The sequence below is a fragment of the Planotetraspora silvatica genome (genome assembly GCF_016863315.1).
Classification (GTDB): domain Bacteria; phylum Actinomycetota; class Actinomycetes; order Streptosporangiales; family Streptosporangiaceae; genus Planotetraspora; species Planotetraspora silvatica.
Window position 1 is genome coordinate 112,169 of the sequence record NZ_BOOQ01000019.1, and the last position, 57,671, is coordinate 169,839.

Below are 57,671 nucleotides of genomic sequence, written 5' to 3' on the forward strand. Positions count from 1 at the left end.
AATCGATGTAAAGAAAACTAGACATCATGTCCGGGTTGCTTTACATTCAAGCCATGGCATTCGAAGAGAAACGCGCGTGGATCATGGTGGTGGTCACGATCGTCGCGTACGCGACCTACCTCGCCGTCGTCCTGGGGCGGGCGGGCGACATCCCGCTCGCCGAGGTTCCGTACGCGGGGGCGCTGCTGTGGACCGTCGGCGGCGCGGTCGTGGCGTCGATCGTGCTCCACATCGTGGTCGCGATCGCCTCGCCCGAAGAGGCCGACCAGAAGGACCAGCGCGACCGGGAGATCAACCGGTTCGGCGAACACATCGGCCAGTCGTTCGTCGTCATCGGCGGCGTGGCGGCGCTCGCCATGGCGATGGCCGAGCTCGACTACTTCTGGATCGCCAACGTGATCTATCTGATGTTCGTCCTGTCGTCGCTCCTCGGATCGACGGCCAAGATCTTCGCCTACCGCGGGGGCTTCCAGACGTGGTGAAGCCGACCCGGGTCACCAACACGATCCGGTCCCTGCGATTCGCGGACGGCGAGATGACACAGGCGGAACTGGCCCGTCGCATCGGCGTGACCCGCCAGACCGTCATCGCCATCGAACAGGGCCGCTACTCCCCCTCTCTGGAGATGGCCTTCCAGATCGCCCGGGTGTTCGGCGTTCCGCTCGACGAGGTGTTCCAGTACGGCGACAGCGAAGGAGAAACGCCATGAAGGCGATCGCGCACGACAGGTACGGCCCGCCCGGCGTCCTGCGACTCGATGACGTCGACATGCCGGAGCCGGGGGACGACGAGGTGCTCGTCCGCGTCCACGCGGCCGGCGTCGATCCGGGCGTCTGGCACCTCACGACGGGCCTGCCGTACGCCGTCCGCCTCGGCTACGGGCTCCGTGCGCCCAGGACCCGTGTCCGGGGCATGGACATGGCGGGGCGGGTCGAGAGGGCCGGGAGGAACGTGACCCGGTTCAAGCCGGGTGACCAGGTGTTCGGCTCCTGCGACGGCGCCTTCGCCGAGTACGCGTGCGCCCGGCAGGACAGGCTCGCGCCGAAACCGGCGAACCTCACCTTCGAGCAGGCGGCGGCCGTCCCCGTCTCCGGGTGCACGGCCCTCCAGAGTCTTCGCGACAAGGGAGAGGTGCGGCCGGGACAGAGGGTCCTGATCATCGGCGCGGCGGGAGGCGTGGGGACGTTCGCGGTGCAACTGGCCAAGGCGTTCGGAGCGCACGTCACCGGCGTGTGCAGCACGACGAAGACGGAACTGGTCCGGTCGATCGGCGCGGACGACGTCGTCGACTACACGCGCGACGACTTCGCGGACGCGGGGCACCGCTACGACCTCATCCTCGACACCGCGGGCCTTCGCTCGTTGTCGCACCTCCGACGTGCCCTCACCCCCCGGGGGACCCTCGTCATCGTCGGAGGCGAAGGGAAAGGACGTTGGCTCGGCGGCACGGATCGCATGCTGAGGGCGCTCCTGCTGGCGCCGTTCATCGGCCAGCGGCTGCGCGGGCTGTTCTCCACCCAGCGTCAGGACGACCTGCGGCTCCTGGCCGAGCTCATCGAGGCCGGCGAGGTCACGCCGGTCATCGACAGGACGTACGCGCTGGAGGAGGTCCCCGAGGCCGTCCGGCATGTGGCGGAGGGCCGGGCCCGCGGCAAGGTCGTCGTCACCGTGTGAGACCCGCGCACGTCAGGAACCCTTCGGGCGGGCCCGCACGTGCAGCCGCTCCCCCTGCGGGCCGAACAGCATGAGGACCTCGACCGGCCGGGATCCGGCGTTGGCGAACGCGTGCGGCACGCGGGTGTCGAACTCGGCGACCTCCCCGGCGGCGAGGACGAGGTCGTGTTCGCCGAGGACCAAGCGCAGCCGGCCGGAGAGCACATAGAGCCACTCGTAGCCTTCGTGGACCTTCTGCTCCAGATCTCCGCACTCCGCGCCTCCCCCGGGGATGATCGCCTTGTAGGCGAGGAGCCCGCCGGACTGACGGGTCAGCGGCACGAAGGTTCTGCCGTTCCGGGTGAAGGGACGCATGTGGACGCGGGGGTCGCCGGTCGCCGGCGCGCCGACCAGTTCGTCCAATTGCACGCCGTAAGCCTTCGCCAGAGGCAACAGCAGTTCCAGAGTCGGTTTGCGCTGCCCGGACTCCAGTCGGGACAGCGTGCTGAGCGAGATGCCGGTCGTCTCGCTCAGCTGGGCCAACGTGGTGTCCCTCTCCCGGCGGAGGGCGCGCAGTCGCGGGCCCACCGCCGTCAGCACGCTCGCGAGGTCGTCTTCTTCCATCCCTCTATTTGCCGGTCCGGCAAGCAGGTTTGTCAACTTCCGCCGTCCAGGTGGAGCATTCGTGGTCTCAACAGAACGCACGGGAGGACGGACACCGATGACCGAGGACACCATGTCGGATGAGGAGTTCTGGGACGCCCGCTACGGGCACGACGAGCAGGTCTGGAGCGGGAACCCCAATGTCATCCTGGTCCGCGAAGTCACCGATCTCGAGCCGGGCAGGGCACTGGACCTGGGATGCGGCGAGGGAGCCGACGCGATCTGGCTCGCCCGGCGAGGGTGGCACGTGACCGCCACCGACATATCCCGCGTCGTCCTCAGCCGCGCCGCCCGGCACGCGGAGTCCGCGGGCGTCGCCGACCTCGTCGACTGGCAGCACCACGATCTCGGCGCGTCCTTCCCCGCCGGCGAGTTCGATCTCGTCTCCGCCCATTTCCTGCACTCGCTCGGGGACATGCCGCGGGAGCGGATCCTGCGGACCGCGGCCGCGGCCGTCGCACCCGGCGGCGTGCTGCTGGTCGTCGGCCATTCGGGACCTCCCCCCTGGGATCACGAGCATGCCCACGTGGTGCTGCCGTCGCCGGAGGAGGTCCTCGAAGCCCTCCGTCTCCCGGACGGGCAGTGGGAGGTCCTGCTCTGCGAGGAACACGAGCGGTTCCAGACCGCCCCCGACGGAAGCCCCGCCACGCGGACGGACAACGTCGTCAAGGTCCGCCGCCTGCGCGAATGACCTCGATGCCGGACGCCCGCGTATTCTCCATGTCGCCAAACCTGACCGTCCTGGAGCGTGTCGCGTGACGATCCCCCATCTCTCGGTGTCCCTGGGCTACTGGCAGGACCGCCCTCCGGAGGAGGCGCTGCTCACCGCCGAGACCGCCGACCGGCTCGGGTACGGCGAGCTGTGGATCGGCGAGATGGCCACGTACGACGCGTTCGCCCTGGCCGTCCGGATCGCCGGCGTCACCGGGGCGATCGCGCTGACCCTCGGCCCGCTGCCCGTCTCCGTGCGCGACCCGATGACCATCGCCCGCGGGGCGGCCTCGGTCGCCGGCCTCACCGGCAGGCGGATCGGCGTCGCCATCGGCACCTCCAGCGACGTCGTCGTCGCCGGCTGGCACGGCCGCGACCGGCGACGGGCGGGCACGGCCCTGCGGGAGTCGGCGGTCGCGCTGCGGCAGTTGCTCGACGGGCACAAGACCACGTTCGAGGGCGAGGTGGTGCGGACCCGCGGTTATCACCTGCGGCTGCCCGCGCCCGAGTCCGAGCTCACCGTCGCGGCGTTCGGACCGGCGGCGGTGCGCACCGCCGCCCTCCACGCCGACCGGATGGTGCTGAACCTCATCACCCCGCGTTCCGCCGCGGTCCTCGTCGAGCGGATGCGGGACGAGGCCGAGCAGGCGGACCGTGCCGCGCCGAGGGTGGCCGCCTGGGTGACCGCGGCCGTCGACCCGTCCGAGGCGGCGCTGGAGCAGATCCGCCGGGCCGTCGTCGGCTATCTCGCCGCCCCCGGATACGGCGAGATGTTCGGCGAGGCCGGCTTCGAGGATCTGGTGCGATTCGCCAGGACCCGGCCGCACCCGCGTGACCTGCTCGCCGAGATCCCGGATGAGCTGGTCGCGGCGGTCGGACTCGTCGGGGACGGCGACGCCGTACGTGCCCGCCTCGAGGAGTACGCGGCCGCCGGCGTCGACGAGGTCGCGCTCGTCCCCGTCAGCGTCCCCGACGATCCCCGCGGCGGCAGGACCCTGACGGCGCTGCGCGCCCTGACCTGACCGGCCGCTCCTACTCGCGCTCACGCAGGTGCGGCTGGCCGGACAGGTGCCGGCCCCGCCCGAAGGTGCTGCCGAGCAGGACATATCCAAGCGCGTACGGTGCGGCACCGATGATCTCGAAGAGCGATGTGATCATTGAATGCGGCCCGAAGCCGAACAGCGCCGCAGTGCCACCGAGCGCGTACACCACGCCACCGAATCCCAGCAGCAGACCGGTCCACCGCTGGCCGTACCGGTTGAGCAGAAGGGCGAGCAGCACGTACCCCAGAGGAAAGAGGACATTCGCCGCCAGCACGATGATGCTGCCCTCGATGTCGAGATCCGCGGACGTGTGCACGATGTCGGGCGCGTACTTGGCCGCCACCGGGTTGTGGCCGCCGTCGAAGATGATGAGACCGAACCAGAACATGGTCCCGGCAAGAGCGGTGTACAGCGCCGCGAGTCCTCGCGGACCGAACCCGCGCATGCCCAGAGCCAGCACACCGGCCAGGCAGGTCGCCTGCACCAGCAGGCTGATCGCTTCCATGGAATGGGTGAACGCGTACCACTCGGCGTGCGCCGCAATGGCGTGCCCGTCGCGCGCCGGGTGCAGTATGACGGTGAGCAGGAACAGCGGCCCCCCGATCATCGCGGTTATCTTCACCATCATCCGTACATGCCGAGTGTCGTCTTCGGCATCGCCTTGACGAAGGCGGCCGCGAGGCGTCACGGCACCTTGCGCCGAGTGGTGGACAGTCATCGTTGTTCTCCTCATCTGCTGGTTCAGACCGATGTGCCGTCGATTCGCCTGCGTGCAGGTGGGCTCTGTGTTCGGGCACGCGACTCATGGGCGTGGGTGTCAGGTATGCGGTGCGCAGTTGACGCGTGGCACTAGTGGGTGTGCGGAATCGCACCGGCGGGTGCGACGCCTGCGGGCACGATGATCGCGGCCAGCACGGCGGCGACCACGGCCGCGACAGCACTGACCGTGAAGGCGTGGGCGACCCCGGACGTGCTGATGTCGCCGGTCACGCCGCCGACGGCGACGCTGGACAGGACGGCGACCCCGAGCGCGCCGCCGAGTTCGTGGAAGGTGTTCACGATTCCCGAGCGTGTGCCCGCCTCGTCGGGGACGACCCCGCTCAGCGCCGCGGTGACCGCCGTGACCAGCGCGGCGCCGACACCGATCGCTGCCACGCTGAGCCCGGCGACCAGACCGACCGGGCCGCCCGCGGCGGCCGCCAGCCCGGAACCGAGCGCGGCGACTGCCAACGCGCCCGCGGCGAGCACGCGCCCGTCGAGCTTCGTGACGGCCTGGCTGCCGCCGTGGGCCCCGATGATCGTGCAGAGCGCGATCGGCAGGAAGGCCAGACCGGTCCCCGCAGCGCTGTAGCCATGAAGGCGCTGGAGGTAGAACGACCCGAGGTAGAACGCGCCCACCAACAGGCCGGTGGCGACCAGCATCAGCATCACCCCGGCCACCACCGGACGACCGGTCAGCACCCGCAACGGCATCAGCGGTGCGACGGCCACGCGCTCGACCAGCACGAACACCCCGTACAGCAGAACCGCCACGGCCAACGGCACGAGCGTCGACACCGCGAGCCAACCGTGTCCGCCGACGTTGACCAGCCCGTATATGGCGGCGCCGGTGGCGAGGGTGACCGAGAGCGCCCCGGCCGCATCCACCTGGACCGGCCCGGACCGGTGTCGCCACCTGGCGGGAATCACCATGGGCGTCAGCGCCAGGACGATCAGCCCGGCCGGCACGTTGATGAAGAACACCCACCGCCAGCCCGGGCCAGACGTCAGCAGGCCGCCGAGAATCACGCCCAGGGCCGAACCCGCACCGGCGATCGCCGCCCATATGCCCAGTGCCCTTGCGCGGTCCTTGCCGGCGAAGGTCGTGGTGACCATCGACAGCGCTGCCGGTGACATCAACGCCGCCCCGACGCCCTGCGCCGCACGACCGGCCAGCAGCATCGCCGCGTCGGCCGCGAGTCCGCTGACCAGCGACGCGACAACGAAGATCGCCAGACCGCCGAGGAGCACCCGGCGGGCACCGAACATGTCGGTGGCGCGGCCGCCGAGCAGCATGAGACCGCCGAAGACCAACGTGTACGTCGTCAGCACCCACGGCATGATCCCCCGGTGCAGCGCCAGGTCGACGCCGATGTCGGGCAGCGCCACGTTCACGACGGTCACGTCGAGAACGAGCATGAACTGTGCGACGCTCAACAGCCCCAGCAGCCACCACCGCCGCGCGTCAGGCGATTCGGCGTGCTCCCGGTCGTTGGAGATGGGCAACGGTGACATAGCCGCCATGGCCTGCTCCCTCCTCTGTGTCAACGGCCGCCGCGTACACGATCGGCCTCCGCGGAACTAACTTGAACATGTCTGTTCGGGTTAAACGCTAGCATTAACTCCTACACGGGTGTTCGACTTAACTCAAGCCATGGCGAAGCGGTACGCGGCCACCAGGAGGGGCCGGACATTTCTGGCTCCTTCCGCGCCGTCGCCCACAGGACGAGAACGCGGGTGTCGCGAGGACAACACGAACTAGACTGTTCGAGTTACTCGGCGACCTTCAGCTCACAGGAGTCAGGGATGGCAGCCACACCGCGCGGCGCCGGGCCCAGGTCCCCGCAGCGCCCAGCGGCGCCGCTCATGGAGCGGCGGGCCGACGCCCGGCGCAACATCGCGTCCATCCTGGACGCGGCCGTGCTGCTTCTCTCCCGTGACGCCGACGCCAGCGTCGCCGACATCGCCAAGGCGGCCGGTGTCGGCCGGGTCACGCTCTACGGGCACTTCAGCACCCGCGCAGACCTCGTCGACGCTGTGCTGACGCGCACCGTGGAGCAGGCTGACGCCATTCTCGACGCGACCGACACGGCCGGTGACCCGCGCCAGGCGCTGACCCGACTCGTCGGCGCCTCATGGCAGATCGTCCACCGGTTCCGGTCCGTGCTTCAGGCCGCCCAGCGCGAACTTCCCGCAGAACGGATCCGCGCCGTCCACGACCGGATCCTGCATCGCGTCCAGACGATCATCGACCGCGGGCGACAGGCCGGCGTCTTTCGCGACGACCTCCCCGAGGAGTGGCTCGTCACGGTCGTGTTCAGCCTGATGCATGCCGCAGCCGAAGACAGCGCCGCCGGCGCGCTGGACACCGATGACGCGGCGCGGATCATCGCGGCGACGCTGCTCGCAGCCCTCACCGCGCCCGGTGCGACCGTACCCACGGTGAACCCGTAGCCGCCTGAACGCGCGGCAGTGCTCAGCACTACATCCCTGACCGGATGTGGAATCCGCCGGCCTACGCCGCCCGTGGTAGCGGCAAAGCCCTCCCCTGTCTGACGACCGGGACCGCTTGCGGCCGACATCGTGACCTCATCACACGGACGGCGCGGGTGGAGCGCCGGCTGGGGGACTTCGTCACCCGTTGAGGAATCCCGAGCCGGCGTGCCGCGATCACAGCACCACCGGTTGAAAGAGGGAAACGCATGAAGATCACGCTCTTCGGGGCGACCGGAGGCACCGGCGGTCAGGTGATCCGGCAGGCCTGCGACGCGGGCCATGAGGTCACCGCGGTGGTGCGGGACCCGGCCCGGCTCACCGAATCGCATCCCCACCTGACGGTGCTGCAGGCCGACGTGATGGACCCCGCCGCGATCGGCCCGGCCATCGACGGGCGTGACGCCGTGGTGTCGGCGCTGGGCTCCCGTGACGGGCGGGTGCCGACCACCGTCTGCACGGACAGCACGCTCAGCATCATCAAGGCCATGCACACCGAAGGCGTGCGACGACTCGTCGTGGTCAGCGCCGGCACCCTCACCACCGACGGCGACGGACCAATGACCCGCCTGATCCTCAAACCGATGCTGGGCAAGGTGCTCAAGCACACCATCGCCGACAAGCGCCGGATGGAGGATGTCATCCGCGCCAGTGATCTGGAGTGGACGATCGTGCGTCCGCCGATGCTCACGGACGGGCCCCGAACCGCTGACTATCGCAGCGCCGTCGACCGCAACGTGCGCGGCGGGATGCGCATCTCGCGCGCCGATCTCGCCGACTGCATCCTGCGTTGCCTGGTCGATCACGACCCGATCAATGCCGCGATCTCGATCGGAAACTGACCCGGCCATCGGGCACCGCATGCCCCCGCACCCGGCCGCCATGCCATCCATCGACGCCCTATCCACCCATGTCATCACCACAGGAGATGCGATGCCGGTCATCGTCGACGACCATCAGGCCGATGCCTGGAACGGTTACCAAGGCCACCATCGGGTCGACCATCACGAGCGCCACAACGCGGTGAACGACGGGCTGAACGAGGCCGTCCACCCCGGGGCGTCGCGAGCATGAGCACCGGCGCCGAAGTCCGCAGCCCGGCCATCATCCAGTTCTCCCGCTTCGTACTCCGCCACAAGCTGGCGGTGACACTGTCCTGGCTCGTGCTCTTCCTTGCCGGTGGCGCGGCCTCCGGCCAGCTGTCGGGCCACCTGTCCCACGACTTCTCCTTTCCGAACGCGGCCGGCGACAAGGCGAACCACGCCATCCTGACCGCCTACGGCACGGGAGCCGGCACATATCCGCTGGTTCCCGTGATCGTCCTCCCCGACGGAACCACCGCCGACGACCCGGCGGTCGAGCAGGCGTTCAACGCGGCGGCCGTCACCCCGCGGATGCGGGTGGTGTCCTATCCCTCCACCGGCGACCACCGGTTCGTCGGCGCCGACGGGCGGACCGTCTTCGGACTGGTCTTCACACCGCCCGCCCGTGGCGCGTCCACACCCGACTACGGCGGGCAGATCACCCGGGCGATGGCGAGCGTCCTCCCGGCGGGCGCGACGGTGCACGTGACCGGAATCAGCGAGCTGTCCACCGCGGACGACACCGGCTCGGGCAGCAGTGTTCTGACCGAGACGCTGATCGGTGGGCTCGGTGCGCTCATGGTGCTGGCCTTCGTCTTCGGCTCGTTTCTGGCCCTGGTACCGCTGCTGGTGGCGGCCGTGTCGATCCTCACCACGTTCCTCATCGTGCTCGGGCTGACCCAGGTCTCCGACGTGAGCTTCATCGTCCAGTTCCTGGTCGCGCTGATCGGCCTGGGCGTGGCCATCGACTACTCGCTCCTGCTGGTCACCCGATGGCGGGAGGAGCGGGCCCACGGCTACTCCGGCGACGAGGCGGTACACCGCGCGATGGCCAGTGCCGGGCGGGCCGTGCTGTTCAGCGGGGTGACCGTGGCCATCGGGCTGATCGCGCTGGTGGTTCTGCCCGTACCCTTCATGCGCAGCGTCGGATATGGCGGGATGCTCGTCCCCCTGGTCAGCGTGCTGGTCACCCTCACCCTGCTGCCGGTGCTGCTGGCCGCTGTCGGGCACCGAGTGGATTGGCCCCGGGTACGCCGGGAGGAGTCGGCCAGCCGCGTCTGGCGGGCGTGGGCCGGTGGTGTCGTCCGCGCCCGCTGGCTCGCCGCCGCCGGCGCGCTGATGGTCCTCGGCGGTTTGGCCGTCGCCGGTTCGGACATCAAGCTCGGCGACGCCCACAGCGCCGCGCTCGCTCGCTCGGCCCGGCCGGCCGCCGCAGCCGGACTGGCCGACCTGACCCGGGCCGGGATACCCAGCGGCGTGCTGACCCCCATCGAAGTGCTCATCCCCGCCGGCGCGCAGCCACCGTCGACGCTGGACGGCCTGCCCGGCACCTTCGCGGCGGTCGCGCCATCCGACCCCGCGTGGCACCAGGCCGCGACGCGGCTGCTGGTCGTGCTGCCTGGCGACGAGGCGAGCAGCGACGCCGGTAAGGCCACCATCACCCGGGTACGCGATGTGCTGCACCGTGTGCCTGGCGCGCAGGTGGGCGGGCTGGGCGTATTGGAGCAGGACGCCGAAAACGTGCTCTACGGACCGTTCCCGCTGCTGCTCGCACTCATCGGACTGATCACCTTCGTCCTGCTGACCCGGGCGTTCCGCTCAGTGTTGCTGGCGCTCAAGGCGGTCGTGCTCAACCTGCTGTCCCTGGCCGCCAGCTATGGAGTGCTGGTCCTCGTATGGCAGAACGGCCACGGCTCACATGCCATCTGGGGGGTACCGGCCACCGGCGCGATCACCTTCTGGGTACCGCTGATGGGCTTCGCCTTCCTCTACGGGCTCTCCATGGACTACGAGGTATTCATCCTCGCCCGGATGCGGGAGGAGTACGACCGCACCGCGGACACCCGCACAGCGATCGTCGAAGGCCTCGGCCGTACCGGCAGGCTGGTCACCAGCGCCGCGCTGATCCTGTTCCTTGCCTTTGTCTCGCTGGCCACGGCGCCGGGCACCGACATCAAAATCCTGGCGACCGGACTGGGCGCGGGCATTCTGCTCGACGCGACAGTGGTCCGCAGCCTGCTGGTGCCGGCCACGGTGTCGCTGTTCGGCCGGTGGAACTGGTGGTTGCCCGGTTGGGCCGCCCGCCTGTTGCGCGTTCCGGCGGTGCCGGTCGACGCGACGTCCACGTCCGTCGCCGGCCCGGCTTCCCGTACCGCGGTCGGCTGAACCGGCGGCCGCACCAGCCGGGCCGCCGCCCTTCAACGGCGTCCTATCATCCTGCTGTGTACGACGACGGCCTGGTGACGTGTACTGACGCAGAGTTGATCATCAACAGGTACTACTTCCCCTTCGGGTCGGCCAAGCGGATCCCGCTCTCCGGCATCCGTGGGGTGCGGTGGATGCCGCTCCCCCACGGAAGCCTGCGGATCTGGGGTTCCGGCGACTTCGTGCACTGGCTCAACCTCGATTTCGGCCGATCCCAGAAGAAGGCCGCGCTCGTCATCGATCTCGGCCGCAGGATCGTGCCGGTGATCACGCCCGACGAGCCGGCCCGGCTCGTGGCGGAGCTCGCCGCCCACGGGATCGCCACCAGCGGGTTCCCGCAGGGCCCCGCACGGGCCTGATCGCGCTCGTCACACCGGTGACGGGGTGCAGCTGAGATCCCCGGCCTGCTGCCGCAGCCGTGCGGCGTCCTGCCCCGGCGGCACGCCGAACAGCCGGCGGTACTCGCGGCTGAACTGCGACGCGCTGTCGTAGCCGACCGTGAACCCGACGGCGGCCACATCCCGCGAACCGCTGAGGAGCAGCAGCCGGGCCTCCTGCAGGCGAATGCGCTTCTGGTACTGGATGGGCGTCATCGCGGTGACGGCGCGGAAGTGCCGGTGGAACGCCGACGCGCTCATCCCCGAAATCCCCGCGAGGTCGTCCACGCGGATCGCCTCCGCGTGGTGGTCGCGGATCCATCGGATGGCGCGGCCGACGTGGGACAGGCGGCTGTCGGCGAGGCCGATCTGGCGGACCGTCGCCCCCTGCTCGCCGGTGAGCAGCCGCCAGTGGATCTCCCGCTCGATCATCGGTGCCAGCACCGGCGCGTCGGCCGGGCGGCCGAGCAGTCTGACCATCCGCACCATCGCGTCGAGGAGGTCGTCCGGGGCGTCGCTGACCGCGACACCCCGCGGAGTCTCGGATCTTCGGCCCGGCTCACGCGTGTGCGCGGCGGGCCCGGCCTCCAAGATGAGCGACGCGATGACGGCCGGGCTGAGAGTGAGGCCGCAGCCGAGGAAGGGCCGCTCCGGACTGGCCTGCGCGAGTTGGCCGGTCACGGGCAGGCCGACCGAGACCACCAGGTACTGGCCCGCACCGTAGTCGTAGATCCGGTCGCCCAGAGTGAGACGTTTCGCGCCTTGCGCGACCACGGCGAGCGTGGGCTCGGCGACGGTTGCCGTGGGAGGGGACGGCTTGTCGGCCGCCGACAGCAGCAGGCCGCCGACGGCGGGGCCGGATCGCCCGGCATGGCGGGTGATCAGGGAACGCAGCTCGTCCAGGGACACGTTCGATTCAAGCATCGAGCGCGGAGCCTTCCATCCCGGTCCCGCCGAAGTCGACAGGATCGTGCAAGACACCGGCAGTATCGATCTAACGTTTGCGCAGGTCATGCCGCTTTACTCGAAGGGCTGGTTTCCACCCACGAGTACAGGAGCACAAGCATGGCGCTCGATTCCTACGTGAGCCTCGGTCACTCCGGCCTCAAGGTGAGTCCTTTCTGCCTGGGGGCGATGAACTTCGGCGAGGACGGCGGGATGGGCTGCGGCGTCGAGGAGTCGCAGAAGATCCTGCAGACCTACCTCGACCGCGGCGGGAACTTCGTCGACACCGCCAACTTCTACACGAACGGCCACTCGGAGAAGATCATCGGCGATTTCTTCGCCCAGCGCCCCGGGCTGCGCGACCGCGTCGTCCTGGCGACCAAGTTCTTCTGCAATCTGCACGTGGGCGACCCGAACGGCGGCGGCGCGGGCCGCAAGGCGATCTTCGGGCAGGTGGAGGACTCGCTGCGCCGCCTGCGGACGGATTACATCGACCTCTACTGGCTGCACAACTACGACTGGTCCACGCCCGTGGAGGAGACTCTGCGGACGCTGGACGACCTCGTCACCGCGGGCAAGATCCGATACGTGGGCTTCTCCGACACTCCGGCCTGGTTCACCGCGAAGGCGCACACCATGGCCCTGCTGCGCGGCTGGACGCCGATCACCGCACTTCAGATGGAGTACTCCCTGCTGGAGCGCACGATCGAGGGCGAGCTGATCCCGCTGGCGCAGGACGCCGGCATGGGCGTGCTCCCCTGGAGCCCGCTCAAGAGCGGTTACCTGTCCGGGACGTACACCCGCGGCAACGGCATCCCCGCCGGCACCAGGCGCTCGGCGGTGCTCGGCGCGCCCAGCGAGGCCCAGTTCACTGTGATCGACGCACTCGCCGCCGTCGCCGAGGAGGCCGGTGCGAGCTCCGCCGCGGTCGCGCTCGCCTGGGTGCAGAACCGCCCCGGCGTCACCTCCACGATCATCGGGCCCCGCCGGCTCGACCACCTCGAGGCGAACCTCGCCGGGCTGGAGGTGCGGCTGACCGAGGAGCAGACCGCCCGCCTGGACGAGGCGTCGGCCCCCACGCTGAACTTCCCCGCCGAACTCAACCGCCGGGTCGCGCCCATGCTCAAGTACTCGGGCGCCACCGTCGACGGCCAGAAGTCGTCCGTCTACCCGCCTCTGCTGGAGAGCACGACCCGCTACTGAGCCGGCCAAGGCAGCGACCTGCGGACCCTCGCCGGCCTCCGGCCCGCCTACTACGACGAGGACGTCGCCCGGCGGTTCCCCCAGATCGCCTGGAACGTCACCGCCGCCAACGCGAGCCAGATCAACGACGGCAGCGCCGCGGTCCTGATCACCACCGGCGAGACCGCCGCGAAGCTCGGCCTCACCCCGCTGGCGCGCCTGCACAGCTTCGCCGTCGCGGGTGACGACCCCCTCTACATGCTGACCGCCGTCATCCCCGCCACGCGTCAGGTCCTGCGGCGGACTTTCCTCCGGCTCAGCCGAGTCCATAGGCCCGGGCAAGTACGCGCACGGTGTCCGCCATCATCTGACGCAGTTCCAGGGGTGCGACGACCTCGACATCGACACCGAGTCTCAGCAGTTCGCCGCAGGCATGCTCGACGCTCTCGATGGGGATGACCGCCTCGATCCAGTCGTCGCCGTCGACCGCGGTCGCCGTGGAGTCGAAGGACCGCACCACCTCCGGGGGGACATTGGCGGCCAGCCGTTCATGCCCCCGGGGGGACAACCGGATGGTGGCCGTGCCCGTATAGCGACGCGCATGGAAGTCGTCCAGGTAGGACGACCAGTATTCACTCAGGACGAAGCCCTCCGGCCGGTCGAAGCGCTCGTCGCTCAGCACCGCGTCGAGGACCTGGGTGACCCGGTAGGTGGCGGTTCGACCCTGAGCCGCAGCCACGAGGTACCACGTGCCCGACTTGAGCACGAGGCCGTAGGGGCGCAGTCTGCGGTTCACCTCCTGTGGTTCGCGCCACCGGCGGTATCGGACGTCCACCGCACGCCGTCCGAACAACGAGTCCACGAGCAGCGGTAGATGCGGCGTCACCTCCACTTCCCTGTACCAACCGGGAGCATCCAGGTGGAACACCGCGTCGGTCCGCGTCGCCTCTTCACGCAGGGCGACGGGCAGCGCGGCCAGCAACTTCACCCGCGCCGCGGTGACTTCCGCGGCGAGTCCGAGGTCGGCGGCGGGCGCGGGCAGGCCGGCGAGGAACAGCACCCGGGCCTCGCCCTCGCTCAGCCCGGTGAGGCGGGTGCGGTAGCCGTCGAGCAGCTGGTAGCCGCCGGCGCGGCCATGCTCGGCGTAGAGCGGGACCCCGGCGGCCTGTAGGCGATCCAGATCACGGTAGGCGGTCCGCACGGAGACCCCCAGCTCATCGGCCAGCCGCCGGGCGGACATACGGCCACGTGTCTGGAGCAACAGCAACATCGACAACAACCGGTCGGCAGACATAGGAGGATTTTGCTCCTAAACACTGACAGCTTCTGGCACGCAAGCCCCCTACCGTCGGTCCTGGCCGTCCCACCCGGCGCGGACCGAACGCGAAGAACGTGAAACCTGGAGCTCGCTGTGACCAGAACCGGCCCCGCAGGCCATCCCGCTGTACTTGAGCTTCGCCAGTACACACTGCGCCCCGGCCGCCGCGAGGAGCTCATCGAGTTGTTCGAGCGGGAGTTCATCGAAACCCAGGAAGAGACCGGGATGATCATCCTCGGCCAGTTCCGGGACCTTGACGACCCTGACCGCTTCATATGGCTGCGCGGCTTCCAGAACATGGAGACCCGGCGAGAGGCGCTGTCGGCCTTCTACGGCGGGCCGGTCTGGGCCGCACACGGCCCCCAGGCCAACGACACCATGGTTGATTCCGACAACGTCCTGCTGCTGCGGCCCCTGCCGGCCGACAGCGGTTTCGCGGTGCCGTCCCCGTCCGAACGGCCGCAGGTCGGCGCCGCGGCACCGGACCGGTTCGTGGCTGCCACGCTGTGGCACTTCCCGCCAAGCCGTCAGGACGGCACAGAGCTGATCCGGAACGGTCTCGTTCCCGCACTGAACAGTGCGGGGCCCGCTTCGCTCGCCGTGCTCACCACGGAGACAGCCCCCAACACATTTCCCAGACTTCCGGTCCGCACCGGGGAGAACATCGCCGCGGTCTTCACCTCGTACGCGGACGAAGCCGCTCACCGCCGACACGTCGCCGACGTGCTGGCCCGTCCCCTCGTACAGGACGGGATCCTTTCGGACATCGAGCGCGCGCAGGCCGCGCCCCCCCAGTCTCTGCGGCTGGCGCCCACGGCCCGCTCACTCATCCGCTGAGGCCGCGGGCGCCGTCGCCTTCGTCGGGAGAGCGTGGCTGGAGCCCGGAGTCGGCTCCAGCCTTGTCTCGCGCGCGTACCTCGCACCGCAAAATTGGTCAAGACCGGAATAACCCTGGTTATCCGTCGTTGCCACGGCTCCGAAATACGGATTTCGTCGTCATTTTCGGATATCTCGAATGATTCATTGACTGAGTCGTTATGTGCTTCTAGCGTCCGCAGCATCCGTCGATCATCACGACATGGCGAGGTGCCACGTGGCCAAGTTCACCGACGACGAGTTGGGCATGAAGCGGGGAATCACCCGGCGGGACCTTCTGAACGGAATGCTGGTGGGCGGCGGCGCGGCGGCGCTGACCGCGGCGTTGCCGGGGGGCGCGGCGCACGCGTCCAGCGGGCACGGTGGCGGTTCCGCGTATCCGCCGGGCAGCAACGGCGTCGTCGGCCAGACGGACGCCGCACGGACCGTCGGCCACAATGTCACCTTCGGCGGCGCCCACCCCGGACCGGCTCGTGACCTGCGTGAACAGTATGACCTCGTGGTCGTGGGCGGCGGCGTGAGCGGCCTGGCCGCCGCGTATTTCTATCGGAAGGCCTTCGGCTCCCGCGCTCGCGTCCTGGTCCTCGAGGCCCTCGCGGACTTCGGCGGCCACCAGCATCGCAACGAGTTCCGCGTCCAGGGCCGCATGCTGCTGAGCAACGGCGGCATGGTCAACCTCGACAGCCCCGACACGTGGAACTCCCCCTCGCTGAACCTCATGGAGGACCTCGGCATCGACTTCGCGAAACTCGCCGAGGGCGTCGACACCGGCTACTACACGTCGAAGGGGCTCGGCACCGGCTACTTCTTCCCGGAGGAGAGCTTCGGCGCCGACACGCTGGTCAAGCGAGGCGCGAGCGAACCGCTCAGCACGTTGATCGCCCGGCTGCCGCTGTCGGAGACGGCGCGCGCGGACATCCTCAAAGTGGAGAACACGACAGAGGACTACTTCCCCGGACTCAGCGACGCGGACAAGAAGCAGCGCCTCGCCCGGATCAGCTACGCGGACTACCTGCGCCGCCACGTGGGCGTCGGCGAGGAGGCGCTCGTCTTCTACCAGCGCCGTACGCACGGGTTGTGGGGAACCGGCATCGAGGCGGTCCCCGCCGGAGACTGCTGGGGAACCGGCCTTCCCGGCTTCAAGGGGCTCGGGCTCGAGCCGACTCCGTACAACGGCATCGGGCGAACGCCGGCGATGTCCCTGACCACGACCGACGAGGAGCTCTACTACTTCCCCGACGGCGGCGCCACGGTGTCGCGGCTGCTGGTGTCGCGGCTCGTCCCCGGGGTGTTCTCCGGACGCCAGACGATGGAGAGCGTCATCACCGCCAGAGCCGACTACGGAAGGCTCGACCGGTCCGGCGCGGACGTGCGGATCCGGCTGAACGCCATGGCCACAGACGTGCGGCATCGGCGCGGCACCCGTGGGCCGGTCGACGTCGAATACGTCAGCGGCGGCAAGACGTACCGGGTGAGCGGATCGCACGTCGTCATGGCCTGCTGGAACAGCGTGGCCTCCTACATCGTCCCCGGCCTCCCGGCCGCCCAGGTCGAGGCCATGCGCTACGGGGTCAAGGTGCCGCTGGTCTACGCCAGGGTCGCCCTCCGGGACTGGCGGGCCTGGGAACGGGCCGGCATCTCGCGGGTCACCCCGTACGACACGTTCTGGGACAGCTGCTCCCTCGCGACGCCCACGCACCAGGGCGGCTACGAGTCGGCCCGCCGGTCCGACCAGCCGATCGTCGTCACGCTCTCCAAGACGCCGAACCAACCCGGCCTGCCGATCACCCGGGACCAGCACAGGGCCGGGCGCCGCCTGTTGCTCGAGACGTCCTTCAGCGACTACGAACGCGAGATCCGCGACCTCATGCAACGTGCTCTCGGCCCGAGCGGCTTCCGCGCCTCCAAGGACATCATGGCGATCACCGTGAACCGCTGGTCGCACGGGTACGCGTACGAGTACAACTCGATCGCCGATCCGGTGATCTTCAAGCCCGTCGCCGAGCAGCCGTTCGTCCGCGCTCGCCGGCCCTTCGGGAACATCACCATCGCGAACTCCGACGCCGGAGCCTTCGGATACACCCACGCCGCCATCGACGAGGCCGCCCGGGCGGTGAAGGAGCTCACCTGATGGCCCGGCGCGATCCGCGCTGACGCGGATCGCGCCGTCACCATGAAGGAATCGGACGGGGGCGCACCGGCGGCGCTCCCGTTCCGGAATCCCCGCCCCGCGGGACGCCGGTCTCTGTCTCCGGGATCACCTCCGTTGCCACGATTGCGCTGGCGCCGATCCTCGGTGCGAGAACTCGTGAAGGGAGTGCGTCATGGTTGATTCGAGGTGGCGCGTCGTGGCGGGGGTCGCCTGCCTGCTGGTGGGTTCGATCGGACAGCTCACGCAGTACCTGGTGACGCCGGTCCTGGGCGGCGACGCCGCCGCGGCCGACCAGATCCGCGAGGTGGCGGCGCACCTGCCCGAGATGCGGCTCGCGCTGTGGCTGGACCTTCCGGTGATCCTGGTGATCCCCGCCGTCCTGTACGTCGGGGCGGTCGCGGGCAGGTCCCGGCTCGCCGCCACGGGAACGGTGCTGGCGTTCCTGACGTCGCTCGGCGCGAGCGTCCTGGTGGCGGGCGACGCCCTCTACTACGAGGCCGCCCTGCGGGCCGACCAGGCGGGGGTCGTCGCCCTGGTCGCGGCGTACCAGGCGAACGGGCTGGTCAGCGGCCTGCTCGTGGCCTACCTTCTGGGCCACGCGGTCGGGTTCATCCTGCTGGGCATCGCGCTCGCCCGGGCACGTGCCGTGCCGGTGTGGGCGGGGGTGGCGTTGTGCGTGTCGCCTGTCGCGGAGATCGCGGGGCACGCCTCGGGGACGTCGGCGCTGGCGGCCGCCGGCTACGCCCTGCTGGTCGTGGCGTTCGGCGCCTGCGCGGCGGCTCTGGTCCGTAAGGGTCTGGCCGGTGTGTCCACCGGGGCGGGGAGTCCGGTCGCGTCGACGGCCTTCACGGCCTCCTGAGGATGCGCCGGCGCCTCGCGCGACGTATGAATGGATCTCGATGAACCGATCCAGACTCCTCATCGCGGTCACCCGCACCGCCGTCGCCGTGGCCGGTCTCCTGGCCCTGGCGGCGGTGGCCGTCGCGCTGCTCCACCGGCATGAGGCGCTGGACCTGGTGCTCGCGGCCATCGCGGTGGGCTTCCTGTCCGTGCCGATCGTGGGCGGCGCGGTGGCCCGGGCCGATCCGTCCAACGCCGTCGGCTGGATCCTCGTGGCCGCCGGAATCGGGATGCCGTTGGTGATCGGGGCCTACTTGTACTCGAAGGCGGCTTACTCGTACGGCGTCCCTCTGGAAGGCGCGCGGCTCGCGGGCTGGCTGGACGGCTGGCCTTGGGTGCTCGCCCTGGGGCTCGTGCCGACCTTCGGCCTCCTGCTGTTCCCGGACGGCCGGCTGCCCTCCCGCCGCTGGCGCCCGGTGTCGTGGGCCTGCGCCGCGGTCGTCGGCGCGCAACTGGCCTCGACACTCTTCGCGCCCGGACTGCTCGACCACCCCGAGCAGGACAACCCCACCGGCCTGCCGGGGCCCGCCGGCGCGTTCGCGCAGGGCCTCGGCGGCACGATCGCCCTGGTCGCACCGCTCACCACGCTGACGGCGCTGTCGGTCCACCTGCGGCGGCGCAGGGCCGGCGGCACCGCCGACGCCGCCCCTCTGGCGCTCGTCACACCGGCCGCCTGGCTGATCGCGGCGTCCTGGTGGACCTGTCTCGCCATCAGCGTGGCGAGTGACGACAGCATCAACGCATTGCCGTACGAGGCCGTCGCCATGGTGAGCCTCGCGGTGACCGCGTGGATCGCGATCCGGCGGTACGGCCTGTTCGACGCCCGCCTGGTCGTCAGCACAACTCTGGTGTACGGCACGCTGACCGCCTCGGTGATCGGTCTGTATCTGGCGGTCGCCGCCGGTGGGGAGCGGCTGGCGTCGGACACGGTGAGCCATCCACTCGCCGTCGCGGTCGCCGTGCTGGTGGCGCTGCCCCTCCGCGACCTGTTGCAGCGGGTGGCCAACCGCCTGGTCTACGGCTATCGCGACCGCCCCTACGAGGCACTGGTGCGGCTCGGCCGCCGGCTGGAGGACGCCGCGGCCTCCGACGAGGTTCTCCCCGCGGTCGCGCGAACCGTACGCGAGGTGTTGCGTCTCCCCCACGTGGCCATCGAGATCGGCGAGGAGACCGTCGCGGCGGCCGGACGCTCGGCGGGCACGTCGCCAGAAGAGTTCCCCCTGGTCTTCGCCGGAGAGACCATCGGAACGCTCATCGCGGAACCCCGTGAGGCGGGCGGTCCCTTCACCACGGAGGAGCGGCGGCTGCTCGCCGGGATCGCCGGCCAGATCGCGGCGGCCGGGCACGCCGTCTCGGTCACCGCGGACCTGCTCCGCTCCCGCGAACGGCTCATCGCCGCCACCGAAGAGGAACGCCGCCGCCTCCGGCGCGACCTCCACGACGGCTTGGGGCCGGGCCTGGCCGGCGTGGTCCTCGGACTGCAACGCGCGCGCAGGCATCTGGCCACGGACCCGGCCGCCGCGACGAGCCAGCTCGACGAGCTCACCAGCCAGACCCAGCAGGCCGTCGCCGAGGTGCGCCGCCTCGTCTACGGCCTGCGCCCGCCCGCGCTGGACGAGCTCGGCCTCGTCGGCGCGCTCCACGAACACGCACGCGTGCTGGGCGGGATCACGGTCGACGGCCCGGACCCGGCTCCGGCCCTGCCCGCCGCCGTGGAGGTGGCGGCCTACCGGATCGCCCTGGAGGCGATGACCAACTCCGCCCGCCACGCCCGCGCCGCCACGTGCACGGTCCGGGTGCGCATCGACGGCGCCCTGCACCTGGAGGTCGCCGACGACGGCGCTGGGCTTCCCGCGGAGTACCGGGCCGGGGTCGGCATCTCGTCCATGCGGGAACGCGCGACCGAACTCGGCGGCTTCTGCGCGATCGAGCGCCTGACCCCCACCGGCACCCTGGTCCGTGCCACGATCCCGTTGGAGCCGGAATGACCGCCGACAAGCCGATCCGCGTCGCGATCGCCGACGACCACCCGATGTTCCGCTCCGGGCTGCGCACGCTCGTCGAGGAGAGCCCGCACCTCGAGTTCGCCGGGGAGGCCGGCGACGGCGAGGAGGCCCTCGCGATCTGCGCCGACACTCGGCCCGACGTCATCCTCATGGACATCCGGATGCCGGGCACGAGCGGAGTCGAGGCCACGCGCCGCATCCTGGCCGGGCAGCCCGCGATCGGCGTCCTCATGCTCACCATGCTGGAGGACGACACCTCCGTCTTCGCCGCCATGCGCGCCGGCGCCCGCGGTTACATCCTCAAGGGCGCGGCGCCGGACGAGATCGTCCGCGCCGTCGTCGCGGTCGCCGCGGGTGAGGCCATCTTCGGTGCCGCCCTCGCCACGCGCATGGCGCACTTCTTCGCCACCGGCCCACGCGGCGGCGCCCACCCGTTCGCGGCCCTGTCCTCCCGCGAACGCGACGTGCTCGACCTCATCGCGGCCGGTCACTCCAACGCCGTCATCGCCGCCCGGCTCGCTCTCAGCGAGAAGACGATACGCAACAACGTGTCGAGCATCTTCGCCAAGTTGCAGGTCGTGGACCGGCCCACGGCGATCGTCCGGGCGCGGGAGGCGGGACTCGGCACACCGAACAGCGCACGCGGCGACACCCCCGTGTGAGCTTCGTCTCGTGCGCCCTCCCCGACTCGACGAGCGTGGTCGTGACCGGTCAGCCTTGGCGGCGGAACCAGGGCAGTCGTGACAGGGGCGCGCTGACGGTCACGACGTCGGGGCCGTGCAGGAGGGTGCCGTCATCGGCCTGCCACACGCCCGGCGGCAGCGCGACCTCGCGTGAGATGGCGCCCTTGACCAGGACCGGCGCCACCAGGAGGTCGGGACCGAGCAGGAACTGGTCGATGACCCGCTCGTAGCCCTGTCCGGGGAAGGCGAACTCCAGTGACCGCATGATCGGGTCGCCCGTACGGGACGAGTCCTTGGCCAGTGCGAGGATCTCCGGGCCGAACCGTTCGTGCAGGGTGGCGGCCGCCCTGCAGTGGTCCAGGTGCTCGGCGGGCAGCAACCGCCAGGGCGCGGCCGAGAACTGCATCATCGGGAACAGCGCGGAAGCCTGCGCGTAGCGGACGAAGAGCTCGGGGTCGAAGTCGGCGCTGCCGAACGACTGGTACTCGCCGCCGCCGATCATGTCGGGACAGGTGTACGCGTGCCCGGTGAGCGCCTGGGCAAGCGCGTTCGGGATGAGGCTGGCCAGCCCGTCGCGGCCGTCCCAGGCGTGGTGCTTGTCGCGCTGGCGCTGGGCCAGCGGCAGTCCCGCCGCGAGCCACGCGTCGCGGAACTCGTTGAGGGGGTACGGCAGGCCGAACCGGTTCCAGGCGATCGTGTACGCCTGGGGATCGGGGCATCCGAGGTCGGCGTAGAAGGCCGCCTCTCCGCCGTCGAACTTGAACCCGTCCACGCCGACGTCCTGGCGCAGCCGTCGCAGTTCTCCCGAGAGCCATCGGAGCGCCTCGGGCTTGAGCAGGTCGAGCGCCGCGCCGAACCCGTTCCACCACTCGCCGATCGCCGGCCGTCCGCGCCGGTCACGGATCAGCAGGCCGTCGTCGCGCAGCCTGCGGAAGACCTGCGAGTCGGGTGTGACGTAGGGCACCAGCCACAACATCACCTTGAAGCCCATCTCGTGCAACCGGGCCACCATCGCCGCCGGGTCGGGGAAGCGTCCGGTGTGGAAGGTCCACTGGCCGTACTCCTCGTGCCAGCGATCGTCGATCATCAAGATGCCGGGCGGGAACCCCTGGTCCAGCACGGCCTGGGCGTAGCCGAGCACGTTCTGCTGGGTCGGCTCGAAGAGGGTCTCGATCCACAGGTTGTACTGCGGCGCGGTGAACAGGAGCGGGTCGGGCATCCGTCCGTCCGGTGGGAAACGGTCCTCGGCCAGTTGCCGGTAGACCCCTGGCAGGTCGCCGTGGCCGCCGCCGACGATGATGCCGGCGGACACGTCCGCGCGCAGCAGCAACTCGCCTCCGGCCATCTCGATCGCGAACGGCCGATCGGACCAGATGTAGCGTCCCTTGCTGGACAGGAGCATCGGCATGCCCTGGTTGCCGCCCAGGTCGCGCAGGTCGGCACGGTAACCGTCGGTGAACGGCATCTCGATGCCGTCCGCCGCGGCGCCGCCCCACCAGTACTCGCCGTCCTCGATCGGCAGTCTGACCGTTGCCCCGAGTGTCACGTTCTCCCCTTCACGACGTCCGATGTCGCTCATGGTGCGGAACGCGGGCGAGCTTGTCAATGAGAAACAAACTCTTTCCAAACAGAAAGGATCTTGTGTGTCATAAGCGTTACAAATTGCCGATTGACAAGGTTTGGAAAGTGTTAGCACCATGGCGGCCATGGTTCCCGAGCCTGAAGGCGTCCCTACCGAAGGGCGCCGCGAACGCATCGCGGCCCTCGTGGCCGACCGCACTTTCGTCCGTATCGGCGATCTGGCCGACGCGTTCGGCATCTCCAGGGTCACCGTCCGTGCCGATCTCGATTTCCTGGAGAAGCAGGGCAGGCTCAAACGGGTCCGCGGTGGGGCACTCGCCGACGCGCGGCCCGGCGCACTGCCCGCCAGCCGGGCGGGCGGCCTCATCGAGTCCTCCTTCGAGGACGCGATGGACGCCTCCGCCACGGAGAAGACGCTCATCGGCCGGGCCGCCGCGCAGCTCATCACTTCGGGCGAGAGCGTGATCCTCGAGGCCGGCACCACCACGATGGCGGTGGCCAGGGCACTCGTCGAGCGCGCCGACCTGCGTGACGTGGTGATCTTCACCAACGGCCTGGCGATCGCGCTGGAGCTGGAACGGGCGATCCCCCGCTTCACCGTGATCGTCACCGGCGGCACCCTGCGCCCGCTGCAACATTCCCTGGTCAACCCGCTGGGAGTGGGCATGCTGGCCCAGATCAACGCCGACACCCTGTTCCTGGGCTGCAACGGAATCCATCCCCGGACGGGCTTCACCAACCTCAACCTTCCCGAGGCCGAACTCAAGCAGGCCATGATCCGCTCGGCGGGCCGCCGGATGTTCGTGGCCGACGGCTCCAAGGTGGGCCGCGTCGAACTGGCCCCCATCTGCCCGATCGACGAGGCGGATCTGCTGTTGACCGGCGCCTCCGCCGACGTCCAGGCGGTGGCCGAGTGCCGCGAGGCCGGCCTCGACGTCGAGATCTGCGAGGAGGCGTGATGGCCGCCACCCTCCTGGCGCGGCCACTCGGACGCCGTACGGCGCGGCGGTCCGGGTCGTCGTGGCAGCGTGGTCACGGCAGGATCGCACTGGTCTTCCTCGCACCCGCGCTGATCGGGTTCGCCGCCTTCTACCTGGTGCCGACCGTGCGTGGCCTGTGGTTCAGCTTCACCGACTACAACCTGCTGTCCGACCCGAAGGTCGTCGGGCTGGGCAACTACGGCGAGGTGCTGAGCGACCGGGTGTTCTGGAACGCGCTCAAGGTGACCGGCGTCTACGTCGTGTTCAACGTCGCCACCCAGACCGTTCTGGCCCTGGGCCTGGCCGTCCTGATGGAAAGACTGACGAGGTCGGTCATGATCAGGGCGATGGTGCTGCTGCCGTGGCTGGTGCCGAACGTCACGATCGCCCTGCTGTGGATGTGGCTGCTCGATGTCAACGTCGGCTTCGTCAACCACGTGATGGAGCAGATCGGGCTGTCCAAGCAGGGTTTCCTGTTCAGCCCCGACCAGAGCATCCTCACCATCGCCTCGATCAACACCTGGCGGCACGTCGGCTACACGGCGTTGTTGCTGTTCGCCGGCATGCAGCTCATCCCCAAGCACCTCTATGAGGCGGGCAGGATCGACGGCGCGGGCGAAGGGCGGATGTTCCGGCAGATCACTTTGCCGCTGCTGCGCCCGGTGCTCGCGCTGGTGCTCGTGGTCTCCCTGATCGGATCGTTCCAGATCTTCGACACCGTGGCGGTGACCACGGAGGGCGGGCCGGTCAACGCGTCCCGGGTCATCTACTACTACATCTACGAGAAGGCCTTCACCCAGTTCGAGTTCGGCTACGCCTCGGCGATGTCGGTCTTCCTCATCGTGTTCCTCGTCGCGCTGACCCTGCTGCAGATGCGGCTGTTGCGCGCCTCGACCTCAGATCTCGCCTAGGCGGAACCATGCGGAAAAACCCAGCCCGCCTGCTTGCCTGGGTGGGTCTCCTCGCAGCGCTCGCGATCACCCTGTTCCCCTTCTGGTGGATGCTCCGCACGGCGCTCACCGGCAACGCGAACCTGTTCAACGGCAGTTACTCGTTCCTTCCCGACGACCCGACGCCGATCAATTTCGAGCGGGTCCTCGGCCTGGCCTCCCCCGAGGAGGCGCGAGCCGCGGGCGGCACCGCGGCCAGCATGGACTTCTGGCTCTACCTGCGGAACTCGGTGCTGTTCGCCTTCGCCGTCGTCGCCGGTCAGGTCACCTTCAGCGCGATGGCCGCCTACGCCTTCGCCCGGCTGCGCTTCCGCGGGCGGGACGTGCTGTTCTACCTGTTCCTCAGCACGATGATGATCCCGCCGATCTTCACGGTCCTGCCCAACTTCGTGCTCATCAAGAGCCTCGGCGGCGTCAACACCTTCTGGGGGCTGGTCGCGCCGTACTTCTTCATGACGCCGTTCGCGGTGTTCTTCCTGCGTCAGTTCTTCCTCAGCGTGCCCGGCGAGATCGAGGAGGCGGCCGGGCTCGACGGCGCGAGCCGCTGGCGCATCTTCTGGCAGGTCGTCGTGCCGATGAACAGGGGCCCGCTGCTCACCCTGGCCGTCATCACCGCGGTGCAGACCTGGAACGAGTTCCTGTGGCCGCTGCTGATCGCCAAGCAGGAGAACGTCCGGGTGCTGACCACGGCCATGGCGATCTTCCAGCAGCAGACGCCCAACGCCACCCCCGACTGGGCGGGTCTCATGGCCGGCGCCACCCTCGCCGTCCTGCCCGTCCTCCTGCTGCTCATCCTCTTCGGCCGCCGACTGGTCGATTCGATCCGTTTCACCGGCATCAAGTAACCCCCCTGGAGAGACCATGAAGACCCCCCGCCGCACTCTGTTCGCGACCATGCTCACCCTCAGCACTCTCGCCGTCACCGCATGCGGCGGCGGCGGCTCGGGGACTCCCGCGGCCGACGAGAAGGTCACGCTCACCTACGCGTTGTGGGACGACAAGCAGCAACCCGCCTACCAGAAGTGCGCCGACGCCTTCCACGCCGCGAACCCCGGCATCGACATCACGATCACCCAGTCCGGCTGGGACCAGTACTGGACGGACCTGACCACCAAGCTGGCCGCGGGCGACGCGCCCGACGTGTTCACCGACCACCTGTCCCGCTATCCCGAGCTGGCCAAGAACAACCAGCTGCTGGACATCCAGCAGGACGTCGCGAACGACAAGCTCGATCTGTCGATCTACCAGAAGGGCCTGGCCGACCTCTGGGTGCGCGACGGCAAGAGGTACGGCCTGCCCAAGGACTGGGACACCATCGCGGTCGTCTACAACACCAAGCAGGTGGCGAAGGCCGGGATCGACCCCAAGGAGTTCGCCACCTGGACGTGGAACCCCACTGACGGCGGCGACTTCGAGAAGACGGTCGCCAAGCTCACCATCGACGGCCAGGGCCGCAACGGCCTGGACCCCGCGTTCGACAAGACCGACGTCAAGACCTACGGCCTGGCCCTGGAGACGGGAGGCGGCGCCTACGGCCAGGGCCAGTGGAGCCACTTCGCGGCCAGCGACGGCTTCGTCTTCACCGACAAGAACCCCTTCGGCTCCCGGTACAACTACGACGACCCCAAGCTGGCCGAGACGATCGACTGGTACGCCGGGCTGATCAAGAAGGGCTACATGCCGCCCTACGACCAGGCCGGCAAGCTCGGCGTCACCCCGATGATGGAGGCGGGCAAGGCCGCCATGGTCACCACGGGCTCCTGGACCATCTCCAGCTGGGGCGAGGACTTCGCCTTCGCGCCGCTCCCCATCGGCCCGCAGGGACGCAAGACGATGATCAACGGCCTGGCCGACTCGATCTACGCCGGCACCAAGCACAAGGACGAGGCCTGGAAGTGGGTCCGCTTCCTCGGCTCGGCCGAATGCCAGGACCTGATCGCCGACAGCGCGGCGGTCTTCCCCGCGATCACCAGCTCCGCCGACAAGGCCCTGGCCGCGCACAAGGCCGCAGGGCGTGACGTCAGCGCCTTCGTGGACGAGGCCGCCGACCCACAGGGCACCTTCCTCTACCCGATCACCGACAACGCCGCGAAGGTCGAGCAACTCGTCCTGGCCGCCTACGAGAGCGTCATGCTCGGCAAGGCCGACGCCCGCACGGCGCTGCCCGCCGTCAACACCGAGGTCAACAACCTCTTCCAGTGAACCGCCGGCCTGGACGTCCCTGACACCGCGGCGGACGGTTCACCCCTGGCCCAGCCGTTCCGCTGCCAGGACGAGCCGCCACGTCAGCTCGCCGGAGGCGGGGACCACCGCGGCGTCCCCCGGTCCCGCTTCGGCGAGGTCGAAGACCGCGCCCAGCATGGGCTCCACGCCGATGCTGCGGTACGGCGCGTGCGCGGGGAATCCCCCGAGGTTGCGCCACAGGGCGACGGAGACCGGGACTCCGGCGGGCGCCTCCACACGCAGGCTGAGCGTGTCGGGACCGTCGGTCACCCGTACGGCGCCGCACCGGAGCACAGCCCCCACCGCGGTGCCGTCTCGCGGGCCGAACCGGTCGAGCGGCAGGTCCAGGGGGGCGGGCCAGCGACCCTCGAGGTAGGGGGCGCCGGATGGCCACGGACGGCCGAGCATCGGCGCGGCCTCGGGGAAGACCCTCGCCGGGGTCGCGGGAGGAGCGATGAGCCGGGCGTCCTCACCGAGGTCGAGCAGGGCATGGGCGGCCCAGACGAACGGGTACCCGGGCTCGGCCGACAGGCGGTAGGACGCCACCACCGTCCCCGCCTCCTCGGCGACCGTGCGCCGCAACTCGAAGCCCTCGCCGCGTACGGAACTGTCGGCGGCGGAGCCGTCCCAGGGGCGGCTCCACACGTCGCCGTGGTCCGGCAGGCCGCGCACCGTGGGAAGGCACTCCTCCAGGCCGCCCACGTCGACGAAGTCCGCGCCGGGAGCCGCGGTCTCCCGGTCCGGATCGGGACGCGACCACAGCCACTCGCGTCCCCCGCCGGCGAGGGACGTCCATCTTCCGCCCCGCGCCAGATCGAAGCGGGGACGCAGCGGGATCGAAAACATCAGCTCTCCCATCAGGGCCTGCACGCCTGTCCTGAGAAACGCGGTCAGGCGGAGTCCTTGACCGCGCTCCATCCGCCGTCCACGACCAGGCACGCCCCGGTGACGTACGAGCTCTCCTCGCAGGCGAGGAAGGTGACCGCGGCCGCCACCTCGTCGGGCCGGCCGAAGCGCGCGGCCGCGGTGCCCGCCACGCTGCGCCGGCGGTCCTCCGCACCGATGCCGTCCCAGGCGGGAGTGAGGATCGGCCCGGGAAGCACGGTGTTGACCCGCACGTCGGGGCCGTACTCGACCGCGAGCTGGCGGCCGAGCGACACGAGGCCGCCCTTGGCGGCGGCGTAGGCGGGATGCCCGGGCAGGCCGAACGACGCGTGGACGGAGGAGCTCAGGACGACGGCGCCTCTGGCCTCCCGCAGGAGCCCGAGACAGGCGTTGACCGCCAGGTACGTCCCCTTGAGATTGACCGCGATCTGCCGGTCCCAGTCGTCCTCGGCCAGTTCGTGCGCGGGAGCCCGGACCACCATGCTGGCGTTGCTGTGGAGCACGTCCAGCCGTCCGAACTCGGCTTGCGCCGCCTCCGCGATCCGCCGCCAGGTCGCGGCGTCCGACACGTCGCCGGTCACCGTCAGCACGCCCGGCCTGTCGGAGCTCTGCGCGGCGACGTCCACCGCGATCACGCGCGCGTCCTCGACGAGGAACCGATCCACGACCGCGGCGCCGATGCCCGAGGCCGCACCGGTGATCACGGCGACCTTCCCGGACAGCAGTCCTCGTCCCATTCTCTCCACCTTGTCCCCGACGGTGAGTGATACGTCGAGCCGATCCCTTCAGGCCGGGATCAGCCCGGTTGTTCATCGCGACCAGTCAACACGCGCCGGCGGTCGCGGGGAATGTCCGATGATCGCGGTCACCTGGACGATCCGATGGTTCGTGCCATACTGAGCCCATGCCGATCCAGGAGGGGTTCCACAACCAGCGGCTGACCGTCGTGCCTCGCCGGGTCGTCGTCGAGGCGATCTCCCGCCCGGTGACGAGACGCCTCATGGTCACCGATACCGGCTACTACCCGAACGCCGCAGACCACCTGATGAGACGGCCGAGCGGCATCGAGGAGACCATCCTCATCCTGTGCACGGCCGGCACGGGGTGGGCGAATGTCGGGGGGACCCAGCATCGCGTCGGGGCCCACACGGCCTTGGTGATCCCCCACGGCATCCCCCACGCCTACGGCGCGTCCGCCGATAATCCCTGGACGATCTGGTGGTGCCACTTACGAGGCGCAGACCTGACGGAGCTCATCGAGGAGATCGGGGCGGGCGCGTCCAGACCCGTGGTCCCGATCGGCCGCCTCGATCGGGCGATCGCCTTGCTCGACGAGATCGTGACCATACTTGAACGGGATCATTCACCGGCGAGCCTGATGGGCGCGGCCGGCGTCGCGTGGAAACTCCTCACCCAGATCGTGGTCGACCGCACCATGCCGGTGCCCGGTGACCCCCTGCAGCGCGCGATGGCCTACCTGGCCGAACGGCTGGACAGGACCGTCCGGGTCGCCGACCTGGCGGCTCTGGTCGGCGTCTCCCCCTCCCACCTGAGCGCGCTGTTCCGCCGCGCCACCGGAGGCGGGGTGCTCGCGCACCACACGGCGCTCCGGATGGCGCAGGCGCGCAACCTCCTCGACACGACGGACGCGACCGTCGCGGCCATCGCCCGCGAGGTCGGCTACCCCGACCCCTTCTACTTCTCCCGTCACTTCAAGCGGATGCACGAGGCCAGTCCCACCGAGTACCGCAACCGCGCGAAGGGCTGAGCCGTACGGCCACCCCCTGTCACGACGCCGCGCGCACACGCGGTGCCGAGCCCGCTCTCCCCGTCACGACGCCGCCGGCACACTCACGACCCGGAGCAGCACCGACCGGTCGACGTCCAGTGACGGCGCCTCGATGCCGACGAGCCGGAGCGCACGCCCGGGAAGGGTCACCCCGTCGCGCTGCCACGGCGGGAGCACGGCGCCGGCCGCGGGCGCGGAGCCGGGATGGACGGCTTCGACGGTGTAGTGGCGCTCGTCGTCCAGGCCGGGCAGGCGGATGCGGCCCGGCGGCCACGTCGAGGGACGCTCGACGACGCTGAACGCGTAGAGCGCCTCACCGCGGTCGCGCGCCACGACGCCCTCCAGGCGGAACGCCGCGTCGGCGAGGTCGGCGTGGACCACGTCGCCCGAGTGCAGCAGCGCCCGGTGCTCCTTGTGGAAGGCGATCCACCGGGCGAGCGCCGCGTGGGTCTCGTCGTCGGCGGTGAGCAGGTTCACCTCGATGCCCAGGTGACCCCACAACGCCTTCTCCGCGCGGTAGTCGAGCGGATGCGTCCGGTGCGTCGTGTGCGACTCCTCGGCTCCGATGTGGGTGCCCTGCATCTCCGGGGGCACCAGCAACCCCGTCCAGCGCTGGATCTCCAGCCGCTCGTGCGGGTCGTTGCAGTCGCTGGGCCAGACCCGGTCGGCGAACTCGAGGACACCGAGGTCGACGCGTCCGCCGCCGCTGGCGCACGACTCGATCTCCAGCCCCGGGTGGGCGGCCTTGAGTTCCGCCATCAGCCGGTAGGCCTGCTCCACCTGCCTGCGCACACCGGGGCGGCCGTCGGGAGTGTGGCCGGCGTCGAGCAGATACCGGTTGTGGTCCCACTTGATGTAGTCGATGCCGAGCGACCCGACGAGGCCGCTGATCCGGTCGAACAGATGGGTGTACGCGTCGGGATGGCCGAGGTCGAGCACATGCTGGTGGCGGGAGGCGAGGCCGGGGCCGTGCCCGCCGTCGAAGATCCATTCCGGATGCTCGCGGGCCAGGTCGGAGTCGAGGTTGACCATCTCCGGCTCGAACCAGAGCCCGAAGTCCATGCCGAGTTCGCGGACCCGGGCGACGAGCGGTTCGAGGCCGCCGGGCCAGATGGCCGGGTCGACCGTCCAGTCGCCGAGCGAACTGGTGTCGTCGCGGCGGCCCTGGAACCATCCGTCGTCGAGCACGAACCGCTCGGCGCCGGCCTCCGCTCCTCGTTCGGCGAGCGCGGTGAGGGTGTCGAGGTCGTGGTGGAAATAGACGGCCTCCCACGTGTTCAGCACCACGGGCCGGGGCGAGCGGGGGTGCTGAGGCCGTGACCGCAGGTGGCGGTGGAACCGCGAGGCGAGGTCGTCGAGCCCGGCTCCCCACGAGCCGTACTGCCAGGGGCTCCGATACGACTCGCCCTGCCCGAGCACCACCTCGCCGGGAAGCAGCACCTCCCCCGCGGTGAGGTGCCTCGTGCCCGCCGGTGTCCGCTCGGCGGCGAGCACCTGGTTGCCGCTCCACGCGAGATGGGTCGCCCACACCAGGCCGTGCCGGAAGCCGAACCCGGCCTCCCCGGCGACGAGCAGCATCGTGTGCTCGAGTCCCGGCTTGCCTCCCCGCGAGGCCCTGACCCACTCCCCCACGTGGAACGGGCGTCGCTGCGGCACACGCTCCAGCGCCCAGCGGCCGGTCAGGTCGAGGATCTCCGACGCGTCCGACGGCACGGGGAGAGCCAGTTCGAGAGAGTCGATCCGGTACGGCGCCGCCGTGTCGTTCCTGACGGCGACCCGCTGGCGGACCAGCCCGCTCGCGGCGAGCACCTGGATCTCGAAGTCGGCGGCCAGGCCGTACTCCGGGTCGAGTGCCGTGCTGCGCAGCACGGGCCCGTCGTCGGCGTGGTCGACCTCGTGCGTCGCGTCCCGGAACTTGGGGGCCCAGCGGCGGCCGTCCGCGTCGCCGACGAGGCCCGGGCGCCCGAGCCAGCCCTCCGCCAGTTGCGGGAGCACCGGGACGGGCTGCGGATAGGTGACCGCGCTGTCGCCCACGGCGGGAAGCGCCGCCCGGTGCAGGTCCGCCAGGGCGTCGTCCCCGAGTGCGCCGAGGTCCGGCCCCCAGTGCAGGATGCGCGGGAGCCGGCCGCCGTCGACGGCGATGACGAGGCTGGTGCCGCCGGCGCGCAGGTGGATCGGTGTGGAGCCGTCGTTCACGTTTTCTTTCATCCCTTGAGTCCGCTGCTCGCGATGCCCGCGAAGAACTGCCGCTGCAGAACCAGGAAGACGATCACGAGAGGTATCGAGCACACGAGCGCACCCGCCATGAGGGTCGGGTAGTCCGTACCGAACTGTCCTTGCAGCCCCGCGAGGCCCACCGGCAGTGGCCGGTTCTCCCCCGAGGGGGAGACGATGAGCGGCCAGAGCAGGTCGTTCCATGAGTAGAGGCCGGTCAGCACGGCGAGCGCCGCGAGCATCGGCCGGGCCATCGGGAGCATGACGTACCAGAACACCTGGAAGGTGTTGGCGCCGTCGAGCCGGGCCGCCTCCTCGTAGTCCGCCGGCATCGTGAGGAACGCCTGCCGCATCAGGAAGGTGCCGAACGCCGAGAAGAGGCCGGGGATGGCGAGCGCCGGGAGGGTGTCCAGCAGCTTCATGTCGCGGATGATCTCGAACTGGCCGATCAGGAAGAGCTGGCTCGGGACCATCAGCATGACGATGAACAGGCCGAACAGCACACGGCTGCCGCGGAACGGGATGCGCGCGAACGCGTACCCCGCGAGCGCGGCCACCACGATCTGACCGGCGACCCGCAGGACGAGGGAACCGGCGGAGACCGCGAACATCGACCAGAACGGCACGGTCGAGAAGAACGTCTCGAACGAGTGCAGGCTGAAATCCGCAGGCAGGATCGTCGGCGGGATCCGGGTCACCTCGGCGGTCGTCTTGAAGACGGTGAGGAGCTGCCAGACGAACGGCACCACCATGAAGACGACCGCGACGATGAGGAACACGTGGATCGGCCAGGTGGTGCTCGGCTTCCCCCGCCGCCGGGAGCCTGACGTGCGGCGGACGGTGATCTCAGCCATAGAACACCCACGATCTCTGCAGACGGAACTGGACAGCCGTCGCGATCATGATGACCATGAGCAGCACGATCGCGATCGCGGCCCCGTAGCCCTGGTCGAACTGCACGAACGCCTTCTCGTAGAACAGGTACACGATCGTCTTGGAGTCGGTGAGGGCCGTGTTGTTCACCCCGCGCAGCATGATGAACAGCAGGTCGAACATCTGCAGGGCGGCGATCACGCTGAGGATCGTCACGAAGAAGATACTCGGGCTGAGCAGCGGCACGGTGATGTGGAAGAACTGCCGGACACGGCCGGCGCCGTCCAGGGAGGACGCCTCGTAGAGGGCCTTCGGGATGGCCTGCAGGCCGGCGCCGAGGATGATCAGGTTGATGCCGAGGCCCATCCAGATGCCGACCACGCCGAACGCGTAGATCGTGAAACGCGGATCCGCCACCCAGAACTGACCGTCGATCCCGAACCATGACAGCACGTAGTTGAGCAGCCCGAAGTCGCCGTTGTAGATGAACCGCCAGACCATGCCGATGGCGACGGGCAGGGTGACGACCGGCAGGAAGAAGAGCACCCGGTAGACCGCGCGGCCCCGGCCGACCTGCTCGATCAGCGCCGCGAGCACGACGGCCAGGGGGATGCCGAGCAGGATGATCACGGTGTAGAGCGCCGAGTTCCTGAACGCCTTCCAGAAGTCGCCGTCGCCGATGAGGGCGGTGTAGTTGTCCAGCCCGACGAAGGTGGCCGGCCCGAAGGCCGGCACGTCCTGGAAGCTCTTCATCAGTGTGGACAGGAACGGCCACACGTAGAGCGCGATCAGGCCGATCGTGGCGGGGGCGATGAACGCGAGCCCCCACCACCCGTTGGGCTTGCTGACGCCTGTGCGGCGGCCGGTCGGCCGCCGCACGGGCTTCGTCGCGACTGTCGTCATTGCTTGGCGAGCACCTGGTCGACGGCGTCCTGGTATTCCTTCGCCGCCTGCTCGACGGGCTTCTTGCCGTCCCAGGCCGGGCTCAGGAACTGCGGGGCCAGGCCCTGCCACTCGGACGCGTTGCCCGCGACCGGGAGCGGCACGCTGTAGTCGATGGCGTCGATGAACACCTGCAGGTGGAATTCGGGCATCGAGTCGAGCCACGGCTTCTGCGTGCCCTGGTAGGCGGGCAGCACCGTCCCGGTGGCCGCCTGGATCTCGGCCGCCTTGGTCCCGCCGAGGAAGGCGAGGAACTTCTTGAGCTCCTCAGGGTGCTTGCTCCCCGCGTACCCGGCGTTGCCGATGCCGCTGGTGACGGTGGCGCGCTTGACGCCCTGGGGCAGGGGCGCGACGTCGACCTTGTCCTTCAGGTCGGGGTTCTTGTAGAACCGCAGGGCCCAGTACGCGCCGGAGGTGTACATGGCGACCTTCTGGTTCTCGAACATCGAGACCGCCTCGGTGTCCGACAGCTGCTTCAGCGTCGGCGACTCGCCCGCCGCCTGCAGGTCGGTCCAGAACTTCAGACCGGCGATCCCCGCCGGGCTCGCGAAGTCGGACGCGGTACCCTCCGGGTTGATGATGCTGCCGCCGGCCTGCAGGATCGTGTTGTAGAAGCCGCCCTGCGCGTCGATCGGCGCGGCGATGCCGAACACGCCCTTCTTGGGGTCGGTCAGCTTCTTGGCCGCCTCCTGGACGTTCTGCCAGGTCCACGTGTCATCGGGGTACTTGACGCCCGCGGCGTCGAAGAGGGCCTTGTTGTACCAGAGGCCGTTGGTGTCGAAGTCCTTCGGCAGCGCGAAGACCTTGCCTTCGTAGGTGTAGGAGTCGGACACCGGCTTGGGGTAGACGTTCATGTCGATCTGGTTGGACTTGATGGTGTCCGTCAGGTCGAGCAGCTGGCCGCCCTTGGCGTACTCGCGGAAGTGGTCGGCCAGCATCCAGAACGCGTCCGGCGCGGTTCCGCCCGCGGCGCCGACCTGAAGCGTCGACCAGTATTCCGGCCACGGCAGGGTCTGCACCTTGATGGTGATGTTCGGGTTCGCCTTCTCGAACTCGGCCGCGATCTGCTTCATGGCGGGACTCTGGTCCTCGCTCCAGTTCGCGTACGTGAGGGTGACCTTCTCGTTTTTCGGCGTGTCCCCGGATCCGCCCGAGCAGGCGGTGAGGAGGCCGGCTGTCACGGCCATCGCCGTGGCGGCTATCCACTTGCGCTTCATGGTGTTCCTCTGATCGTGTTGCGTGCCGGTCGTGCGGGACCGGCACAGGGGGGTCATCCGCTGACGGATGGGACGTGAACCGTGGTGTCGACCCAGTCGACGTGAACGCCGGCGTCGTCAGGAGTCATGGCCTCGCTGCGCAGGCACAGGGTCCGTACGCCCCGGACTTCCAGGGAGAAGGCCGTGACGGGCTTGCCTGCCTCGACGACGGTGGTGAAGATCACGTTGTCGTCCGCGAGGACCGCGACTCCGGCGCGCCCGGCCGACTCGTCGTCGACGCCCACGGCGCCGGTGAAGATCTCGGCGCGCCCGCCGAGGTGGAAGAGCGCCTCGGAGTACGGCGCCGTGCCGAGGCCGCGTTCGAACTCCTGGTCCGCGACGCGCAGGGGTCGGCCGTCGCCGGGGTTTCCGGCGCCGTTCGACTGGTCGCGTTCGACGGGGCCGTCGTCGTTGACGAACGCGACCATCGGCAGGTCCGGCAGCGCGTGCTCGCCGGGGGTCAACGGGCGCACGACCCGGGCGTGCGCGACGACCGGGACCACGCCGTCGCCGTCCCGCTCGACCGTGACGACGCCGAGCCGCCCGGGCCGCAGCGAACGATCGGGCCGTACGGCCCAGCCGGTCTCTCCGGAGCGGTGGGCGGACCACCCCGCCGGCAGGCGCAGCCGGGCGTCCGCGTCGGTCGTCAGCGACGCGGTCCCGTCCGCTCCGACCTCGGCGACGGCCGGGTGCACGGCCGGCGCGGGAAGACGTGGGCGCGGCGCGGCCCGGAAGAGCATCGTGTCCGCCGGGGCCACGATCGCGACGAAGCCGCCGTCGCGGGCGACCTCGACGTCGATCGCGTCCGTCGCGCTCCTGGTCGTCTCCGCGAGTCCGGTCGCAGGCACCTCGGCGGACGCCGGCGCGGCGTCGCCGACGACCCAGACCTGGGCGTCGGGCCCCACCCGGAGAGCGTCGAACGGCACCCGGACGGTACGCGCGTCCCCTGTGGCGATACCGCCCACGAACCACCGGTCACCGGCTCGGCGGGCGATGACCGCGTGGGTGTCGGGGTCGCCCGCCAGCAGGATCGTCTCGTCCCAGACCGGCGCCAGTTCCGCGAGGAACCGGGCCGCGAGCGGACGTGAGGCGTAGGCGTCGACATGGTCGGCGAAGTGGGTGATCCCGGATTCGAACGCCACCGAGAGTCCGAGTTCGTGACCGTCGCTGGTCGTCCGGTTCGCGGCGCCGAACGCGACGGGCGTGGCGTCCATCGCCCCGACGACGTTGCGGGTGAAGGGCTGGATGACGTTGTGGGACGCGGTGAGCGCCTGGTTCTCGAAGAACACGTAGTATTCGGCCCCGCGGATCGCCTCGTACCCGATGACCTGGGGGAAGGTCCGCGCCCACCCGCGCGGGACGACCGATCCGTGGAAGTTCACCATGAGGCCGAGTCGTGCGGTCTCGGCGAGGATCGTGTCGTACCAGCGGTACCGGTCCTTCGACTCCGACTCCATGAAGTCGACCTTGATCCCGGCGACGCCCCAGGAGCGCCACAGCGCCAGCTTCCGGAGGTCCTCCGGGCTGTTGAGGTCACGCCAGATGGTCCACAGGTGCACCTGGATTCCCCGCCGGCTCGCGTAGGCGACGATCTCCGGTACCCAGGTCTCCTCCCATCCGCAGTCGATGAGCAGGTGCTCCCAGCCGAGGTCGGCGGCGACGTCGACGAAGTGCCGCTGCTTGTCCAGTTGCGCGCCCGAGTAGAAGTCCGACCACCACGACCAGGCCGCGCGGCCGGGCCGTACCCACTCGGCGTCCTCAAGCTCCGGCGCGGCGGCCGGCGCGAGCTCCTCGACGAACAGGGAGGACACGAGCTCGGGCAGCCCCCCGACGAGGAAGACGCGCCACGGCGTGACCACCCCGCGGGTGACCTCGACGGCGTCGTCGGCGAGCGTGAACCGCAACGTCCGGCTCCCGTCCCCGTCCGGCTCGCCCGCCTCGACGTGCGCGCCGGCGAAACGGCCGTCGATCCCCGATTCGGTGATCAGCAGGTGCGTCGCCGCGTCGAGCCGGGCGAGGAACGGGAAGCCGTACGCCCCGCCTGCCAGCTCGGCCGTGTCCGCGCCGAAGCGGGACGTCTCGTACCAGGTCTGGTAGTCGAGCACCCAGCTCCTCGACCCGGCGGGAAGCGTGACGGCGGTGCGGTCCGCCGTGACGCGGGCGGTCCCGTCGAGCACGGGCATCGCGTAGCGGATCGCGACGCCGTCGCGCGCCGTGCGCAGGATGACCTGCCATTCCACGCCGCCGGCCTCGCGGAAGGTGTGCACGCGCTCGTGGTGCTCGTAGCCGTGGTCGCCGGCGGCCTTGCCCGAGCGGAGGCTGATCCGATCGCGAACCGTGCGGTCCGAGACGTGCACGAGTTCCGCGTCGACGCCGAGCTCGGCGCCGTCGACGGTGAACCCGAGCGGCACCCGGTCAAGGACGATCGCGTCGTTCCAGGTGACGGTCAGCCGCACGCCCGTGCCCGCGTCTCGGACCAGGGCGCTCACCGCGCCCGCGCTCACCGCACCTGCGCTCACCTGGCCTGTGCTCCCCACGGGGAGGGGACGTACGTCGTCGCTCAACAGTTCTCCATCGGATGCCGCAGGGTTGTTCGGGGGGCGATGGCCCGCTATGTACGGGTGACGTTATAGGTCGTCTCGTCCTCGACCACATGGGCCTTCGTAGTTGCGGGATGGACAATCCGACGATTCCGGGGCCCGGCGCCGCGGGGGCGCGCAAGGCGGCCTGGACCCTCACATCCCGACGTCAGGAGAGTCGACCGTCGTGGTCGCCCCGGATGCGCCCTCGGTCAGGATGGTGTTTACGCCGGAACTCAGCGGAAGCCCGGCGGTCGCCGTCGCGGGGCGCCGACGGCCACCCGGACGGCGGACGAGATCCTCGGCCGTGTGGGGGTCGAGGCCGCTGTCAGGTGACCTCTATCGGCCGACCTTCATCGGGTGTCCTTCAGCGCTCCGGAGCGGAGTGATCGCCCCAGCCTGGCGAGTGCGCGCTCGGACGGACTGCCGGGCTCGGCCTGGAAGACGACGAGTTTCTGGCCGGGCGCGCCGTCGATGCTCAGCGCCTGGTAGGAGAGGGACAGCTCTCCGACATCGTGGAAATGGAAGCGAATGGCGTCGGGGGTTTTCGTCCGTACGTCATGGCGAGCCCACATCCGGCGGAAGTCCTCACTCGCCTGCGAGAGTTCCTCGACCAACTCGAGCAGGGCCCGGTCGCACCCCGTGCCCGCGGCGGCACGCAGATGGGCCACCACGGTATGGGCCTCGCCCTCCCAGTCCAGCCATATCTCGCGAACCGCGGGTTCCAGGAAGGTCAGCCGCATGATGTTGCCGCGATGCTCCAACCCGTCATAAAGAGCCTCGAACACCGAGTTCCGCACCAGGACGTCCAGAAGGCGGTTCACCACGAGGGCCGGCTTGTCGTGCCAGGTTTCCATGAGCCGCAGGATGTCCGGGTGAACCCGATCTTCCTGCTCGGGGGACGTGCCGTCGCCCGCCGTCAGGCGTGCGAGATCGTGGAGATGGCGGGCGGCCTCGGGACCGAGTTGGAGGACCCCCGCCAGGGCGCCGAGCACCTGATCCGAGGGGCGGCGCTCCCGGCCCTGCTCCAGGCGCGTGTAGTAGTCGATGCTGACACCGGCCAGCGTCGCCACCTCCTGGCGGCGCAGGCCGGGCGTCCTGCGACGATCACCGGCATGGCCCAGCCCCACCTGATCAGGAGTCGTGAGGTGGCGCCGAGCGCGGAGAAACTCACCCAGACGGCTACTCATGGCGTGCATAGTAAGAAATAGCAGGTCAAGGCCGTTTAAAGCGCCAATCCTAGGGACCGGACGCGCGCCGAAGCGGGGGACGAGACGCTCACGTTCCGAACCAGCTGACGGTATCGACGCGTAGCTCGGTGGAGCCTACGGCTGTCCGCAGTGCGTCTTCCAGATCGGCCAGGCGGTCGACGCCGAGGGCGGCCGCCCAGTCGGCACGCAGCTCATCGAAGATGATCGCGGATCGGCCGAGCGCGTCGACGCCGCGGGGAGTGAGACGGATGAGCTTGCGCCGCCCGTCCACCGGATCATCCACCCGTTCGACATATCCGAGTTCCTCGAGCCGATCGACGGTCTTGCCTGCGGCCTGCTTGGACACGCCGAGCCTGCGGCCCAGTTCCGTGGCCGACGCGCCGTCGAGGCCGACGGCCTGCATCGCGAACCCGTGCACCGGCCGCATGTCCGGGTGGCCCTGGCGGGCCAGCTCAGCGTGGAGCCGATCGATGAGCGCGCGGAAGCCCGCGAGCAGCAGCAGCGGCAACTCGAAGCCGGGACGGTCCTCAGTCATTGCACAACTCGACAACCTGGTTTACCATTTCGACAACCACGTTGCCTACTTTAGTGCGAGGAACCGTCATGACCTTCACCGACCACACGATCGAGTCGGCCCCGGCCGCCGCCCGCCGCTCCATGGAGGCCGTACTCGAGCACCAGGGATATCTGCCCTCGGCCGTTGGCCGTCTCGCCGGCTCACCCCAACTCCTCAACGGTTTCCTGCAGATCAGCGGCCTGTTCGAGACGACGACCCTGGAACCGATCACCCGCGAGGTCGTCATCATGACCATCGCGACGCGCAACGGCTGCCACCTGTGCGTCGCCATGCACTCGGCCAACCTCACCTCCCTGGGCGCCGACCCCGCCCTGATCGCCGCGTTGCGGGAACAGCGGTCGCTGGACGACGCCCGACTCGAAGCCATCCGGCTGTTCACCCTGGACGTGGTCGCCACCTCCGGAGCGGTCACCCCGGACACGTTGCGCTCGTTCTTTGAGCACGGCTACACCGAGCAGAACGCACTGGAGGTGGTCCTCGGCATCGGCGCCTACACCTTGTCCACGCTGGCCAATCGGATGACCGGCGCACCCGTCGACGAGGCCCTTCAGGCCTTCGCCTGGAGCGAGCACGCCGCCTGACCGAGCAGTTCAGCTCGAACCAGCGACAAACCCACCCAACGAGCGAAGCCGGTTCCAGAGAATGACCCACGGACCAAAGAATCGGGCATATCGCTCATATATGTACATTCAGAATGCGACATATACGACAATCTATATCATAATGATCAAGACTGACCTAAAGTAGTTAATAACCAGATAAGCAAGACCCAACATCCCGTGATCATCGTTTATCACCCTCTCAGCGCGGAAAATAAGACAAAGCAGGCATTGCCTATCAAAGGCGGCCTGACGGACATTTTCCACATCATTGGGAAAACGTCGCAGCGTAGAGAAATCAAACCTTTCACGGGGGAAAAATGCCCAACTTCAAGAGCCTCGTCGGGGTTCTCGCCATCAGCACCGCGCTGACCGGCGGGGCCGTCGCGCTCGGCACCGCGGTCACCACCAGTGCGGCGAACGCCAGCACTGTCATGGGTTGCGGCGGCGGCTGCGGAGGTGGCGGTTGCGGATGGGGCCGCGGGCACCGCAACCACAACCGCAACTTCAACCACCAGCGGCAGCACACCCGTCAGCGCCAGCACCAGAACCAGCACCTGCTGCGCGACTTCACGCTGATCGTGACGCCGTTCCAATCGAGCGACAACCAGGCCACTCCGTGGCAGAGGCAGACCACCGACTCGGCGGCCCGCCCGATGGCCGGCCTGAACTGACAATCGAAGCCATGAATGTGCCGTACCCGACCGTTTCCCGGAGGGCCGACCTGACGGCGAGCGCCGTCTAGTCCTCTCGGATCGGCCGGAAGCCGGCCGCCGACGATCAACGTTTTGCTTCGTCGGCGGCCGGCTTCTCGCGTCGGCGGCCTCACCCGAGGAATGACACGACCACAGCCACCCACTGCGGTCCGCCCCGGCACACCACCGCACATAGCGCCAGAGACCCGGCTGAGACGCCGGGCGCCGCCCCCCCCCCGTACGCCCCCGAAGAACCGAGCGATCAGGTTATTGCGTGGACTGGGTCCGTTAGCGGTCAGGAGCGCGCCTTGCCTGGCTAAGATCGCCGGCTATGACGACGATCGACAGGTTGGTACGCCTTGCGGCGCCCCCGAAGTCGCCGGTCGACGCGGGCGAGGACTGGGCCGTGGCCGAGGCGGAGTTGGGCCTGGAACTGCCTTCCGACTTCAAGGAGCTGGTCCGGCGGTACGGCGTCGGCAACTTCTGCGATTACCTTTTCACGCATCCGATGCGGTCTTTGATCGACTCCAACCTGGAACTGCTGGAGGCGAACCGGCTCGACCGGGTGGAGTACCCGAGTTGGTATCGGTATCCGCTCTATCCAGAACCGGGCGGGCTGCTGCTCTGGGGGGCGACCTCCAGCGGCGATCGGCTGTGCTGGCTCACGGGAGGCCATCCGGATTCCTGGCCGGTGGTGGTGTGGAATCCGCGCGATCCCGAGTTCCTCCCGCAGGACGTGGGCGTGGTCGAATTCATCGAGGCTGGAGTCAGCGGACGGACCGAGTTGTTCTTCGACGAAGACGAGGAGGACAAAACCGCGTGGTTCGAGCCTTACAGAGAACTGGCCGAGGTCTATGTCCGGCTGGCCGACGGCGAATTCACCTACCTTGATCGTCTTCGGATCTTGCGTGAGGCGCTGGCACCCACGGCCAACCGGGGAAGCGTGGAGACCCTGGACGGACACCGGCAAGATCACTTCGCCGCCACCGAGGCGCTGTGGAACGTGACCTACGAGACGATGTACGGCCACCAGATCCGGATCGCGTTCCCCCCCGACGACGAAGACAAGGTTCGTATCAAGATCATGGCTGCTGTCGAGTCCATGGGATGCCGGGTGCTGTCCGCGAGCCGCGCCGATGGAGCGCCGGTTTGGGTCGTCGGCACGACCTGACCTGGTACGACTAGCTCGCTCCGCCGCGACCAAGGCCACCGTCGCCGTCGTCAGCGGCCGGGTTTCTCGAATGGGCCCTGGTCGTCCAGGCTTCCCATGGTCAGGTTGACGGTGGTTCCCGTCATCCCGCTCGCGTTGCCGGACGCCATGAAGGGTCCTTTCCGGCCTTCGCTCACGAGGTGGGCACAGGTGCGACCGCCGCCGAGGCACGATTGCCGGACCCCCTTGCGGTCAGGCACCTCTCCTTGACCTCCAAACCCTCGACTGCGACGCGGAATCCGCCCCTCTCGAGATGCGATCCACAGATTGATAAATCCGGAATATCACCCATATTCGGATACGTGAAATGCGACATAAATGACATTTCATCGCAAGGTGCACCCTAGCGGCCCAACGTCGTCAATAAAGAGATAAGCAGGCTGCAAAAGCCGCCGATCATCGTTTGTCGCGCAGGCGACGAGGAAAACAAGACAATGCATGGATGATCCGCCAAGGATCACCTGAAAAACATTTTCCAGATTATTTGGAAAATGTCAGCGCATAGGGCACAAGTCCTTTCAAGGGGGAAATGAAATGCCCAACTTCAAGAGCCTCGTCGGCGTTCTCGCCATCAGCACCGCGCTGACCGGCGGAGCCGTCGCCCTCGGTGCCGCTGTCACCAGCAGCGCCGCGAACGCCACCACCGTCATGGGCTGCGGCGGCGGCGGCTGCGGCGGCGGTGGCTGGGGCCGGGGTCACCGGAACAGCAACCACAACTGGAGCCGCAACCAGGCGCGTCAGCACGAGCGCCAGCACCAGCACCAGCGCCAGTACCTGCTCCGCGACTTCACCCTGCTCGTGACGCCCTTCCAGAAGAGCGAGAACCAGGCCATCACGCAGCAGAAGCAGGACACCGACTCCAAGTCGAAGGCGGAGGCCGAGGACTACTACGGGGGGGCGCCCCGTCCGGTCGCCACGGTGACCGTCACGCAGGTTCCGCCCCTCCCGGCGGCGTGATCCTGTGATCGAGGCCTCCCCGGTGGGCTATCTACCGGGGAGACCTCGGTCCCGCTGTCCGGCGCCTTTCATCCGGAGCACTCGTCCGCTCCACCGGCCGGGACGCGCCGGCCGGCGGAAGCGGCGGTCACGTCTGAGATTGGAGTGCGGCCAACTCCCGGGCGACGGCGCGCTCGTGCTCTTCGGCGTCCTCCCGTGCCCGTCGGGGACTCCAGCGCCCGGTCATGACGAAGATGAACGGCAGGAAGACGATCTGTCCGGCGAGGCACACCCACCACCAGGTCTGCCACTGACCCGGCCCTTCCAGCGACGCCTTCTGGACCTCGGCCCCGTGCTCCTGCAGAACCTTGAGCTGCGGCCCCGCCTGCTGGACGACGGCGAGGTCGGCGGCGCCCACCTCCTGGGCCGCCCGGGCCGCGAGGTCCGGCGGAACGGAACCCGCCGGGTGTTCGGCCAGTTCGGCGAAGATCTGCGGATGGGCGTTCACGATGGCCAGCGCGGGGGCCGCCTGTGCCTGAGCGGCCTGCACCTCGGCTCCGTGCTCCACGAGCGGGGTGACGGCGGTCACCACGATCGGCACGAACGCGGCCGAGACGGCCACGACGATGCGCAGGATCCATCCCCAGACGGCGAGGCCGGTCGCGGTCGCGGCGGGATTGTGCCTCTCGACGGTCTCGGTGAAGCTCGCCATCCAGGGGGCGTACGTCAGGCCGCCGAGTATGCCGATCGCGACGAACAGCGCGGCGAACGTGGAGTACTCGGTGTCCGGGTGGGTGGCGAGTGTCGCGAAGATCGCGGTGACGACGGCCGACCCGATGCCGCCGACGAGCATCAACGGCTTGCGGACGCCGAGCCGGTCCGACAACAGGCCCGCCAGGACGAGCGCGACGGCGTTGGCCGCCCAGTACCAGTTGGCGAGCCCGTTGGCGCGCTGCTCGCTGTAGCCGAACGTCGAGGAGAAGTAGATGACGAAGTTGCCGACGGCCGCGTAGTACAGCAGCAGGTAGACGCTGATGGCGAAGGCCGAGCCGACCACGTCCAGCCGGAGCATCTGCCGCCAGTGCCCGGAGGCCTGCTGTTCGGCGTCGATGCCCCGGGCACGCGCTTCGATCAGGGCGCGGTCGCGCATGCTGACCATGACCTGATCGCGCAGCCGCGGTGACAGCTCACGCAGACCGAACAGCGCGATGACGAACACCACCAGGGCGCTGATCCCGGAGTAGCGGAGCTCGTCCTGCCAGGTCGAGGTGTCGAGGGTCGCGCTGGTGATGCTCGTGACCACGAGGCTTCCGATGACCGGGCCCATCGTCCAGTAGCCCATGGCGGTGGCACGGCCGAGCTGCGGGGAGAAGTCGCGGATCAGGGCAGGGGTGGCGACCAGGACGATGCCCTCGATGAAGCTGAGCACGGCGAACAACACCAGGTAGACGGTCTTGTTCGGCGAGCTCGGCAGGACCAGGACCAGGACCCCGGCGACCAGCAGGCCGTACACGACGAGGTTCGCGCGGCCCCAGCGGTCGGCGAGCCCGGCGAGCAGCGACGCGAACGCGCCGATGGCGTTGCCGACGACCGACAGCCAGATGAAGTAGCCGAAAGTCATCTCATAGTGCGTGATGATCGAGGTGGCGACGGCGTACTGGATGTAGAGCAGGTAGTACAGCACGATCGTGGTGACGACCACGATCGCCAGATAGGCGTAGCGGCGGCCCGACTCGGGATAGTGCGCGAGGTCGCGGCGCCACAACCGGCCCGCGAGACCTGGTGTGGCGGCGTCGTCGGCGGATGTGGAAACAGTCACATTGGACTCCCTGGGTTTGTCTCCCCCGAGAACCGGAAACTCAGGATGCTTCGAAGAAACGGCGGGGAACGTCCAGAAGCATCGAGCTGATCTGCTCGTCCACCACACCCTTCTCCCGCAGGTACGGCAGGACCTCCTGGCCGAGGTGCAGGTAGTGCCACTGGGGCAGGAAGGGCATCACGTTCGGGTCGATCCAGTCGATGTAGCAGGCCGCGTCCTGCGACAGCACCATGCGGTCGGCGTAGCCGCGGCGGCACATCTCGACCACGGTGTCGGCGCGCGCCTCGAAGGTGGTGTCCTGGTAGAGGCCGAACCGGTCCATACCCAGGACGAACCCGGCGTCGGCGAGCTCCGCCAGATGGTCGCAGTCGGTGGTGTCGCCGCTGTGCCCGAGAACGATCCGGGACGGTTCGACGCCTTCCTCCTCGCACATCACCTTCTTGACCAGGGCTCCGGCCCGGGATCGCGGGTGGGTGTGGACGGTGATCGGCGCCCCGGTGCGATGGTGGGCGAGGGCGACGGCGCGCATCACCCGCTCGACGCCCGGCGTCAGCCCCTCATGGTCGATCGCGCACTTGAGCATCCCTGCCTTGACGCCCGTGCCGGCTATGCCGTCGGTGAGGTCGGTGACGAACATGTCGACCATCGGGTCCGGGATCTCGGTGCCGAGCACCGCGTTGAGGGCCGGACCACGGTGGAGGAAGAAGAACGGGACGCTGTCGTAGGTGTAGACCCCGGTCGCCACCACGATGTTGAGCTCCGGCACCTGCTCGGCGATCCGCTGGATCCGCGGGATGTACCGGCCGAGCCCGATCACCGTCGGGTCGACGATCGTCTTGACGCCCTGCGCGGCCAGGGCGCGCAACTTGGCGATCGCGTCGGCGATCCGCTCGTCCTCGTCGCCCCATTCGCCGGGATGGTTCAGCTGGACGTCGGCGGTGAGGACGAAGATGTGCTCGTGCATATACGTGCGGCCGAGCTCGGCGGTGTCCACGGGGCCCTGGACGGTGTTGACGAGACTCATGCGCGCAGCTCCTTCTTGAGGATCTTGCCGGTGGGACCGACGGGCAGAGCGTCGAGGAAGCGGATCTCGCGCGGGTACTTGTAGGCCGCCAGATGCTCCCTGCAGAAGGCGATGACCTCCTGCTCGGTGACGACCGCGCCTGGGTGGAGCGTCACACAGGCGACGACCTCCTCACCCAGCCGCACGTCGGGGCGGCCGATGACCGCGGCCCCGGAGATCGCCGGGTGCGTGTAGAGGATCTCTTCGATCTCGCGGGGATAGACGTTGTATCCGCCGCGGATGATGAGGTCCTTCTTGCGGTCCACCACGAACAGGTAGCCGTCCTCGTCGGCGTAGGCGAGATCGCCGGTGTGGAACCAGCCGCCGCGGAACACCTGGGCGGTGTCCTCGGGACGGTTCCAGTAGCCCTTCATGACGTTGTGCCCGCGTACGACGATCTCGCCGACCTGGTCCGGGCCGGGCGGCAGGGGCCGCTCCTCCTCGTCCACGATCATGGTCTGCACACCCCAGATCGGCTTGCCGATCGAGCCGACCTTGCGCTGCTCCGCGCTGATGTTGAACGTGGTGGTGCTGGCCGTCTCCGACAGGCCGTACCCCTCCAGGATGACCACACCGGGGAACTTCTCCTCGAACGCCCGGAGGATCTCGCCGGGGATCGCGGCCCCGCCCGAGACGCCCACCCGCAGCGACGTCAGGTCCCGGCCAGAGGTGTCGGCCTGCAGCATGGCGAAGTACATGGTCGGCACGCCCGAGAAGATCGTGCAGCGGTGCCGTTCGATGGCGTCCACGACGGGCCCGATCTCGAAGCGGGGCACCAGCGCGACCGTCCCGCCGAACCGCACGGCCACGTTGAGCACACTGGACAGCCCGAAGACGTGGAACAGCGGCAGCACCGCCAGGCCGATGTCGTCGTCGCGGAACCCGAACAGCTCTCCGCCGACGGTGCAGTTCATATAGAGCTGGAAGTGGGTGAGTTCGGCGCCCTTGGGCCGTCCGGTGGTGCCGCTGGTGTACAGCAGGACAGCCGTGTCGTCGGCGTCGGTCGTCTCGATCTCACCGGTGTCGGCCGCGACGTACAACTCGGCGTACGGAAGGGTCCCCTCGGGGCGGTCCTCGTCGCCCGGCAGGGTCACCACATAGGTCGGGACGGTCCCGGCGGCCTTGACAGCCTGCTCGGCGATCGATGCGAACGTGATGAGCACCCGCGCGCCCGAGTCCTCCAGGTGGTAGGCGATCTCGGAGGCGTGCAGCAGCGGGTTCAGCGGGACCATGATCAGGCCGGCCTTGAGGATCGCGAAGTAGCTGAACAGGAACTCCGGGAGGTTGGGCAGGTGGACGGCCACCCGGTCGCCGGGCTCCAGCCCGAGGCGGCGCAGACTCGCGGCGACCCGCCCGGACATCTCGTCGACCTGGCCGTAGGTGAAGCTCAGGTCCCCGATGTGGCAGAGCGTCTTGTCGGGGCGGGCCTGCCGCGATTCGCGGAGGATCGTCGCGAGGTTGAAGCTCATGATGCTCCCGCTGTTGTTCGTACCGACCGTCCGGTATGTCGCGCAACGTACTGCTGGCCTCATCCGGTGTCAATGGATCTCACCGGCGCGAGATACGTCGGCCTCCCGCCGCCTCCCTGTTCAGTTGGGTGACGAGCACGCCGCGCGCTCGCACTCCCGTTCGAGCAAATCCAAGCAATCTAACGTTTAGTAACGATATTTTTACGCTGTGCTCATGGCATACATAGATGAGAGCCTGCGCCGTGGTCACACGACGACAGCGTCTATGCGTTGGCAGCGGTCATCGTGGATACCGCCGACCAGGAGAGCGTGCGTGCCGCCATCGAATCCCTCCGCGTGGGGAAGAGCCCTCGCCTTCATTGGCGCGAAGAGCCGACCCTGCGGCACCCCATCATTGCCAGAGCGATCAGTGGTATGCCCCTGGAGAGCCTTGTCACCGTCCACATCTTCAGCAGAGGCCTTCCATACGAGCGGGCGCGGCGGCTCTGCCTCGAACGGCTCCTGCATGAACTTGATCAAGCCAGAATCCGATCCGCCATCATCGAGAGCCGGTCGGCCAGATTGGATCATCTTGATCTCTTGCTCGTCCTGGGGATTCGCAAGGCTCGAATTCTCTCGGACGGCATCAGGGTCGACTGGCGACTCCCAGGGGAAGAACCGCTGCTCTGGGCCGCCGATGTGGTGGCAGGGGCCACAACCTGGTGGCTCGACGGCCAGCCCGCCGGTTTCGACATTCTGGCCCACCGCATACGCCTGGTATGCCTGGACTGAGCCAAAACAACGCGAAGGCCGGGCACCCGATTCCATCGGTAGTCCCGGCCTCACTTCCAACACCCACCGGGGGTGCGGCACTACTCAGTGTGCATCACGAACAGTGATCGGGCAAGCTCGTTGAGCCATCTAAGAGCGTGACACCGGTCCATCCGGAGATGTCGAGACGCCACCAGGCACAAGCAGGCCGCATCTACGCATCCCGGATGGCGCTGCTATCGGCCGATGAGGTGAAATATCGAGACACTCTGACGCTTGGAGATCACTGTGCCGTTGTTCGACCTCCCTCTTGAAGAACTCCGTGACTACCTCCCCGCGCGTGACGAACCCGCCGACTTCGACGCCTTCTGGTCCAGGACCCTCGCCGAGGCCGCCGAGCACGACCTGTCCCCCACGTTCACGCCCTACGACATCCCCCTCACCGCCGTCGACGTCTACGACACCGACTTCGCCGGCTGGGGCGGCGACCGGGTGAAGGCCTGGTTCCTGGTTCCGCGCGGCGCGCAGGGTCCGCTGCCGTGCGTGGTGAAGTACATCGGCTACAGCGGGGGGCGGGGCTTCGCCCACGATCACCTGACCTGGCCCTCGGCCGGTTACGCCACGCTCGTGGTCGACACCCGCGGCCAGGGCGCGGCTCATGTGCAGAACCCGGGCAGCACCGCCGACCCGCACGGGGGCGGCGCCCCGCACGTGCCGGGCATGATGACCAGGGGCGTCCTCGACCCCGACACCTACTACTACCGGCGGGTCTTCACCGACGCGACGCGCGCCGTCGACGTGGCTGCGGGGCATCCCACGGTCGACGCCGAGGCGATCGTGGTGGCGGGTGCCAGCCAGGGCGGGGGCATCGCCCAGGCGGTCGCCGCGCTACGACCCGACGTGCGGGCCGCACTGATCGACGTGCCGTTCCTCACCCACTTCCGCAGGGCCGTGGAGATCACGGACCGCGACCCCTATCAGGAACTCGTCCGCTTCCTCGCCTCCCAGCGCGGCACGCCCGAGCAGGTCTTCCGCACGCTTTCGTACTTCGACGGCCTCAACTTCGCCGCCCGGGGTCAGGTCCCCGCGCTGTACTCGGTGGCGCTGATGGACGACATCTGCCCGCCGTCCACGGTGTTCGGCGGCTACAACCACTGGCAGGGGCCCAAGGAGATCACCGTCTGGCCGTGGAACAACCACGAGGGCGGCGGCCCCTTCCAGGTGGAGGAGCAGTTGCGCCACCTGCACAAGCTCCTGGCCGTCGGCTGAATCCCTGGAGTGCGGCCCGGCGTTCTGGCGAAGTAACCCGCGCGGGATCGTCGGCCACCACAACGCGAAGGGCCCGCGCCGGTCGACGGCGCGGGCCCTCCTCGGGGTGACGGTCAGTGGTGGGGACGGGACTCGAGGAGACGGTCACCGGGGTTGCACAGCTCCCCGGTGAAGAACGTGCTGCCGGGCACGCACCGCCACATGCTCGGGTTGGTGTAGCTGGGCGCGAGGCGGACGTTCGTCGCCTGCTCCAGGGCGTAGCCGTCGGCGAGGAGGGTCGCCTCGCTGAAGGCCGTGCCGACGAGGGTGACGCCGATCGGGTTGTGGCCCGCGGAGCTGGCGGTTGCACCGTACCCGGCGGGGATCGTCAGCGCCGGATAACCCGCGCGGTCGGCGTATCCGACGAGGGCGCTGCCGCTCGGCGCCATGACGGCGTCGAAGTCGTCCGACGTGTCGCCGGGCGTTCCGTTGGTGAGGATGCCGTCGATCAGCGCCCGGGTGGACGTCTTGCCCGCCTCCAGGTCGGCCTTGTACGCCGCGCTGGTGGCGGGGTCGGACAGGTCGACGGCCTGGGCGGCGAGCAGCTGCCCCTGCTGGTACTTCAGTCCCTCCACGGGGTGGGCGTCGTTGTAGCCGATGACGGCCTGCAGCGACCGGGCTCCGGGGCCCCGCCGGATGCCGGACAGGTAGGAGTTCAGGTCGCGCTTGAACTCGCTCGGCACGACACTCGCCGGGTCGGGGCTCGGCGTGCCGATCGTCACCTGGGTGGTCGTGGCGCCGAGCGCCTGCAGAGCCGTCACCGTCGCGGGGTACGGCGCGGCGGTGCTCGCCACGACGGCGATCTTCTTGCCCTGGAGGGCGGTCGCGGACAGACCCGCGGTGTAGTTCTTGACGGGCGCGCCCGCCGTCGCCGGGTCGGCCCGGTCGGGCCCGGCGATCGCCGTGAGCGCGGTCGCCGCGTCGTACACCGTGCGGGTGATCGGCCCCGGCGCGTCCTGCGACCGGGCGACCGGCAGGACGCCGGTGCGGCTGACCAGGCCGACCGTCGGCTTCAGGCCGACGACGCCTGCCGCGTCGGCGGGGGCCACCAGCTGGGCCGAGTCGGTGGACGTCTCCATTCCGACGGTGAACGCCGCCAGCCCGGAGGCGGTCGCCGCCGCCGAACCGCCGGATGAACCGGCCGGGGTCTTGTCGGTGTCGGACGGCAGGAGCACCTGACCGGCGAGCGAGGAGTACCCCTTCGGCATGTTCGCGTCGAAGACGCCGTTCAGCTCGGACACGTTCGTCTTGCCGAGGATGATCGCCCCGGCGGCCTTGAGTTTGGCCACGACCGTCGAGTCGCGGCCGGGCTCGAGGTCCTGCAGGGCGATCGAGCCGCCTGTGGTCGCCAGCGAGTCCACGTCGAACCCGTCGTTGAGCAGCACGGGCAGGCCGTACAGGGGCCCGCGCGGCGGCTTGTGGCCCTTCTTGTCCTTCTTGTCCTTTTCTCGCTCCCGGTCGAGGGCACGGGCCTCGTCGACGGCGTCGGTGTTGATCGTGCGGACCGCCTGGGTGGCCGGACCCTCGGCGTTCGTCAGCGCGATCCGGTAGAGATACGCCTTGACGAGTTCCTCCGAGGTCAGCGTGCCGGCGGCGAGCCGGGCACTGAGGCTCTGCGCCGACTCCGTCTCCAGCGAGAACGGCAACGGCCGGGGCGCGTGGCCGAGCATGCGCATGATCGTGTCGTAGTCGGGGTTGCAGTGCCCCCGCTCCGCGAAGGGCTCCGCCGGGACCGTCTTCGCGCAGCGGTACATGCTCGGGTTGACCGAACCTGCCGTCTGACGCAGGCGGGTGGCCTGCTCGACGACGTATCCGACGCCGATCAGGTTGTACTCGTCGTAGGCGTTGCCGTGGACCTGCACGTTGACCGCGCGGCGGGTCGTGGCGGCGTACCCCATGGGGATCGTCATCGAGGGGTAGCCGGCCTGAGGCCCGTTCGGAACGCTGCCGAGGATCGCGATCACGGGGTCGGCGGGCTTGGCCGGGTCGGAGTCGGTGTAGGTCATCATGTCGTCGATGGCCTTGTGCCAGGCGGCCTTGCGGATGGGCAGGTTCGCCCGATACGCGATCTCGTTGGCACCACCGGGGGTGATGTCGGCGGCCGCCGCACTGAGGTGGCTGTTGTTGCCGAATTTCAGGGCCTGCTGGGCGTTGGCCTGGTTGTCGGCCACCTCCTGGACCAGCGACGTGATCGGCGCCTTAGGGCCGAGCCGGTTGTAGTACTCATCGATCGTCTTGTGCTGCTCGTACCCGCTGGGCAGGCTCGGGAGCGTGCCGACGGACACCGTCGGCCGCGGCACCATGATCGCGCCCGCGGCGGTCAGCGCGTCGTACGCGATCTTGAGCGGGCTGCCGTCGGTGAGCGTGCCGTTGTAGCCGATCTTCTTGCCCTCGACGAAGTCGAGGCTGAGGGCCTTCATGTAGTCCGGCAGCTTCGCGGGCGGAGCCGGGATGACGCCGGTGGCGAGGTAGTCGGGTCCGAAGATCGCACGGTACTCCGCGTCGCCGTCCGGATCGGGTCCGGCGATCGAGGCGAGCGTCATCGCCGCGTCCGACACACTGCGGACCATCGGTCCCGCCGTGTCCTGCGACGCGCTGATCGGCGCGATGCCGTACCCCGGGACGAGCCCGACGGTCGGCCGCAGCCCGACGAGACTCTGCGTGCTCGACGGGCTGATGATCGAGCCCGACGTCTCCGTGCCGATCCCCAGTGTCGCCATCGCCGCGGCCATGGCCGCGCCGGTGCCCGACGACGAGCCACTGGGGTTCTGGTCGGCGTCGATTCCGTTGATCACCTGGCCGGTGAGGTTGCTGAATCCGGACGGCTGGCTGCCGAAGCTGTTGGCGAACTCCGAGAGCCCGACCTTGCCGAGGATCACGACCCCGCGCTGGCGCAGCTTCTTGGTGATGCCCGCGTCCGTCGCCGGATACGAGTCACGCAACGAGTAGTTGCCGGCCGAGGTGTACATGCCCTTCACGTCGACGAGATCCTTCAGAAGGATCGGCAACCCGTGCGCGGGGCCGAGGACCTGCCCCTTCGACCGCTGCCGGTCGGCCAGCGCCGCTTCCTTCAGCGCGTCCTCGTTGAGCTGCGTCACGGCGTTGAGGCCCGGTCCGCGCTTGTTCAGCGCCTCGATTCGGTCGATGTACGCCTGGGTGAGCTCGACGGAGGTGAGCCGCCCCTTCGCCATCATGTCCTCGGCCTGGGCGCCGGTGAGCGTTTCCAGGTCGAGTACGGGAGGCCGGCGGGTGTGGGCCGAGGCGGTCGTCGGTACGAGCGGGATGGCGAGAGAGAGGGTGAGGAGTGTTGCCAGAGTGAAGCGGAGTTTGCGCACCACATGCTCCTTGAGGGGTGATGCTCGCGACCGTATAGACGATCAGTTACGGCCAGATGTCCGGGATGTTCCCGTCCGGATAGCGAAGATCATGGGTCCGAATCCCAGACACGGCTGAGCGGGTGCGCGCGATCGTCCGGATTCTGGTTGATGTCCATGGCCGTGTGCGGCGATATTTGCGGGGTGAGCGGTGAACCGCAGACTGCCCAGTCGGGGGTGATGCGTGCCGGGGCAGGCCAGCTGACCCGGACGGTGTGGACGAGCGCGCGCCGATGGACTCCGCCGCTGTTGCTCGCGGTGCTCTCGGCCGGAGCGCTCGCACCGCTACTGACCTCGGGCGCGGGTCTTGCGACGGCGGGGGTCGGCGCCGTCGCCGCAGTCGGCGGGAACGTGCTGACCGATGTGGTCAAGGCGGGTGTCGCGCGCCTGATGGGGACTGGAGGGAAGCCGTCGGCTCAGGACGTCCAGGCTGAGTTGGTGCGGCGGATCCAGGAGACGCTGGAGGCCGGCGGGGAGCACGCGAAGCAGTTGCGTGGGGACATCGCGCGGCTCATGCGGGAGCACGAGCTGGTCGGCGCGGCGATCGAGGCAGCCGTGCAGACCGGTGACCGGGATCTGCAGGCGGCGCTGGCCGCGGGTCTGGCCGGGCTGAGCGAAGACTTCGCCGAGTTCGCCTTCGTCCTTTCCGATGTCGGGGCGAACCTGCGGTCGATCCGGGAAGGCGTCGACCACAACCGCGCCGAGCTGCAACTGGCGGTGGGGTTGCAGTACCGGCAGGCGACGGATACCCGGCTGCTCCTGGACCAGGTGTCGCTGATCGAGCGGCGGACCCGCCCCGGTGGCTCTCCGGGCGGCGACGTGCCGCGGTGGGAGGCCCGGAGCCCCTACCAGGGGCTGGCTCCTTATTACGAGTCGGATGCCGAGGTGTTCGCCGGGCGTGAGGTCGCCACGGCCGAGCTGGTCAGCACGCTGTCACAACGGCTCACCAGCCCGGGACCGCTGATGGTGACCGGCGCCTCCGGGGCCGGGAAGTCCTCTCTGCTGCGCGCCGGGCTGGTCCCGGCCATCGCTCGGGGCGACCTGTCCGAAGCCGCCCGGCAGTGGCCGCGGCATGTCATCGACCTGCCTCCCCGCTCCCCCCTGTCTCGTCTGGCGATGGTGCTGGCGGGCATGGCCGGACTGGATGCCCCCTCCGTCCTCGGTGCCCTCGCCAGAGAGCCCCGGCATGCCCCGTTGCTGGTCCGGCAGGCCCTGGACGAAGACGCCCGGCTCCGCGCCCTCTCCGTGAATGTGGCGAGCAGATCCAGGCTGGTCCTGGTGGTCGACCAGTTCGAGGAGATCTTCGCCGTCGACGACGAGGACGCCGCCGCCGAACGCGTCGCCTTCATCACGGCGCTGGACGCCATGGCGACGATTCCGGCCGGACCGGACGGCGCCCCTGCGGCACTGGTGCTGATCGCGGTGCGCGGAGACTACATCGACCGCTGCGCCCGACACCCGCAACTGGCCACGGCGTTACGGGACGGCCCATTCGTGCTCGGGCCGATGTCCGAGACCGAACTGCGGATCGCGATCGCCCGGCCCGCCGCCTCCGCGGCCCTGGAGATCGAGCCCGGCCTGGTGGACACCCTCCTCGGGGAACTCCGATCACCGGCCGGAGGGTACGACCCGGGCGCCCTCCCGCTGCTCTCCCAGGCGATGCTGACCGTCTGGGAGCACCGTGAGGACGACCGTCTCACCAGCCGCGGGTACGCCCTGACCGGCGGCGTCACCCGCGCGGTCGCCACAAGCGCGGAGACCGCCTACGGCAGCCTCGGCCCCCGCGGGCAGGAACTGACCCGTCAGCTGTTCCAGCAGTTGACGATGGTCTCGCACGACGGCCAACTCGCTCGCCGTACGGTCGCCCGGACCGACGTGGACGCCGCCTGTCCCGAGGAGGACCGCGCCTGCCTGGAAGAGGTGCTGGAGCTCTTCGCCCGGCGGCGGCTCATCGTCGTCGACACCGCCTCCGTGCAGATCGCCCATGACACACTGCTGCGGAACTGGCCGCGGTTGCGCGACTGGCTGGACACGGACCTCACCGGGCACGCCCTGCGCAGCCAGCTCGTCGACGACGCCGACGAATGGGACCGGAACGGGCGGGCCGCTTCGTATCTGTACCGCGGAGAACGCCTGGCCGCGATCCTGCACGCCGAAGGACGCCGGCAGGCCGACCCGCTCTCCCGGCCTCCTCCCACCGGCATCCCCAAGGCGTTCCTCGACGCCGGCGTGCGTGCGGACAACCGCGGCAGACGTCAGCGTCGACTCGCCCTCACCACGCTTTCCACACTGCTCGCCGCAGCCGTCGTCCTCGCGGGCGTCGCCTTCGTCCAGGGGAGAACCGCTCGGGAGCAGCGTCAGGCGGCACAGGAGCAGCAGCGCGTCGCCACCGCCCGGCTCCTCATCTCCAAAGCCGAGGCGGCCCGCGACACCGACCCCCGACTCGCACTGCAACTCGGCATCTCCGCTGAAAGAGTTCACTCCGATCCCCAGACGCGGGCCAGCCTGGTGGGCACCCTCACCACCACCCAGTACGCGGGAACCCTCACCGGATACGAAGACACCGTCGAGTCGGTGAAGTTCTCCCCCAACGGCCGCATCCTGGCCACCACCAGCCGCATCACGACGACGAAACCGGTCACGACCTGCGGCGGCGACGGAACCGGCTGTGCCGTCGCCGGGCCGGCCTGCCGCGCCGGAGAGACTGCGTGCCCGGCCCCCACTCCCGAGCCCACGACGTCCACCAGCCTGGACGGCGCGATCATCCTGTGGGACATGTCCGCACCGGGCCGGCCAAGCCGGCTCGGCGCGCCCCTGATCATCGACAACACCTTCACCGCTTTGATCGCCTTCTCGCCCGACGGCCGTCTCCTGGCCACGAATGACGACGGCGGCAGGACCGCGACCCTGTGGGACATCTCCGATCCGGCGAAGCCGCTCCGGCGCGGCTCTTCGGCGGACGACACCTCCAGTGACATCCGATCCATGGCCTTCTCCCCGGACGGACGCACGTTGGCGACAGGCCGCGAGAACCACCAGGTCGACCTGTGGGACATGTCCGATCCATCGCGGATCACCCGGCGGGGCGCGGCGTTGACCGGGCAGACCAAGACGGTGGACTCGGTGGCGTTCTCGCCGGACGGCCGGACCCTCGCGGCCGGCAGCGACGATTCGGTGACGTTCTGGGGCGTCGCCGACCCGTCACGGCCCACCAAGCTGGGCTCGCCCCTCACCGCTCGTTCGCCAGTGGCGTTCTCACCCGACGGCCGCCTTCTGTCGACGCACCTCAAGGACCCCGAGTCGAAGAACCAGAACGCGTTCGTCCTCTGGGATCTGACCCGGGCCACGCCCACCCGGATCGGGACACCCATGAGCGGCAACAACAGTTCGATGGCGTTCTCCCCCGACTCGAAAACGGCGGTCACCGCCGGTGCGGAGGGCACCGCGGCTCTCTGGAACGTCAGCGACCCCGCCCGGCCCGTCCGATCACAATTCCCGCTCACCGGCCACACCGACTCCATCCAGGCGGTCACCGTCTCACCCGATGGGCGGACTCTGATCACCGGCGGTCAGGACCGGACCGCAATCCTGTGGAACCTCGTCGATGTCGGACGGCCCGCCCGACGCGGATCGACCCTGACCGGAGCGGACTCACTGGCATTCCGCCAGGACAGCCGCGCCCTAGCCTCCGGCAGCGCGAACGGCACCGTCTCCCTGCGGGACCTGACCGATCCGGCCCGGCCGGTCACCTTCGACGCCACCCTGCCGGGAACGGCCACCAAACTGTCGCCCGACGGACGTTCCCTCGCCGTTCTCGGGGCTGACGGCGCCGTCACCGTGTGGGACATCTCCAGCCCTGGCCATCCCGTCAAACGTGGACCGCCGCTGCCGGGCAGCGGAACTCCGGCCATGTTCTCCCCTGACGGCCGGATGCTGATCACCGGCGACGAGAAGGCATCGATGCTCTGGGATCTGACCGATCCCGCACGGCCAGTCCAGCGCGAGAAGGACCTGCCTGCCGTCATCGTGCTGGTGGCGGCTTTCCGGCCGGACAGCCGAAGCTTGGCCATCAGCAATATCTACGACTTCGACGGCAAAGTGACCCTGTGGGACGTCTCCGATCCGGCCAGACCCGCCGCACAGCCCGTGCCGATCCTGGCCGGCGATGCGTCGAACGTGACGTCGGTGTCGTTCTCTCCCGACGGCCGCATCCTGGTCACCGGGCGCGCGGACGGCACGATGATCCTCTGGGACGTCTCCCATCAGGGGCAATACGTCAGGATCGGGCAACCTCTGATCGGGCCGAGCGATCCCAACGGGAACATCGCGTCGCTGAGCAGCAGGGTGTCGGTCGTGGCCCTGGCGTTCTCCGCCGATGGACGGACCCTGGCCACGACCAACGTCGCGGGCTCGCTCACTCTCTGGGACCTCACCGACGTCTCCGCCCCGCACAAGCTGAGCCCGCCGATCCTCCTTCCCGACAGGTACGCGTTCGACCTGAAGTTCGCGCCCGACGGGAAGACCCTGGCCACCATCACCCTCGAAAGCAAGGTGGCCCTGTGGGATCTGTCCGGCATCAACGATCTCCTGGCCAACGCGGTGCAACGAGCCTGCTCCATCACCGGCCGGGGCCTCGACCGGACGGAATGGGCCCGCTACATCCCAGGCCTCCCGTACGAGGAGACGTGCGGGAAGTAGGCGTTCGAAGCCGCGATCCGCACGGGTCGAGGGCACGGGCACCGCCCGACATCGAGGAGGCCCGGCGCTGCCCTGCACCGTTCGTCGCCGGTGCCGGCGTCCACCGCTGACGAATTAGACAAAATTCGGCTAGTTGTCTAATGTGTCAGGAGTGAGCAGTTCGGAGATGGAGAACGACGACCCCAAGCGCGGCGCCGTCCTCACGGCCGCCCTCGGCCTGTTCGGGCGGTACGGGTTCCAGAAGACGTCGATGGAGGAGGTCGCCAAGGGGGCGGGCATCTCCCGGCCTGGCCTGTACCTGCTGTTCCCGAACAAGGAACAGCTGTATCGCGCCACGATGCAGGGCGTCATGGAACGGGCGCAGCAGGCCATGGAGGCGTGCTTTGCCGACGAGTCGCTGAGCTTCGAGGAGCGGATCGTCACGGCGCTGGACGCGCTGATGGGCCAGTACGTCGAGACCCAGGTGGCCAGGGATCTCAGCGAACTGCTGGAGAACAGCGAGCCGCAGCTGGGCTCGATGTTCCATGACTACCAGGAGAAGGCCAGGGCGACCATCAGCGCACAGGTCGGCTCGCTCGCCCCGCCGGGCGTCCTCACCGGGGAACTGGGTGCGGACGACGTCATGGACGTCCTCTTCTCCGC

49 protein-coding genes (1 of these 49 cut by a window edge) are annotated in these 57,671 nt (G+C 69.3%); 29 read left to right on the top strand and 20 right to left on the bottom strand.

The genetic code is table 11. From position 1 onward, the window contains the following. Window positions 1-53: 53 nt before the first annotated feature. Genes Psi02_RS15170 through Psi02_RS15180 form a run of 3 tightly spaced genes read left to right on the top strand, consistent with a single transcriptional unit; the run spans window position 54 to window position 1,674 of the window. On the top strand, window positions 54-482 hold the full coding sequence (locus Psi02_RS15170; RefSeq protein WP_203974584.1) for a hypothetical protein: 429 nt from the start codon (window positions 54-56) through the stop codon (window positions 480-482). After that, window positions 476-709 (top strand): helix-turn-helix transcriptional regulator, encoded by a 234-nt coding sequence (locus tag Psi02_RS15175; RefSeq protein ID WP_203974585.1) that lies wholly within the window; start codon window positions 476-478, stop codon window positions 707-709. Before Psi02_RS15170 ends, Psi02_RS15175 begins: the two co-directional genes overlap by 7 nt. After that, window positions 706-1,674, top strand: a complete 969-nt coding sequence (locus Psi02_RS15180) for an NAD(P)-dependent alcohol dehydrogenase (protein WP_203974586.1) — start codon at window positions 706-708, stop codon at window positions 1,672-1,674. The genes Psi02_RS15175 and Psi02_RS15180 overlap by 4 nt, the downstream gene beginning before the upstream one ends. 12 nt (window positions 1,675-1,686) lie before the next feature. On the opposite strand, the gene Psi02_RS15185 is transcribed toward Psi02_RS15180, so the two are convergent. Beyond that, complete coding sequence (locus tag Psi02_RS15185) at window positions 1,687-2,277, bottom strand: helix-turn-helix domain-containing protein (protein WP_203974587.1); 591 nt, start codon at window positions 2,275-2,277, stop codon at window positions 1,687-1,689. Between the two features lie 97 nt (window positions 2,278-2,374). Between Psi02_RS15185 and Psi02_RS15190 the strand changes: the two genes are divergently transcribed. Both Psi02_RS15190 and Psi02_RS15195 read left to right on the top strand, forming a co-directional pair. Next, a complete protein-coding gene (locus tag Psi02_RS15190) occupies window positions 2,375-3,007 on the top strand; it encodes a class I SAM-dependent methyltransferase (protein ID WP_203974588.1) in 633 nt (210 codons plus the stop codon). Between the two features lie 64 nt (window positions 3,008-3,071). Beyond that, window positions 3,072-4,049, top strand: a complete 978-nt coding sequence (locus tag Psi02_RS15195; RefSeq protein ID WP_203974590.1) for an LLM class F420-dependent oxidoreductase — start codon at window positions 3,072-3,074, stop codon at window positions 4,047-4,049. 10 nt (window positions 4,050-4,059) lie between these two features. Here the strand turns inward: Psi02_RS15195 and Psi02_RS15200 are convergent, their stop codons facing one another. Beyond that, a complete protein-coding gene (locus Psi02_RS15200) occupies window positions 4,060-4,677 on the bottom strand; it encodes a hypothetical protein (RefSeq protein WP_203974591.1) in 618 nt (205 codons plus the stop codon). A 242-nt stretch (window positions 4,678-4,919) separates the two neighbouring features. Next, window positions 4,920-6,353 (bottom strand): MFS transporter, encoded by a 1,434-nt coding sequence (locus Psi02_RS15205; RefSeq protein ID WP_239094902.1) that lies wholly within the window; start codon window positions 6,351-6,353, stop codon window positions 4,920-4,922. A gap of 282 nt (window positions 6,354-6,635) precedes the next feature. Between Psi02_RS15205 and Psi02_RS15210 the strand changes: the two genes are divergently transcribed. The 5 genes from Psi02_RS15210 (at window position 6,636) to Psi02_RS15230 (ending at window position 10,968) form a co-directional block, all read left to right on the top strand. Beyond that, on the top strand, window positions 6,636-7,283 hold the full coding sequence (locus Psi02_RS15210; protein ID WP_203974593.1) for a TetR/AcrR family transcriptional regulator: 648 nt from the start codon (window positions 6,636-6,638) through the stop codon (window positions 7,281-7,283). Between the two features lie 248 nt (window positions 7,284-7,531). Beyond that, the gene (locus tag Psi02_RS15215) at window positions 7,532-8,164 is read left to right on the top strand and encodes an NAD(P)-dependent oxidoreductase (RefSeq protein ID WP_203974595.1); all 633 of its coding nucleotides are present in this window, start codon (window positions 7,532-7,534) and stop codon (window positions 8,162-8,164) included. A gap of 91 nt (window positions 8,165-8,255) precedes the next feature. Beyond that, window positions 8,256-8,396, top strand: coding sequence for a hypothetical protein (locus Psi02_RS15220; protein WP_203974597.1), 141 nt, complete (start codon window positions 8,256-8,258; stop codon window positions 8,394-8,396). Continuing rightward, window positions 8,393-10,570 carry an MMPL family transporter gene (locus tag Psi02_RS15225; RefSeq protein WP_203974599.1) on the top strand — a complete coding sequence of 726 codons (2,178 nt, stop codon included), beginning with the start codon at window positions 8,393-8,395 and terminating at the stop codon, window positions 10,568-10,570. Before Psi02_RS15220 ends, Psi02_RS15225 begins: the two co-directional genes overlap by 4 nt. Window positions 10,571-10,626: 56 nt before the next feature. Further along, window positions 10,627-10,968 (top strand): PH domain-containing protein, encoded by a 342-nt coding sequence (locus Psi02_RS15230; protein ID WP_203974601.1) that lies wholly within the window; start codon window positions 10,627-10,629, stop codon window positions 10,966-10,968. 9 nt (window positions 10,969-10,977) lie between these two features. On the opposite strand, the gene Psi02_RS15235 is transcribed toward Psi02_RS15230, so the two are convergent. Continuing rightward, complete coding sequence (locus Psi02_RS15235; protein ID WP_239094904.1) at window positions 10,978-11,910, bottom strand: AraC family transcriptional regulator; 933 nt, start codon at window positions 11,908-11,910, stop codon at window positions 10,978-10,980. A 141-nt stretch (window positions 11,911-12,051) separates the two neighbouring features. Between Psi02_RS15235 and Psi02_RS15240 the strand changes: the two genes are divergently transcribed. Further along, window positions 12,052-13,134 carry an aldo/keto reductase gene (locus tag Psi02_RS15240; RefSeq protein ID WP_203974603.1) on the top strand — a complete coding sequence of 361 codons (1,083 nt, stop codon included), beginning with the start codon at window positions 12,052-12,054 and terminating at the stop codon, window positions 13,132-13,134. A 50-nt stretch (window positions 13,135-13,184) separates the two neighbouring features. Here the strand turns inward: Psi02_RS15240 and Psi02_RS40710 are convergent, their stop codons facing one another. Both Psi02_RS40710 and Psi02_RS15245 read right to left on the bottom strand, forming a co-directional pair. Next, on the bottom strand, window positions 13,185-13,319 hold the full coding sequence (locus Psi02_RS40710) for a hypothetical protein (protein WP_275415197.1): 135 nt from the start codon (window positions 13,317-13,319) through the stop codon (window positions 13,185-13,187). A gap of 110 nt (window positions 13,320-13,429) precedes the next feature. After that, window positions 13,430-14,407, bottom strand: a complete 978-nt coding sequence (locus tag Psi02_RS15245; RefSeq protein ID WP_203974605.1) for a helix-turn-helix transcriptional regulator — start codon at window positions 14,405-14,407, stop codon at window positions 13,430-13,432. Between the two features lie 117 nt (window positions 14,408-14,524). Between Psi02_RS15245 and Psi02_RS15250 the strand changes: the two genes are divergently transcribed. From Psi02_RS15250 to Psi02_RS15270, 5 genes are all read left to right on the top strand, one after another. Then, window positions 14,525-15,268 carry an NIPSNAP family protein gene (locus Psi02_RS15250; protein WP_203974607.1) on the top strand — a complete coding sequence of 248 codons (744 nt, stop codon included), beginning with the start codon at window positions 14,525-14,527 and terminating at the stop codon, window positions 15,266-15,268. Window positions 15,269-15,509: 241 nt separating this feature from the next. Next, window positions 15,510-17,438, top strand: a complete 1,929-nt coding sequence (locus Psi02_RS15255) for an NAD(P)-binding protein (protein ID WP_203974609.1) — start codon at window positions 15,510-15,512, stop codon at window positions 17,436-17,438. A gap of 193 nt (window positions 17,439-17,631) precedes the next feature. Beyond that, on the top strand, window positions 17,632-18,318 hold the full coding sequence (locus Psi02_RS15260) for a hypothetical protein (RefSeq protein WP_203974611.1): 687 nt from the start codon (window positions 17,632-17,634) through the stop codon (window positions 18,316-18,318). 40 nt (window positions 18,319-18,358) lie between these two features. Next, a complete protein-coding gene (locus Psi02_RS15265) occupies window positions 18,359-20,347 on the top strand; it encodes a sensor histidine kinase (protein WP_203974613.1) in 1,989 nt (662 codons plus the stop codon). Then, window positions 20,344-21,027, top strand: coding sequence for a response regulator (locus Psi02_RS15270; RefSeq protein ID WP_203974615.1), 684 nt, complete (start codon window positions 20,344-20,346; stop codon window positions 21,025-21,027). The genes Psi02_RS15265 and Psi02_RS15270 overlap by 4 nt, the downstream gene beginning before the upstream one ends. Window positions 21,028-21,076: 49 nt before the next feature. Here Psi02_RS15270 and Psi02_RS15275 read toward each other — a convergent pair whose 3' ends face one another. Next, window positions 21,077-22,594 (bottom strand): glycoside hydrolase family 31 protein, encoded by a 1,518-nt coding sequence (locus tag Psi02_RS15275; RefSeq protein WP_203974617.1) that lies wholly within the window; start codon window positions 22,592-22,594, stop codon window positions 21,077-21,079. A 160-nt stretch (window positions 22,595-22,754) separates the two neighbouring features. Here Psi02_RS15275 and Psi02_RS15280 point away from each other — a divergent pair, with 160 nt between their 5' ends. The 4 genes from Psi02_RS15280 to Psi02_RS15295 are packed head-to-tail and all read left to right on the top strand — an operon-like array spanning window position 22,755 to window position 26,761. After that, on the top strand, window positions 22,755-23,588 hold the full coding sequence (locus Psi02_RS15280; RefSeq protein WP_203974618.1) for a DeoR/GlpR family DNA-binding transcription regulator: 834 nt from the start codon (window positions 22,755-22,757) through the stop codon (window positions 23,586-23,588). Next, window positions 23,588-24,520, top strand: a complete 933-nt coding sequence (locus Psi02_RS15285; protein WP_203974620.1) for a carbohydrate ABC transporter permease — start codon at window positions 23,588-23,590, stop codon at window positions 24,518-24,520. The genes Psi02_RS15280 and Psi02_RS15285 overlap by 1 nt, the downstream gene beginning before the upstream one ends. A gap of 8 nt (window positions 24,521-24,528) precedes the next feature. After that, window positions 24,529-25,404: a carbohydrate ABC transporter permease gene (locus tag Psi02_RS15290; protein WP_203974622.1), complete on the top strand. Its 876-nt coding sequence runs from the start codon at window positions 24,529-24,531 to the stop codon at window positions 25,402-25,404. A 16-nt stretch (window positions 25,405-25,420) separates the two neighbouring features. Next, window positions 25,421-26,761, top strand: coding sequence for an ABC transporter substrate-binding protein (locus tag Psi02_RS15295; RefSeq protein WP_203974623.1), 1,341 nt, complete (start codon window positions 25,421-25,423; stop codon window positions 26,759-26,761). Between the two features lie 39 nt (window positions 26,762-26,800). On the opposite strand, the gene Psi02_RS15300 is transcribed toward Psi02_RS15295, so the two are convergent. Both Psi02_RS15300 and Psi02_RS15305 read right to left on the bottom strand, forming a co-directional pair. Beyond that, window positions 26,801-27,628, bottom strand: a complete 828-nt coding sequence (locus Psi02_RS15300; protein ID WP_203974625.1) for a hypothetical protein — start codon at window positions 27,626-27,628, stop codon at window positions 26,801-26,803. Between the two features lie 44 nt (window positions 27,629-27,672). Beyond that, complete coding sequence (locus tag Psi02_RS15305) at window positions 27,673-28,404, bottom strand: SDR family NAD(P)-dependent oxidoreductase (RefSeq protein WP_203974627.1); 732 nt, start codon at window positions 28,402-28,404, stop codon at window positions 27,673-27,675. A 167-nt stretch (window positions 28,405-28,571) separates the two neighbouring features. On the opposite strand from Psi02_RS15305, the gene Psi02_RS15310 reads away from it, so the two are divergent. Next, the gene (locus tag Psi02_RS15310) at window positions 28,572-29,435 is read left to right on the top strand and encodes an AraC family transcriptional regulator (protein ID WP_203974629.1); all 864 of its coding nucleotides are present in this window, start codon (window positions 28,572-28,574) and stop codon (window positions 29,433-29,435) included. Between the two features lie 63 nt (window positions 29,436-29,498). Here the strand turns inward: Psi02_RS15310 and Psi02_RS15315 are convergent, their stop codons facing one another. The 7 genes from Psi02_RS15315 to Psi02_RS15345 form a co-directional block, all read right to left on the bottom strand. Continuing rightward, a complete protein-coding gene (locus tag Psi02_RS15315; protein ID WP_203974631.1) occupies window positions 29,499-31,664 on the bottom strand; it encodes an alpha-galactosidase in 2,166 nt (721 codons plus the stop codon). Further along, window positions 31,661-32,524: a carbohydrate ABC transporter permease gene (locus tag Psi02_RS15320; RefSeq protein WP_203974633.1), complete on the bottom strand. Its 864-nt coding sequence runs from the start codon at window positions 32,522-32,524 to the stop codon at window positions 31,661-31,663. Before Psi02_RS15320 ends, Psi02_RS15315 begins: the two co-directional genes overlap by 4 nt. Next, on the bottom strand, window positions 32,517-33,446 hold the full coding sequence (locus Psi02_RS15325; protein ID WP_203974635.1) for a carbohydrate ABC transporter permease: 930 nt from the start codon (window positions 33,444-33,446) through the stop codon (window positions 32,517-32,519). The genes Psi02_RS15320 and Psi02_RS15325 overlap by 8 nt, the downstream gene beginning before the upstream one ends. After that, window positions 33,443-34,702, bottom strand: a complete 1,260-nt coding sequence (locus Psi02_RS15330) for an ABC transporter substrate-binding protein (RefSeq protein WP_203974636.1) — start codon at window positions 34,700-34,702, stop codon at window positions 33,443-33,445. Before Psi02_RS15330 ends, Psi02_RS15325 begins: the two co-directional genes overlap by 4 nt. A gap of 53 nt (window positions 34,703-34,755) precedes the next feature. Beyond that, entirely contained in the window at window positions 34,756-37,305 is a 2,550-nt protein-coding gene (locus Psi02_RS15335; protein ID WP_203974638.1) for a glycoside hydrolase family 97 catalytic domain-containing protein, read from the bottom strand. A gap of 368 nt (window positions 37,306-37,673) precedes the next feature. Beyond that, a complete protein-coding gene (locus tag Psi02_RS15340; RefSeq protein ID WP_239094905.1) occupies window positions 37,674-38,510 on the bottom strand; it encodes a helix-turn-helix transcriptional regulator in 837 nt (278 codons plus the stop codon). 88 nt (window positions 38,511-38,598) lie between these two features. Then, on the bottom strand, window positions 38,599-39,066 hold the full coding sequence (locus Psi02_RS15345; RefSeq protein ID WP_203974643.1) for a MarR family winged helix-turn-helix transcriptional regulator: 468 nt from the start codon (window positions 39,064-39,066) through the stop codon (window positions 38,599-38,601). Between the two features lie 68 nt (window positions 39,067-39,134). On the opposite strand from Psi02_RS15345, the gene Psi02_RS15350 reads away from it, so the two are divergent. The 4 genes from Psi02_RS15350 (at window position 39,135) to Psi02_RS15365 (ending at window position 42,569) form a co-directional block, all read left to right on the top strand. Continuing rightward, window positions 39,135-39,689 carry a carboxymuconolactone decarboxylase family protein gene (locus tag Psi02_RS15350; RefSeq protein ID WP_203974645.1) on the top strand — a complete coding sequence of 185 codons (555 nt, stop codon included), beginning with the start codon at window positions 39,135-39,137 and terminating at the stop codon, window positions 39,687-39,689. A 338-nt stretch (window positions 39,690-40,027) separates the two neighbouring features. Further along, window positions 40,028-40,381 (top strand): hypothetical protein, encoded by a 354-nt coding sequence (locus Psi02_RS15355; protein WP_203974647.1) that lies wholly within the window; start codon window positions 40,028-40,030, stop codon window positions 40,379-40,381. 427 nt (window positions 40,382-40,808) lie between these two features. After that, on the top strand, window positions 40,809-41,573 hold the full coding sequence (locus Psi02_RS15360) for an SMI1/KNR4 family protein (protein ID WP_239094906.1): 765 nt from the start codon (window positions 40,809-40,811) through the stop codon (window positions 41,571-41,573). Between the two features lie 573 nt (window positions 41,574-42,146). Beyond that, window positions 42,147-42,569, top strand: a complete 423-nt coding sequence (locus Psi02_RS15365) for a hypothetical protein (RefSeq protein WP_203974651.1) — start codon at window positions 42,147-42,149, stop codon at window positions 42,567-42,569. A 127-nt stretch (window positions 42,570-42,696) separates the two neighbouring features. Here Psi02_RS15365 and Psi02_RS15370 read toward each other — a convergent pair whose 3' ends face one another. Genes Psi02_RS15370 through Psi02_RS15380 form a run of 3 tightly spaced genes read right to left on the bottom strand, consistent with a single transcriptional unit; the run spans window position 42,697 to window position 46,899 of the window. Further along, a complete protein-coding gene (locus Psi02_RS15370; protein ID WP_203974653.1) occupies window positions 42,697-44,367 on the bottom strand; it encodes an MFS transporter in 1,671 nt (556 codons plus the stop codon). A gap of 40 nt (window positions 44,368-44,407) precedes the next feature. Continuing rightward, window positions 44,408-45,391: a phosphotriesterase family protein gene (locus tag Psi02_RS15375; protein WP_203974655.1), complete on the bottom strand. Its 984-nt coding sequence runs from the start codon at window positions 45,389-45,391 to the stop codon at window positions 44,408-44,410. After that, window positions 45,388-46,899 (bottom strand): long-chain-fatty-acid--CoA ligase, encoded by a 1,512-nt coding sequence (locus Psi02_RS15380; protein WP_203974657.1) that lies wholly within the window; start codon window positions 46,897-46,899, stop codon window positions 45,388-45,390. Before Psi02_RS15380 ends, Psi02_RS15375 begins: the two co-directional genes overlap by 4 nt. Window positions 46,900-47,169: 270 nt before the next feature. Here Psi02_RS15380 and Psi02_RS15385 point away from each other — a divergent pair, with 270 nt between their 5' ends. Then, the gene (locus Psi02_RS15385) at window positions 47,170-47,670 is read left to right on the top strand and encodes a hypothetical protein (RefSeq protein ID WP_203974658.1); all 501 of its coding nucleotides are present in this window, start codon (window positions 47,170-47,172) and stop codon (window positions 47,668-47,670) included. 255 nt (window positions 47,671-47,925) lie between these two features. Continuing rightward, complete coding sequence (locus Psi02_RS15390; RefSeq protein WP_275415198.1) at window positions 47,926-48,918, top strand: acetylxylan esterase; 993 nt, start codon at window positions 47,926-47,928, stop codon at window positions 48,916-48,918. A gap of 113 nt (window positions 48,919-49,031) precedes the next feature. Here Psi02_RS15390 and Psi02_RS15395 read toward each other — a convergent pair whose 3' ends face one another. Further along, a complete protein-coding gene (locus tag Psi02_RS15395; RefSeq protein WP_203974660.1) occupies window positions 49,032-52,292 on the bottom strand; it encodes an amidase family protein in 3,261 nt (1,086 codons plus the stop codon). 219 nt (window positions 52,293-52,511) lie between these two features. Between Psi02_RS15395 and Psi02_RS15400 the strand changes: the two genes are divergently transcribed. Both Psi02_RS15400 and Psi02_RS15405 read left to right on the top strand, forming a co-directional pair. Then, on the top strand, window positions 52,512-57,029 hold the full coding sequence (locus tag Psi02_RS15400) for an nSTAND1 domain-containing NTPase (protein WP_203974662.1): 4,518 nt from the start codon (window positions 52,512-52,514) through the stop codon (window positions 57,027-57,029). 151 nt (window positions 57,030-57,180) lie between these two features. Continuing rightward, window positions 57,181-57,671, top strand: the 5' portion of a protein-coding gene (locus tag Psi02_RS15405; RefSeq protein WP_203974664.1) for a TetR/AcrR family transcriptional regulator. It continues 94 nt past the right edge of the window; the window shows 491 of its 585 coding nt (coding positions 1-491); the start codon lies at window positions 57,181-57,183; its stop codon lies off the right edge, out of view.

Bases quoted from the DNA above. Each gene is read 5' to 3' on its own strand.
- Psi02_RS15350 (WP_203974645.1), top strand. From the start codon at position 39,135: ATGACCTTCACCGACCACACGATCGAGTCGGCCCCGGCCGCCGCCCGC.
- Psi02_RS15210 (WP_203974593.1), top strand. From the start codon at position 6,636: ATGGCAGCCACACCGCGCGGCGCCGGGCCCAGGTCCCCGCAGCGCCCA.
- Psi02_RS15380 (WP_203974657.1), bottom strand. From the start codon at position 46,899: ATGAGCTTCAACCTCGCGACGATCCTCCGCGAATCGCGGCAGGCCCGC.
- Psi02_RS15185 (WP_203974587.1), bottom strand. From the start codon at position 2,277: ATGGAAGAAGACGACCTCGCGAGCGTGCTGACGGCGGTGGGCCCGCGA.
- Psi02_RS15280 (WP_203974618.1), top strand. From the start codon at position 22,755: ATGGTTCCCGAGCCTGAAGGCGTCCCTACCGAAGGGCGCCGCGAACGC.
- Psi02_RS15270 (WP_203974615.1), top strand. From the start codon at position 20,344: ATGACCGCCGACAAGCCGATCCGCGTCGCGATCGCCGACGACCACCCG.
- Psi02_RS15345 (WP_203974643.1), bottom strand. From the start codon at position 39,066: ATGACTGAGGACCGTCCCGGCTTCGAGTTGCCGCTGCTGCTGCTCGCG.
- Psi02_RS15340 (WP_239094905.1), bottom strand. From the start codon at position 38,510: ATGAGTAGCCGTCTGGGTGAGTTTCTCCGCGCTCGGCGCCACCTCACG.
- Psi02_RS15245 (WP_203974605.1), bottom strand. From the start codon at position 14,407: ATGTCTGCCGACCGGTTGTTGTCGATGTTGCTGTTGCTCCAGACACGT.
- Psi02_RS15300 (WP_203974625.1), bottom strand. From the start codon at position 27,628: ATGTTTTCGATCCCGCTGCGTCCCCGCTTCGATCTGGCGCGGGGCGGA.
- Psi02_RS15290 (WP_203974622.1), top strand. From the start codon at position 24,529: ATGCGGAAAAACCCAGCCCGCCTGCTTGCCTGGGTGGGTCTCCTCGCA.
- Psi02_RS15200 (WP_203974591.1), bottom strand. From the start codon at position 4,677: ATGATCGGGGGGCCGCTGTTCCTGCTCACCGTCATACTGCACCCGGCG.
- Psi02_RS15375 (WP_203974655.1), bottom strand. From the start codon at position 45,391: ATGAGTCTCGTCAACACCGTCCAGGGCCCCGTGGACACCGCCGAGCTC.
- Psi02_RS15220 (WP_203974597.1), top strand. From the start codon at position 8,256: ATGCCGGTCATCGTCGACGACCATCAGGCCGATGCCTGGAACGGTTAC.
- Psi02_RS15320 (WP_203974633.1), bottom strand. From the start codon at position 32,524: ATGGCTGAGATCACCGTCCGCCGCACGTCAGGCTCCCGGCGGCGGGGG.
- Psi02_RS15400 (WP_203974662.1), top strand. From the start codon at position 52,512: ATGCGTGCCGGGGCAGGCCAGCTGACCCGGACGGTGTGGACGAGCGCG.
- Psi02_RS15315 (WP_203974631.1), bottom strand. From the start codon at position 31,664: ATGAAAGAAAACGTGAACGACGGCTCCACACCGATCCACCTGCGCGCC.
- Psi02_RS15325 (WP_203974635.1), bottom strand. From the start codon at position 33,446: ATGACGACAGTCGCGACGAAGCCCGTGCGGCGGCCGACCGGCCGCCGC.
- Psi02_RS15170 (WP_203974584.1), top strand. From the start codon at position 54: ATGGCATTCGAAGAGAAACGCGCGTGGATCATGGTGGTGGTCACGATC.
- Psi02_RS15295 (WP_203974623.1), top strand. From the start codon at position 25,421: ATGAAGACCCCCCGCCGCACTCTGTTCGCGACCATGCTCACCCTCAGC.
- Psi02_RS15285 (WP_203974620.1), top strand. From the start codon at position 23,588: ATGGCCGCCACCCTCCTGGCGCGGCCACTCGGACGCCGTACGGCGCGG.
- Psi02_RS15235 (WP_239094904.1), bottom strand. From the start codon at position 11,910: ATGCTTGAATCGAACGTGTCCCTGGACGAGCTGCGTTCCCTGATCACC.
- Psi02_RS15240 (WP_203974603.1), top strand. From the start codon at position 12,052: ATGGCGCTCGATTCCTACGTGAGCCTCGGTCACTCCGGCCTCAAGGTG.
- Psi02_RS15260 (WP_203974611.1), top strand. From the start codon at position 17,632: ATGGTTGATTCGAGGTGGCGCGTCGTGGCGGGGGTCGCCTGCCTGCTG.
- Psi02_RS15265 (WP_203974613.1), top strand. From the start codon at position 18,359: ATGAACCGATCCAGACTCCTCATCGCGGTCACCCGCACCGCCGTCGCC.
- Psi02_RS15310 (WP_203974629.1), top strand. From the start codon at position 28,572: ATGCCGATCCAGGAGGGGTTCCACAACCAGCGGCTGACCGTCGTGCCT.
- Psi02_RS15225 (WP_203974599.1), top strand. From the start codon at position 8,393: ATGAGCACCGGCGCCGAAGTCCGCAGCCCGGCCATCATCCAGTTCTCC.
- Psi02_RS15215 (WP_203974595.1), top strand. From the start codon at position 7,532: ATGAAGATCACGCTCTTCGGGGCGACCGGAGGCACCGGCGGTCAGGTG.
- Psi02_RS15355 (WP_203974647.1), top strand. From the start codon at position 40,028: ATGCCCAACTTCAAGAGCCTCGTCGGGGTTCTCGCCATCAGCACCGCG.
- Psi02_RS15305 (WP_203974627.1), bottom strand. From the start codon at position 28,404: ATGGGACGAGGACTGCTGTCCGGGAAGGTCGCCGTGATCACCGGTGCG.
- Psi02_RS15365 (WP_203974651.1), top strand. From the start codon at position 42,147: ATGCCCAACTTCAAGAGCCTCGTCGGCGTTCTCGCCATCAGCACCGCG.
- Psi02_RS15180 (WP_203974586.1), top strand. From the start codon at position 706: ATGAAGGCGATCGCGCACGACAGGTACGGCCCGCCCGGCGTCCTGCGA.
- Psi02_RS15190 (WP_203974588.1), top strand. From the start codon at position 2,375: ATGACCGAGGACACCATGTCGGATGAGGAGTTCTGGGACGCCCGCTAC.
- Psi02_RS15255 (WP_203974609.1), top strand. From the start codon at position 15,510: ATGGCGAGGTGCCACGTGGCCAAGTTCACCGACGACGAGTTGGGCATG.
- Psi02_RS15330 (WP_203974636.1), bottom strand. From the start codon at position 34,702: ATGAAGCGCAAGTGGATAGCCGCCACGGCGATGGCCGTGACAGCCGGC.
- Psi02_RS15205 (WP_239094902.1), bottom strand. From the start codon at position 6,353: ATGGCGGCTATGTCACCGTTGCCCATCTCCAACGACCGGGAGCACGCC.